This window comes from Iodobacter sp., assembly GCF_025352645.1.
GTDB lineage: Bacteria > Pseudomonadota > Gammaproteobacteria > Burkholderiales > Chitinibacteraceae > Iodobacter.
Window position 1 is genome coordinate 1 of sequence record NZ_JANXSO010000010.1, and the last position, 55,849, is coordinate 55,849.

The 55,849-nt window shown below is 48.0% G+C and carries 56 protein-coding genes and 1 tRNA gene; 21 read left to right on the forward strand and 36 right to left on the reverse strand.

All coding sequences use genetic code 11. The features are described 5' to 3' along the window. Nucleotides 1–214: 214 nt before the first annotated feature. Together Q0R17_RS00930 and Q0R17_RS00935 are read left to right on the forward strand one after the other, a co-directional pair. Nucleotides 215–637, forward strand: a complete 423-nt coding sequence (locus tag Q0R17_RS00930) for an N-acetyltransferase (RefSeq protein WP_293931168.1) — start codon at nucleotides 215–217, stop codon at nucleotides 635–637. Nucleotides 638–785: 148 nt separating this feature from the next. Next, nucleotides 786–1,355 carry a DJ-1/PfpI family protein gene (locus tag Q0R17_RS00935; RefSeq protein WP_293931171.1) on the forward strand — a complete coding sequence of 190 codons (570 nt, stop codon included), beginning with the start codon at nucleotides 786–788 and terminating at the stop codon, nucleotides 1,353–1,355. 121 nt (nucleotides 1,356–1,476) lie between these two features. On the opposite strand, the gene Q0R17_RS00940 is transcribed toward Q0R17_RS00935, so the two are convergent. The 10 genes from Q0R17_RS00940 to Q0R17_RS00985 all read right to left on the reverse strand — a co-directional run bounded on the left by Q0R17_RS00940 (nucleotide 1,477) and on the right by Q0R17_RS00985 (nucleotide 14,047). Continuing rightward, a complete protein-coding gene (locus Q0R17_RS00940; RefSeq protein WP_293931173.1) occupies nucleotides 1,477–2,061 on the reverse strand; it encodes a GNAT family N-acetyltransferase in 585 nt (194 codons plus the stop codon). A gap of 207 nt (nucleotides 2,062–2,268) precedes the next feature. Next, nucleotides 2,269–2,847 carry a GNAT family N-acetyltransferase gene (locus Q0R17_RS00945; protein ID WP_293931176.1) on the reverse strand — a complete coding sequence of 193 codons (579 nt, stop codon included), beginning with the start codon at nucleotides 2,845–2,847 and terminating at the stop codon, nucleotides 2,269–2,271. A 43-nt stretch (nucleotides 2,848–2,890) separates the two neighbouring features. Then, nucleotides 2,891–3,256, reverse strand: a complete 366-nt coding sequence (locus tag Q0R17_RS00950; RefSeq protein ID WP_293931179.1) for a glutaredoxin family protein — start codon at nucleotides 3,254–3,256, stop codon at nucleotides 2,891–2,893. 252 nt (nucleotides 3,257–3,508) lie between these two features. Then, a complete protein-coding gene (locus tag Q0R17_RS00955; RefSeq protein WP_293931182.1) occupies nucleotides 3,509–4,015 on the reverse strand; it encodes an Ivy family c-type lysozyme inhibitor in 507 nt (168 codons plus the stop codon). A gap of 65 nt (nucleotides 4,016–4,080) precedes the next feature. Further along, entirely contained in the window at nucleotides 4,081–5,157 is a 1,077-nt protein-coding gene (locus Q0R17_RS00960) for a calcium:proton antiporter (protein ID WP_293931184.1), read from the reverse strand. 486 nt (nucleotides 5,158–5,643) lie between these two features. After that, complete coding sequence (locus Q0R17_RS00965; protein ID WP_293931187.1) at nucleotides 5,644–6,225, reverse strand: PEP-CTERM sorting domain-containing protein; 582 nt, start codon at nucleotides 6,223–6,225, stop codon at nucleotides 5,644–5,646. 355 nt (nucleotides 6,226–6,580) lie between these two features. After that, nucleotides 6,581–7,297, reverse strand: a complete 717-nt coding sequence (rquA, locus tag Q0R17_RS00970) for a rhodoquinone biosynthesis methyltransferase RquA (RefSeq protein ID WP_293931190.1) — start codon at nucleotides 7,295–7,297, stop codon at nucleotides 6,581–6,583. 333 nt (nucleotides 7,298–7,630) lie between these two features. Beyond that, nucleotides 7,631–9,337 carry a DEAD/DEAH box helicase gene (locus Q0R17_RS00975; RefSeq protein WP_293931192.1) on the reverse strand — a complete coding sequence of 569 codons (1,707 nt, stop codon included), beginning with the start codon at nucleotides 9,335–9,337 and terminating at the stop codon, nucleotides 7,631–7,633. 325 nt (nucleotides 9,338–9,662) lie between these two features. Next, nucleotides 9,663–11,048 (reverse strand): ATP-dependent RNA helicase DbpA, encoded by a 1,386-nt coding sequence (gene dbpA / locus Q0R17_RS00980; protein ID WP_293931195.1) that lies wholly within the window; start codon nucleotides 11,046–11,048, stop codon nucleotides 9,663–9,665. 197 nt (nucleotides 11,049–11,245) lie between these two features. Further along, entirely contained in the window at nucleotides 11,246–14,047 is a 2,802-nt protein-coding gene (locus tag Q0R17_RS00985) for an ATP-binding protein (protein ID WP_293931198.1), read from the reverse strand. Between the two features lie 222 nt (nucleotides 14,048–14,269). On the opposite strand from Q0R17_RS00985, the gene Q0R17_RS00990 reads away from it, so the two are divergent. Beyond that, on the forward strand, nucleotides 14,270–15,271 hold the full coding sequence (locus tag Q0R17_RS00990) for a substrate-binding domain-containing protein (RefSeq protein ID WP_293931201.1): 1,002 nt from the start codon (nucleotides 14,270–14,272) through the stop codon (nucleotides 15,269–15,271). Between the two features lie 44 nt (nucleotides 15,272–15,315). On the opposite strand, the gene trpS is transcribed toward Q0R17_RS00990, so the two are convergent. The 6 genes from trpS to gpmI form a co-directional block, all read right to left on the reverse strand. Next, a complete protein-coding gene (trpS, locus tag Q0R17_RS00995; protein ID WP_293931203.1) occupies nucleotides 15,316–16,314 on the reverse strand; it encodes a tryptophan--tRNA ligase in 999 nt (332 codons plus the stop codon). A 245-nt stretch (nucleotides 16,315–16,559) separates the two neighbouring features. Continuing rightward, entirely contained in the window at nucleotides 16,560–17,360 is an 801-nt protein-coding gene (locus Q0R17_RS01000; protein ID WP_293931206.1) for a molybdopterin-synthase adenylyltransferase MoeB, read from the reverse strand. A gap of 88 nt (nucleotides 17,361–17,448) precedes the next feature. Then, the gene (locus tag Q0R17_RS01005; protein ID WP_293931208.1) at nucleotides 17,449–17,847 is read right to left on the reverse strand and encodes a hypothetical protein; all 399 of its coding nucleotides are present in this window, start codon (nucleotides 17,845–17,847) and stop codon (nucleotides 17,449–17,451) included. 89 nt (nucleotides 17,848–17,936) lie between these two features. Beyond that, nucleotides 17,937–19,385: a S41 family peptidase gene (locus tag Q0R17_RS01010; protein WP_293931210.1), complete on the reverse strand. Its 1,449-nt coding sequence runs from the start codon at nucleotides 19,383–19,385 to the stop codon at nucleotides 17,937–17,939. A 212-nt stretch (nucleotides 19,386–19,597) separates the two neighbouring features. Further along, the gene (locus Q0R17_RS01015; protein ID WP_293931213.1) at nucleotides 19,598–20,911 is read right to left on the reverse strand and encodes a murein hydrolase activator EnvC; all 1,314 of its coding nucleotides are present in this window, start codon (nucleotides 20,909–20,911) and stop codon (nucleotides 19,598–19,600) included. A 1-nt stretch (nucleotide 20,912) separates the two neighbouring features. Continuing rightward, on the reverse strand, nucleotides 20,913–22,448 hold the full coding sequence (gpmI, locus tag Q0R17_RS01020) for a 2,3-bisphosphoglycerate-independent phosphoglycerate mutase (protein WP_293931216.1): 1,536 nt from the start codon (nucleotides 22,446–22,448) through the stop codon (nucleotides 20,913–20,915). Between the two features lie 180 nt (nucleotides 22,449–22,628). Here gpmI and Q0R17_RS01025 point away from each other — a divergent pair, with 180 nt between their 5' ends. Next, nucleotides 22,629–22,934, forward strand: a complete 306-nt coding sequence (locus Q0R17_RS01025) for a helix-turn-helix transcriptional regulator (RefSeq protein ID WP_293931219.1) — start codon at nucleotides 22,629–22,631, stop codon at nucleotides 22,932–22,934. A 51-nt stretch (nucleotides 22,935–22,985) separates the two neighbouring features. On the opposite strand, the gene Q0R17_RS01030 is transcribed toward Q0R17_RS01025, so the two are convergent. The 3 genes from Q0R17_RS01030 to cutA are packed head-to-tail and all read right to left on the reverse strand — an operon-like array spanning nucleotide 22,986 to nucleotide 25,323. Next, nucleotides 22,986–23,450 (reverse strand): TlpA disulfide reductase family protein, encoded by a 465-nt coding sequence (locus tag Q0R17_RS01030; protein WP_293931222.1) that lies wholly within the window; start codon nucleotides 23,448–23,450, stop codon nucleotides 22,986–22,988. Then, complete coding sequence (dsbD, locus tag Q0R17_RS01035) at nucleotides 23,447–24,982, reverse strand: protein-disulfide reductase DsbD (protein ID WP_293931225.1); 1,536 nt, start codon at nucleotides 24,980–24,982, stop codon at nucleotides 23,447–23,449. Before dsbD ends, Q0R17_RS01030 begins: the two co-directional genes overlap by 4 nt. Continuing rightward, nucleotides 24,979–25,323 carry a divalent-cation tolerance protein CutA gene (gene cutA / locus Q0R17_RS01040; RefSeq protein WP_293931227.1) on the reverse strand — a complete coding sequence of 115 codons (345 nt, stop codon included), beginning with the start codon at nucleotides 25,321–25,323 and terminating at the stop codon, nucleotides 24,979–24,981. The genes dsbD and cutA overlap by 4 nt, the downstream gene beginning before the upstream one ends. Between cutA and Q0R17_RS01045 the strand changes: the two genes are divergently transcribed. Continuing rightward, nucleotides 25,322–25,747 (forward strand): FxsA family protein, encoded by a 426-nt coding sequence (locus Q0R17_RS01045; RefSeq protein ID WP_293931228.1) that lies wholly within the window; start codon nucleotides 25,322–25,324, stop codon nucleotides 25,745–25,747. The genes cutA and Q0R17_RS01045 overlap by 2 nt on opposite strands. Nucleotides 25,748–25,892: 145 nt before the next feature. On the opposite strand, the gene Q0R17_RS01050 is transcribed toward Q0R17_RS01045, so the two are convergent. The 3 genes from Q0R17_RS01050 to Q0R17_RS01060 are packed head-to-tail and all read right to left on the reverse strand — an operon-like array spanning nucleotide 25,893 to nucleotide 28,039. Continuing rightward, a complete protein-coding gene (locus tag Q0R17_RS01050; RefSeq protein WP_293931229.1) occupies nucleotides 25,893–26,486 on the reverse strand; it encodes a YggT family protein in 594 nt (197 codons plus the stop codon). Then, nucleotides 26,486–27,286: a pyrroline-5-carboxylate reductase gene (gene proC / locus Q0R17_RS01055; RefSeq protein ID WP_293931231.1), complete on the reverse strand. Its 801-nt coding sequence runs from the start codon at nucleotides 27,284–27,286 to the stop codon at nucleotides 26,486–26,488. Before proC ends, Q0R17_RS01050 begins: the two co-directional genes overlap by 1 nt. A gap of 39 nt (nucleotides 27,287–27,325) precedes the next feature. Then, nucleotides 27,326–28,039: a YggS family pyridoxal phosphate-dependent enzyme gene (locus Q0R17_RS01060; RefSeq protein ID WP_293931235.1), complete on the reverse strand. Its 714-nt coding sequence runs from the start codon at nucleotides 28,037–28,039 to the stop codon at nucleotides 27,326–27,328. A gap of 177 nt (nucleotides 28,040–28,216) precedes the next feature. Between Q0R17_RS01060 and Q0R17_RS01065 the strand changes: the two genes are divergently transcribed. From Q0R17_RS01065 to Q0R17_RS01080, 4 genes are all read left to right on the forward strand, one after another. Next, nucleotides 28,217–29,257 (forward strand): type IV pilus twitching motility protein PilT, encoded by a 1,041-nt coding sequence (locus Q0R17_RS01065; RefSeq protein WP_293931238.1) that lies wholly within the window; start codon nucleotides 28,217–28,219, stop codon nucleotides 29,255–29,257. 288 nt (nucleotides 29,258–29,545) lie between these two features. Then, a complete protein-coding gene (locus Q0R17_RS01070; RefSeq protein WP_293931241.1) occupies nucleotides 29,546–30,682 on the forward strand; it encodes a PilT/PilU family type 4a pilus ATPase in 1,137 nt (378 codons plus the stop codon). A 7-nt stretch (nucleotides 30,683–30,689) separates the two neighbouring features. Continuing rightward, nucleotides 30,690–32,606 carry a FimV family protein gene (locus Q0R17_RS01075; RefSeq protein ID WP_293931245.1) on the forward strand — a complete coding sequence of 639 codons (1,917 nt, stop codon included), beginning with the start codon at nucleotides 30,690–30,692 and terminating at the stop codon, nucleotides 32,604–32,606. A gap of 630 nt (nucleotides 32,607–33,236) precedes the next feature. After that, nucleotides 33,237–33,842: a peroxiredoxin gene (locus Q0R17_RS01080; protein ID WP_293931247.1), complete on the forward strand. Its 606-nt coding sequence runs from the start codon at nucleotides 33,237–33,239 to the stop codon at nucleotides 33,840–33,842. Between the two features lie 81 nt (nucleotides 33,843–33,923). Here the strand turns inward: Q0R17_RS01080 and Q0R17_RS01085 are convergent, their stop codons facing one another. The 5 genes from Q0R17_RS01085 to Q0R17_RS01105 form a co-directional block, all read right to left on the reverse strand. Then, on the reverse strand, nucleotides 33,924–35,051 hold the full coding sequence (locus tag Q0R17_RS01085) for a methyl-accepting chemotaxis protein (protein ID WP_293931250.1): 1,128 nt from the start codon (nucleotides 35,049–35,051) through the stop codon (nucleotides 33,924–33,926). Nucleotides 35,052–35,265: 214 nt separating this feature from the next. Beyond that, on the reverse strand, nucleotides 35,266–36,303 hold the full coding sequence (locus Q0R17_RS01090; protein WP_293931252.1) for an aldo/keto reductase: 1,038 nt from the start codon (nucleotides 36,301–36,303) through the stop codon (nucleotides 35,266–35,268). Between the two features lie 174 nt (nucleotides 36,304–36,477). Then, the gene (locus Q0R17_RS01095) at nucleotides 36,478–37,389 is read right to left on the reverse strand and encodes a TraB/GumN family protein (protein ID WP_293931254.1); all 912 of its coding nucleotides are present in this window, start codon (nucleotides 37,387–37,389) and stop codon (nucleotides 36,478–36,480) included. A 78-nt stretch (nucleotides 37,390–37,467) separates the two neighbouring features. Further along, nucleotides 37,468–38,004, reverse strand: coding sequence for a hypothetical protein (locus Q0R17_RS01100; RefSeq protein WP_293931256.1), 537 nt, complete (start codon nucleotides 38,002–38,004; stop codon nucleotides 37,468–37,470). Between the two features lie 302 nt (nucleotides 38,005–38,306). Continuing rightward, a complete protein-coding gene (locus Q0R17_RS01105) occupies nucleotides 38,307–39,938 on the reverse strand; it encodes a methyl-accepting chemotaxis protein (protein ID WP_293931258.1) in 1,632 nt (543 codons plus the stop codon). A 220-nt stretch (nucleotides 39,939–40,158) separates the two neighbouring features. On the opposite strand from Q0R17_RS01105, the gene putA reads away from it, so the two are divergent. The 8 genes from putA to Q0R17_RS01145 all read left to right on the forward strand — a co-directional run bounded on the left by putA (nucleotide 40,159) and on the right by Q0R17_RS01145 (nucleotide 47,500). Then, the gene (putA, locus tag Q0R17_RS01110) at nucleotides 40,159–44,043 is read left to right on the forward strand and encodes a trifunctional transcriptional regulator/proline dehydrogenase/L-glutamate gamma-semialdehyde dehydrogenase (RefSeq protein ID WP_293931260.1); all 3,885 of its coding nucleotides are present in this window, start codon (nucleotides 40,159–40,161) and stop codon (nucleotides 44,041–44,043) included. Between the two features lie 254 nt (nucleotides 44,044–44,297). Beyond that, nucleotides 44,298–44,933, forward strand: coding sequence for a YceH family protein (locus Q0R17_RS01115; RefSeq protein WP_293931262.1), 636 nt, complete (start codon nucleotides 44,298–44,300; stop codon nucleotides 44,931–44,933). Nucleotides 44,934–45,082: 149 nt separating this feature from the next. Next, nucleotides 45,083–45,274, forward strand: coding sequence for a hypothetical protein (locus Q0R17_RS01120; RefSeq protein ID WP_293931265.1), 192 nt, complete (start codon nucleotides 45,083–45,085; stop codon nucleotides 45,272–45,274). A 73-nt stretch (nucleotides 45,275–45,347) separates the two neighbouring features. Then, nucleotides 45,348–45,893, forward strand: a complete 546-nt coding sequence (locus Q0R17_RS01125; protein WP_293931268.1) for a YaeQ family protein — start codon at nucleotides 45,348–45,350, stop codon at nucleotides 45,891–45,893. A gap of 56 nt (nucleotides 45,894–45,949) precedes the next feature. Continuing rightward, the gene (locus Q0R17_RS01130; protein ID WP_293931270.1) at nucleotides 45,950–46,264 is read left to right on the forward strand and encodes a nucleotide pyrophosphohydrolase; all 315 of its coding nucleotides are present in this window, start codon (nucleotides 45,950–45,952) and stop codon (nucleotides 46,262–46,264) included. Next, entirely contained in the window at nucleotides 46,261–46,797 is a 537-nt protein-coding gene (locus Q0R17_RS01135; protein WP_293931273.1) for a DUF1415 domain-containing protein, read from the forward strand. The genes Q0R17_RS01130 and Q0R17_RS01135 overlap by 4 nt, the downstream gene beginning before the upstream one ends. A 105-nt stretch (nucleotides 46,798–46,902) precedes the next feature. Further along, nucleotides 46,903–47,385, forward strand: a complete 483-nt coding sequence (locus Q0R17_RS01140; RefSeq protein ID WP_293931275.1) for a hypothetical protein — start codon at nucleotides 46,903–46,905, stop codon at nucleotides 47,383–47,385. Between the two features lie 40 nt (nucleotides 47,386–47,425). Further along, nucleotides 47,426–47,500: transfer RNA gene (locus tag Q0R17_RS01145), tRNA-Arg, on the forward strand. Nucleotides 47,501–48,886: 1,386 nt separating this feature from the next. Here Q0R17_RS01145 and Q0R17_RS01150 read toward each other — a convergent pair. From Q0R17_RS01150 to Q0R17_RS01180, 7 genes are read right to left on the reverse strand one after another with little or no spacing between them, the layout of a single operon-like run. Then, complete coding sequence (locus Q0R17_RS01150) at nucleotides 48,887–49,231, reverse strand: hypothetical protein (RefSeq protein ID WP_293931277.1); 345 nt, start codon at nucleotides 49,229–49,231, stop codon at nucleotides 48,887–48,889. Further along, nucleotides 49,224–51,119 (reverse strand): DUF927 domain-containing protein, encoded by a 1,896-nt coding sequence (locus tag Q0R17_RS01155; RefSeq protein WP_293931280.1) that lies wholly within the window; start codon nucleotides 51,117–51,119, stop codon nucleotides 49,224–49,226. Before Q0R17_RS01155 ends, Q0R17_RS01150 begins: the two co-directional genes overlap by 8 nt. Next, nucleotides 51,119–52,132 (reverse strand): toprim domain-containing protein, encoded by a 1,014-nt coding sequence (locus tag Q0R17_RS01160; RefSeq protein WP_293931283.1) that lies wholly within the window; start codon nucleotides 52,130–52,132, stop codon nucleotides 51,119–51,121. Before Q0R17_RS01160 ends, Q0R17_RS01155 begins: the two co-directional genes overlap by 1 nt. After that, nucleotides 52,129–52,668: a hypothetical protein gene (locus tag Q0R17_RS01165; RefSeq protein ID WP_293931286.1), complete on the reverse strand. Its 540-nt coding sequence runs from the start codon at nucleotides 52,666–52,668 to the stop codon at nucleotides 52,129–52,131. Before Q0R17_RS01165 ends, Q0R17_RS01160 begins: the two co-directional genes overlap by 4 nt. A gap of 19 nt (nucleotides 52,669–52,687) precedes the next feature. Then, nucleotides 52,688–52,810, reverse strand: a complete 123-nt coding sequence (locus Q0R17_RS01170) for a hypothetical protein (protein WP_293931289.1) — start codon at nucleotides 52,808–52,810, stop codon at nucleotides 52,688–52,690. Further along, nucleotides 52,803–53,048, reverse strand: coding sequence for a hypothetical protein (locus Q0R17_RS01175; protein ID WP_293931291.1), 246 nt, complete (start codon nucleotides 53,046–53,048; stop codon nucleotides 52,803–52,805). Before Q0R17_RS01175 ends, Q0R17_RS01170 begins: the two co-directional genes overlap by 8 nt. Beyond that, nucleotides 53,041–53,190 carry a hypothetical protein gene (locus tag Q0R17_RS01180; protein ID WP_293931293.1) on the reverse strand — a complete coding sequence of 50 codons (150 nt, stop codon included), beginning with the start codon at nucleotides 53,188–53,190 and terminating at the stop codon, nucleotides 53,041–53,043. The genes Q0R17_RS01175 and Q0R17_RS01180 overlap by 8 nt, the downstream gene beginning before the upstream one ends. Before the next feature lie 327 nt (nucleotides 53,191–53,517). On the opposite strand from Q0R17_RS01180, the gene Q0R17_RS01185 reads away from it, so the two are divergent. The 4 genes from Q0R17_RS01185 to Q0R17_RS01200 are packed head-to-tail and all read left to right on the forward strand — an operon-like array spanning nucleotide 53,518 to nucleotide 54,847. Next, nucleotides 53,518–53,838, forward strand: a complete 321-nt coding sequence (locus Q0R17_RS01185; protein WP_293931296.1) for a DNA-binding protein — start codon at nucleotides 53,518–53,520, stop codon at nucleotides 53,836–53,838. Beyond that, complete coding sequence (locus tag Q0R17_RS01190) at nucleotides 53,813–54,121, forward strand: DNA-binding transcriptional regulator (protein WP_293931299.1); 309 nt, start codon at nucleotides 53,813–53,815, stop codon at nucleotides 54,119–54,121. The genes Q0R17_RS01185 and Q0R17_RS01190 overlap by 26 nt, the downstream gene beginning before the upstream one ends. Then, entirely contained in the window at nucleotides 54,118–54,420 is a 303-nt protein-coding gene (locus tag Q0R17_RS01195; RefSeq protein ID WP_293931301.1) for a HigA family addiction module antitoxin, read from the forward strand. Before Q0R17_RS01190 ends, Q0R17_RS01195 begins: the two co-directional genes overlap by 4 nt. Before the next feature lies 1 nt (nucleotide 54,421). Continuing rightward, on the forward strand, nucleotides 54,422–54,847 hold the full coding sequence (locus tag Q0R17_RS01200; RefSeq protein WP_293931303.1) for a hypothetical protein: 426 nt from the start codon (nucleotides 54,422–54,424) through the stop codon (nucleotides 54,845–54,847). Between the two features lies 1 nt (nucleotide 54,848). Here Q0R17_RS01200 and Q0R17_RS01205 read toward each other — a convergent pair whose 3' ends face one another. Then, entirely contained in the window at nucleotides 54,849–55,559 is a 711-nt protein-coding gene (locus Q0R17_RS01205; protein WP_293931305.1) for a phage antirepressor N-terminal domain-containing protein, read from the reverse strand. Beyond that, a partial coding sequence (locus Q0R17_RS01210; RefSeq protein WP_293931307.1) for a hypothetical protein occupies nucleotides 55,556–55,849 on the reverse strand: 294 nt, incomplete at its 5' end. The genes Q0R17_RS01210 and Q0R17_RS01205, both read right to left, overlap by 4 nt.

Here is a 55,849-nt window from a genome sequence, read left to right on the forward strand (position 1 = left end):
GGTGCAACCCGCGAGTAATGCTGAAAAAACCGCGGGTTGCACCCGCCCTACGACGTTTCAATGCTTGCAATAGATAGATCTGAGTTGATCGCTTAAGGTTTAACGATCAACAGTGGCCGTAAATTGATAGGATTGGGGTAAAACCGGCGTATTTATTGAGTAAGAGGCATAATCAGGTTTTTTTATACATGGCAGTTATTTTTTGGTGAAAATAATGAATATTGAAACGCTACAAAATCCATCCGCTGAATTATTTGAAGAATTGGAAGAAAAAATAACTGTATTTAATGAGGAGCGCTGGGAAGTTAAAAAGAAGCAACCATTAGCCATTATAATTAAAGGCGAGGGAGGTGAATTATTAGCAGGGGCTAGTGCTAGAACTTTTGGCCAGTGGTTATTGATTGAAAATATCTGGGTGGATGAAACTTTGCGTGGGCAAGATCTTGGCTCAAAGATATTGGCCCAATTGGAGTCCGCGGCCATTGCTAGAGGTTGTATGATCTCTTTATTGGACACGCTTAATTTTCAAGCCAAGCCATTTTATGAAAAATTTGGCTATCAAGTGGGCTGGGTTCAGGAGGCTTACCCTCAAACAGGCTGTAAATACTTTATGACTAAGACATTGCTAATCGCTTAGTCGCAGGGAGCAGATATACGATTTGCAGTGTGTTTTAGTGGTAAGGTGGATTGCTATGTATGGCTTATTATCATAGATTTTTTTAGTTTTATGGCTTGTGCCAAAGTATAGAAGTATTTCATTGCTCAAAAAGTTTTGATAGAAAAATATGGCGACAAAAAAAATAGCAGTATTGCTTTATCCAGGCTGCATCTTCTTTGAAATAGCCGCAGCGGTTGAATTACTTGCTCAATATTGCGAGCTTAGCTATTACACACCGGATGGTAGTGTGCATATTTCATCCAATGGTACGTATCTCTGTGCTGTGGGCTCTTATGCTGATATTGCGAATGCTAGTGCAATTATAGTGCCAGGTGGTAATCCTGATTCAATTATTCCATTGCGCCTTGCTAGTGATTGCTTAAAAGAAGGCTATGCCAATGGTGCAATATTGGCGGGGATTTGCGCTGGGGCCTTAGTCTTGGCAAGTAGTGGTTTATTGATAAATAAACGGGCTACGCATAATTACACGCTGGAATTTGTACCACAGGCGATTGTCGATTTTGTTCAAGTTATTTGGCAGGGCGTGGTTTATGAGCGGGCAAATATTGTGGTTGATAGCCGATTGATTACGGCTCAGCCATGGGCGGTGTTTGAATTTGCTGCTGTCATTGCCTTGGCTTTAGGTGTATTTAGCCAGCTGCAGCTTGAGGACTATATATCTTATTATCAGCGTTGATTTTGTTGGGCGGGCTATTGCTCACGTAGTGTATCTGCATGGGCAAGGTAAAGCGTTTTCCTTGCCCTAATTTTCTCTTATAAATTAAATGCTAAGAATGGCCTTGAGAGTTCTTTTTTGATTAGAATGGATTGTTTGGTTTTAATCCTAAGTGTTCGGGATTGGCAGCATAGATTAAGTGATCGGTCCATTTGCCATTTTCAAACCAATATCTTTTTTTGATTCCTTCTTCTTCCATTCCGATGGCTTTAACTAAACGAATCGACTTGTGATTGTCTAAATTAATAGCGGCTTCAAGCCGGTTTAATTTAAGTTGCTTAAATCCTATCTTTAAACCAGCGGCGGCCGCTTCTTGACCATAGCCTAATCCCCAATGTCGGTTATAAAGCTGGTAGCCAAAGTTAGCAAACTGATGTGTATTTCTGGAGAAAATATCAAAATCCACGTGACCTATTAATTGGCCGGTATGATTCTCAAATACGCCATAGAAATACCAATCATCTTTTTTTGCCATTTCTTTATGGCGTTTAATTAAATGAATAAAATCAGCTGGGGTGCATTTCTCTGGCTCTACTGGGCCTAAATCCCATTTGCTTTGCAAAGGGACGCGATTTACTAAAGCATCAAACCATAGGGGGTAATCGCTGGGTTTGAGTGACCTAAGGGTTAGCCTTGCTGTTTTTACTGCTCGTCGGTTAAAAGTCATAAATCTCTATTCAGTTAAACCCCCAAGCGGATGAGGGGAAATACTGTAAACAGCTAATGATCTATTTAGTGTGGATAACTGGGTTAAATAGATAGGGGTATTAGCCAAAGCGGGGTACGGTTGAGTAAATTGATCATTTTCCATAGTGCCTCCTAGGGCTTTGGCTAAGTGATTTTAAATTTTTTGCAATTGCGCAACGATTTTAAGTTAAGCATTGGCTATCTTGGCATATACCCGCGTATTGCGCAGCGTGCCATTTGGATCTATCCTTTCGTTTTTTAATAGGCCCTCAAGTTGAAATCTGGCTTTTTCTGCTACACGCCAGCTGGCGGCATTTAAATCATCAGAAAATATTTCTAAGCGTTTGGCGTTTAAATGCTCAAAGGCGAATTCGCTAATGGTATTGACGGCTTCGGTGATGAGGCCGTGGCCGTGCAGTGAGGTACGGCACCAATAGCCAATTTCAAACTTTGGGATCTCCCAGTTCATTCTTGTTAAGCCGGATGCGCCAATAAATTGCCCTGTTTCTTTTAAAAATAGCAGCATAGTTAGATTGGATCTATCAATAAATTCGGCTTGGCATTTTCGGCAGTAGCTTTCTGCATCGGCAAGATCGAATTCACGCATGGCCCATGGCAAAGAGGCGGGATAGCGGCGTAAGTCATTCATCGATTCCAGCTTGGCTTCGTGCATGGCCAGGCCATCGCCTGCGCGTGGGCTGCGAATAATAAGGCGCTTAGATTCAAATTGATCGGGAAAATCAAGCAGGATAGGATTGATTGCCATGGTATTTACCCAGTGTATGAGGAACAAATATTGGGCATTTAAATTAAACACTCAATGCTTGTAAAAACTCGTCGGAATCGAAGCCATCTTTCATGTGGTGGCCGCGCACAATCAGAAATGGTGTGCCGATTGCGCCATAGCTATTAAATTCTTGTTGGCAGCGTTCTTCAATACTCATATTGCATTCGGTAAAGGCAACGTTATTCTGATTTAACCAAGCTTTGGCTTCATGGCAATAAACGCACTCCGTAGTGGAATACATTACTACTTCATTTGGCTTAATCATGCTGGCTAATTGATTAATTTGTTGGCTGCTATAGCTGTCACTGGATGGGCTGGGGTGTTGATAATGCCTCCAAGCGGCAGAGAATGCGCCTATCAGAATAATGATGGTTATAACACGGCCCATTTGTTTTCCTTTGGGGGCAGGTTAGTAATGTGTGAGTGTCATATTACGGTGTTTCTTTATTATCTTGCAAATGATGTCATGAAGAATAGGGCAGAGGGCGGATGGGGTAGCGATATTGATGTAGGAGTTTGTGATCTAACTGCGATATTAAAGGCGGCTTAAAGGGGAAACCCACGAATTACTTGGGATGTTATCGCTGGGTGATTGGGTTTCGCCCTTGCTGCAGCGCTAGGTTTTACATCACCTTCTTGGCTAGTCCACGATGATAGGTAGCTTGGGGTGGCTATCTAGCTTGGTTTGTAGTGGGCTATTGGCGGTTTCAAGCTCGGTGAGTAGCTGTTGTTCTGCAGGATTAGGTTCGCCTAGCCATTGAGCTGGACCATTTTCAGTTTGGTAGTGAGCCACTACGCGTTTTTGCGCTGGTGCGTAAAGTACATAGACGGAATGTCCACAATTATGTGGCTCGCAAACCGATCCTGCTAGGTAGTGTATTTGCCCTAAGACAATAGGGATCATCGGCGTAGACGTCCCTTTACCTAGCCAGCGTGGTGGCTTGATTTTGGATGTGGTAAAGGCAAGATTGAGCTGCTGGCGTAGCATTTTATCTGCAGGATAAACTTCATAAAAATAGGCACATTGTGTGCTATCTGTGCAGGTCATCGCTTTAGTACTGCTCACGTTTTTAGCCTGCGCATTCAGAGGCAAAAAGAGTGCTGCAATGATGCTGCTGCAGATTGAAATACGGCTAATCCATTGCATAATTTTCCCCTGTGTTGGTCTATACAGGCCATGGTTTAATGGCTTATATAGACCGTTGTATAGGTTTATGGGATGACAGTGGTAAATAAATAGACGGCAAAAATCACCAAGAGCACTACGCCTTGTAATACGGTGGTTTTACCGGTTTTGAGTGATAGCATGGTGATAAACAGCGATAGCATCAGCAGCAAGGATGACTTGATATCCAAGCCTAGGGTTAAGGTTAGGCCACTGCTCAGTGAAAGTACGGCAACGGTTGGAATAGTTAAACCGATACTAGCAAGTGCAGAGCCTAGGGCTAAGTTTAAGCTGGTTTGCAGGCGATTAGCACGCGCAGCATGAAAGGCTGCAATGGCTTCTGGTAATAGCACTACGGCAGCAATAATCACGCCAACCAAGGCTTTAGGCGCGCCCATATTGGCAACTCCCAGCTCAATACTGGGTGCCAGTGCTTTGGCTAATAACACCACCGCTACAAGGCAAACTAAGAGTAGAAAGGCGCTGATAGCGGTGGTGCTTAGCGTAGGTGGCTCGGCATGAATTTCTTCATCTTCAACCGCATGGCTAGGCAAAAAATAACCACGGTGGCGCACGGTTTGCACCAGCACAAAGGTGCCGTATAGTACTAAGGTTACTACGGCAATAAAGATCAGCTGGCTGCTTGTATATATAGGGCCAGGGGCACTGGTGGTGTAGTTTGGCAAAATCAGGGTGAGTACAGCAATGGCAGCCAAGGTGGTAAGTGATGCGCTGGCACCATCTAAGCTGAAGCTTTGTTCTTTGTAGCGTAAACCGCCCACTAATAAGCACATGCCAACTATTCCATTCAGAATAATCATCACTGCGGCAAAAACGGTATCTCTAGCCAGTGCCGTGGTTTCTGGCCCGCCTGCCATCATTAAAGAAACAATCAAAGCCACTTCAATAATCGTAATGGCAACAGCCAGCACCAAGGTGCCATAAGGCTCACCAACCCGATGCGCAATGACTTCGGCATGGTGTACCGCCGCTAAGACGCCACCAAATAAGCCCAAGGTCAATAAGCCAAGATAGATGCTGCCTAAGCTTTGTAAAGGAGCGAGGTAGAGTAGCCAAGCGATAGCAGGGGCGGCAATAGTCCAGATCGGGAGTGTTACTTTCATTGTGGCGCCAGAGAAAAAAGATTCAACATAATATGCTCCAGTGTGGGGACAGTGATTTATAGCGAGTTCGACAATATTACATACAGATATGCCGTATTGAACACAGAGCATCATAGCTCTGTATACAGTGAAAAAAAACCAAGATGCAGCAAAGAAAAGCGCTTAGTTTTATATAAGATGATTTGCAGTTTGTACAAATCAGACGTTATTGCTCATATTGGGAAGTATATTGCAGGGATAATGCCATATAAATATATGGGGAATAACGCGAACAACTATGCGTTAATTAGAGCCGCTGGGTAATCAAAAGTTCACTAGTGCCGTGTTTTTTATAAATGGCTATCTTAGACATGGCAAATGCTAAGGCTCGCTGGTGAATAATCACTGCAATGTGTGGATTCCATGAACAGAAATGCCATATAAAAACCACCTTGATCATGGCGTGGTTCTTATATGGCAAGAGCAAATAGTGAGAAGCTTTATAAATTATGCTTGCTTACGGCGGCGTGCGCTCCATAAGCCGGTTAAGCCTAGGCCGATCAGGGCATAAGTCTCTGGCTCTGGCACTGGTGTGCTTATATTAATATTATCAAATTGGCTGTTAGAGCCTACCCAAGAGACTTTGGTGAGATTTTTTTTATTAAAAACAAAGGTTTGCAGACCTATAAGCCGGTCAAGAACGACAGTTTCAAATGTTGTGCTTTGCCCATTAAAAAAGCTGAATTGAATAGAGGCTGAATCGCCCTTATTAAAAACATCGGCAAGATCAATAGATTTAAAATTAAAGGATGATTTATTAGCTTGCTCAATACTGGTTTTGCTACCGCTGTAGTTTACAAATACTGCAGCGTGGCCTTTATCGGCCTGAAACTCATCGTTCTTCCCCCAAATACCCAGACGATCATTGCCTTGGCTGTCATTTTTAATGACAAAGCCCTTGGTGTTGATGCTATTGAAGGTTTGAACCGTATCGTTGTGAGTTAAATGATTGAAATCGATCACTGTGGCATTTGCAAAAGTACTTAAGGCGAAAATGGCACTAGAGAGCAATAGTTTTGTGTGCAGCATGAACTTTTCCTATAGATAGAAAATAACTGAATCCAATCATTTTCTGTCTTGCTCCTTGCTAATGTCAAAACAAATGCTCCATTTGTTGTAAGTTTGGTGTTTGTTTAATCGGAGTTACCAAGCAGATATCTACAGCGATGATGACTTTTGATCGCAGTGTGCAAAGTAGCTGATAAGTTTTTGATAAGTATTGGCAGCTATTCTGCAGCCACAGCAATGCAGTTCCCTGAAGAGTAGAGCAAGCCGCCATTCACTACTTCATGCTTGGTGCTTGGCTGCTTCTGGCTCAGTGCAATTGTGAATCTAACACCAATAGATTTAACTCCTTGATGAGCGCTGGCTGGGTTAGATCGGCTTAGGGGGGCTGCGGCATTGTGCGCGTGACGCTCACAATCTGGTAGACCCCGCCAAATATCGTGCGCTTTTGCCAGTGGTATTTTTCTGCTTGGCTGGCGTAATGGCTAATTTCATTATTCCATAATGCCTCGGCAAAGGGCTCTAGCTTGGCATTTACCCATTTTAATATCCAACGGATTGGTTGCCACAGCGATGGGCGATGGTAATCAACAAACAATACTTTTCCACTAACGGGCATTTGGCTGAGCATATGGTCGACGATGCTGCGTTTTTTTTCATCAGGCACTTCATGCAGTAAAAAGAAGCTGCAAATAAGATCAAACGATAGTTGGCTCTGATAGGTGGCGGCATCGCTACGAATCACTTTTGCCCATGGATACAAAGCTAATTTGGCTTGGGCGTGTTCAATTTGTGCAGGGGTGATATCGCTTAAATGAAACTCACCATCTGGCCCCACTTTTTGTGCCACTTTACGTACTAGATCACCATAAACATGTGCCACCTGCCATACCTTCATTCCTGGTTTGATTTCATTCAAATAGGCACGCATTAGGCGTTGATCATTCCCAAATAGCAGCACCTTTACCACCATATTATGGTCGAGCTGATCAACGCGTTTGGGATTGACATAGGCCCAGTCGTACACCTCGGTCATATAGTCAGGAACACCTTCGTAATAAGGATCTGTTGGTAGTTTGGGGTGATTTTGCGTCATGGTGGCAGGCTTCTAAGGGATTTTTTTGAGCTTAGACTGAGGGGGGGCTACATACCTTGAGCTGGGCCAAGATCTAGCTATTTAGGGTTAGGCTGGCCGCTTCTAGGTGAGTATTGCCAAGGGAGCCGCATGTTTATTTGTGAGCTTAACGCTAGTGCTTATGCGGGGATAGGCGGTTTATTGCGGCTTAAATAACTAAGCGGGTGGGAGTGGGAAGGGGGCTGTTTTGTGAGTAATTACTTTTTACGCACTTGCAGAGAGTAAATATAAAAAAACGGCGCTTAGAGCGCCGTTTGGGTAAAACCGCTATAGCACGGCATGCCGTGCCGCTGCTTAGTGGTGACGACCACCCGATCGTTTGATCGGGGCAAAAAGGGCGGCCACTGGGGTGTTTTCATTACTCAATGGCTGTTGATCGCCACGCGGCTTAGCGGCGGGTGCACGTGGTGCTGCGCTGCGTGTATCGCTGCGCGCGCCACGATCGGCATAGCTACGCTCTTGCGGCGCACGGCCTTGTGGTTGATCCCCACGGCCAGAACGGCTGCGGCCATCGGTTGGTCGAGCTGCCGATGGGGTGCGCGCTTCGCCACGTGGATTGTTGTTAAAGCGGCCTTCACCAGCAGGGCGAGGCGCTGCGGAAGAAGGCGTTTCACCACGTGGATTATTGTTAAACCGGCCTTCTGAAGCAGGGCGTGCATCGGGGTTAAAACGGCTGGCTGGGCGGCTATCATCGCTAGCACGCGGATTGCTGCGTGGTGGGCGCGGCGCATCACTCGCTGCTGCTGCAGGGGCATTGTTGGTGCGATTATGCCCACGCGGAGGGCGGCCGCTATTTGGGTTACGGGGATCGCGGTTGGTGTTGCGCGCTGCACCATTGCGGCCATTTAAGATTGGCTCGGCTTTGATACTTGGATCAACCGCAAAGCCATCTACGCTTTCACGGGTGATATCGCGTTTGATCAGGCGTTCGATATCATTTAATAGCTTGTGCTCATCCACACAAACCAAAGAAATCGCTTCGCCTTCAGAGCCAGCACGGCCCGTGCGGCCAATCCGGTGTACATAATCTTCGGCTACATTCGGCAGCTCAAAGTTAACCACGTGTGGCAATTCTTCGATATCAATACCGCGAGCGGCGATATCGGTGGCGCACAGTACTTGCAGCGTGCCAGATTTAAACTCGGCCAAAGCACGGGTACGAGCGGCTTGGCTCTTATTACCGTGAATGGCCAGTGAGTTAATGCCATCTTTGCTTAGCTGCTCAGCTAAGCGATTAGCGCCGTGTTTGGTGCGGGTAAACACCAAAACTTGGAACCAATTTTTTTCTTTGATCAGCTGGGTGAGCAGCTCACGTTTGCGCTCACGGTCAACAAAATAAACCTTTTGCGTAATCATTTCGGCCGTGGCGTTGCGGCGAGCCACTTCGATTAGTGCAGGCTTATCGAGCAGGCCATCGGCAAGGGTTTTGATTTCGTCAGAAAAAGTAGCCGAGAACAGCAGGTTTTGGCGCTTGGCAGGCAATAGGGCCAGCACTTTTTTGATATCACGGATAAAGCCCATGTCGAGCATGCGGTCTGCTTCATCCAGAATCAAAATCTCAACCGCGCTTAAATCAACGGTTTTTTGCGACATATGATCAAGCAGACGGCCCGGTGTGGCCACCAGAATATCTACCTGGCCTTTTAGCTGCTTAATTTGCGGATTAATACTCACGCCACCAAACATCATCATGGATTTAAGTGGCAGATATTTACCATAGTCGCGCACGCTTTCTTCAACCTGAGCGGCCAGTTCACGCGTAGGGGTCAGAATCAGTGCACGAATCTTTTTGCCAGTGGCAGGTTTTGTGCTGAGTAAATGCAGCAGCGGCAGCGTGAAGCCGGCGGTTTTACCCGTGCCGGTTTGCGCGCCAGCAAGTAAATCACCACCGGATAGCACGGCAGGAATCGCCTGTTGCTGAATAGGGGTTGGTGTGGTGTAGCCAAGTTCAGTAACGGCACGGACGATATCGTCCGCAAGCCCTAGGGCGGAAAAACTCATTCAAACTCCAGAGGAGATATCGGCCTGTCGCCAAGAGTGGCGCCAGTCAAAGGCAGATGGGGTAGGTGATCTTACAAATATGGCATCAAGATAGCTCACTCAGCAACTTTTTGCTGAGCCCTGCATGCAAAAAAACACTGCGAGGTAAAGGATTTCAAGCTTGATGGCGTATCTGGGTGGTGTAGCGCGGAGACTGGGTAACGCGCCCACGGCGGGATTATACCTGTGTACTTGCGTTGGTGTGTGAAGCAATCATGAATTAGTGCAGATTACACTGCGCTAATTGTGTCTTTGTAGGGGCACGGCATGCCGTGCCCACTGCCAATTAAGCGCCAATAAAGCGCATTTTAAAGCTGCGGCCTTTGATGTTTCCTTGGCTCAGGCTATTAAATGCTTTATCTGCCACGCGGCGATCAAGCGCTACATAGGTCATAAATTCATATACATTAATTTTACCGACTTGCTCTTTAGTTAGGCCCGCATCGCCAGTGAGTGCACCAAGTAAATCGCCTGGGCGCAGTTTTTCTTTCTTGCCGCCCATAATGCACAGCGTCACCATCGGGGCACGTAGCGGGCCACTAGCCTCGGCTTCTAGGGTGTTTAAATCAAACCAACGTACTGGGCCGCCTTGGTATTCTTCGATCAGGGTGACCCATTTTTTCTCGTTTGGGGCGCAAAGGCTAAGGGCTAAGCCTTTATCGTGGCCACGGCCGGTGCGGCCAATGCGGTGGATATGCACTTCGGTATCTTTAGATACGTCAACGTTAATCACTGCACCTAGGGTTTGAATATCTAAGCCGCGTGCGGCGACATCGGTGGCCACCAGCACAGAGCAGCTTTGATTAGCAAACTGCACTAGAATCTCGTCGCGTTCGCGTTGCTCTAGCTCGCCGTAAAGCGCCAGGGCACTAAAACCTTGATCTCGGAGCTCAGCTGCAAGCTCGCGGCAGTGGATCTTGGTATTGCAGAAGGCCAGTGTCGAGACCGGTTTGTAGTGATTGAGTAGCTGCGCCACGGCGGCGTTACGTTCCTCGTGTTCGACGAGGTAAAAGCGTTGTTCGATTTGGCTGTCAGCATGTTGTGCCTCTACTTTCACTTCGGCAGGCAGCTTTAAGAATTTAGCGCTGTCTTTACGAATATTGTCGGGATAAGTGGCAGAAAACAGCAGGGTTTGGCGGCGCGTTGGGCAGGCACTGACAATACCGGCGATCTCATCGTAAAAGCCCATATCCACCATGCGGTCGGCTTCGTCCAATACCAGCGTTTGTACGGTGGATAAATCAATCGAGGCGCGGCCTAAATGGTCGCGGATACGCCCCGGTGTGCCCACAATAATATGCGCACCGTGTACAAGCGAGGCAATTTGCGGCCCCATGGGCGAGCCGCCACAAAGGGTTAAAATTTTAATATTGTCGGTAAAGCGTGCCAAACGGCGCAGCTCTTTAGAAACTTGATCGGCCAGCTCGCGGGTGGGGCAAATCACCAAGCCCTGAATGGCAAAGTAGCTGGGGTTGAGCTTATGCAGCATGCCAATCCCAAACGCTGCCGTCTTGCCGCTGCCGGTTTTTGCTTGGGCGATTAAATCGCGGCGCTCTAGAATCAGCGGCAGGCTGCGCGCTTGGATCTCGGTCATCTCAACGTAACCCAAGCTGTCCAAGTTTTGCAGCATGGCCGGCGAGAGAGGTAGATTGGCAAAAGATGTTGTATTCACAATGACTTATCCCGCAGACCAAAAGGGGCAGTAGTCTATCAGGCGCAGCGCTTTAGAGCCAGTGCCCACTTATTTATTGGTTTTTCAACCATGATCTTGATTGATACATATTACGTTGTGATACCGATGGCAGAATGGGGCGGCTTGCTTCATCCCTCTGGGCGGTTTGTGGGGGAAAAGTTTGCATCACGCGATGATTATTTGCTTACTTTTAGCCTAGTAGGCCGTGTGAGTAAGGAGTTGCCTAATATAGAGCTGGCCAGCCGTGGGGAGAGGCAGCGTTGCAATGTTTCTGCTAGGTCATGAATACTAATGGGTTTACTTAAAAAATCATCCATGCCTACCGCTTGGCAGCGCTCTTTATCTTCTTGGTAGGCATCTGCAGTGAGGGCAATAATTGGGATGTGTTTTCGTTTGAATTGCTGCTCCCAACTACGAATTTGTAAACTAGCCTCGTAGCCATCCATGATGGGCATTTGGCAATCCATTAAAACTAAATCAAATGAAGTTGTGCTTTTTAAGGCATCGAGTGCTTCTTGCCCGTGCTGTGCCAACTCTGTTTGATAGCCTAATCGAGCCAACATAGCCAACACCACAACTTGATTAATTGGATTATCTTCAACGACTAAGATGCGTTGTAATTTTGTTTGTTCTGCTTGTGTAGCTAATGCTTGGTATTGGGTGGGGAGGCGTTTTTCGGAGTCTGTAGCTTCATCAACAGGAATTTGAAACCAAAATTGTGATCCCTTTCCTAATTGGCTTATTACACCGATTTCACCCCCCATTAGTTGAATTAGGCTGCGGCAAATGGCAAGGCCTAAGCCTGTGCCACCATAACGGCGTGTAATACTGCCATCACCTTGGCTAAAGGTTTTAAATAATTTAGAGATTTGCAGTTCATCAATTCCGTCTCCGGTGTCTGCTACTGTAAATTTTAAGAAAGAATTTTCTAATTGCTCTAGTTTTAGAGTGATGGTGCCAGCCGAAGTAAATTTAAGTGCGTTGCTGAGTAAGTTACTAATGATTTGTCTTAAGCGATAAGGATCCCCCCAGCAGCTTAAATGAAGCGGTACATCAAATAATAAATCTAACTGCAGGCCCCGTTGATGGGCGGTTTCTCGGAATAAATTAGCGACTTCTTGCACTAGCTCAGCGGGTTGAAAAATCAGCGATTCTAATTCCATTTTCCCTGCTTCTACTTTAGAAAAATCTAAAATTTCATTCAGTAAGGAAAGCAGATTTTCGCCAGAGCGAAGGATGGTTTGTGCGTAATCTAAGCGTTCTGTCTCGTCTACTTGTTCTTGCATCAGCAACTGCGCCATTCCCATTACGCCATTAAGTGGGGTGCGGATTTCGTGGCTCATGGTAGCTAGAAACTGGCTCTTGGCTAAATTGGCTGATTCAGCTTGCTGTTTGGCCTCAATGAGTTGTATCTCTTGTTGCTTGCGGATGGCCATTTCTTGCTGCAAAACAAGGGTTTTTATTTCAACTTCGGCAGCTACACGGCGGCGGTCTGCACTTAAAATTAAGGCGAGATTGCCAAGTACGGCAGTGGCAGTCAGGATACAAAATAACAGCACTAAGGATGCACTGATGGTACTGCCACCTAAGGCATTGGTGGGTTTATGCAAGAGCAACTGCCATTGACGATTCGCAAAATTGAGCGGTTGCTGGTAATAAACACCCATAGCATCGAGTTGGCTTGAGCTTTGAAATGAGGGAAAGGGTTTAGTAAAATTAGAGTAAATAACTTCAGTTTTGCCCTCGGTAAGATCAAGGATCGCCCACTGCACTTGCTTGTGCTGCTGCATCAGTTTAAGCCAGCCCCGAATATCAATGACGCCCGTGACAATGCTTTCTACTTCCCCCGTTGCAGATAAAACAGGGGCCATCATGAGTAAGCCACCAGGCCCTTTTAAATCATCGCTTAGTAAGATTTTGGGGCTGATGGCTACTTTATGGCTAGCAATAACTGCGTTTGCTGTTTGGGCTCGGCGTGGCTCGGAGAGCAAATCTAATCCCAATACCGAAGGGCTGGGTGGGCTAATCATGGTTAAGGGTAAAACACCAAGGGGATTGGGTTGCCAGTTGGCTAAGCGGTGTATTTTTATATTATTTAAATTGAGGGTTTGTTGTAGCTGCTTATATTGGTGATCGTAGGGTGCGTGGCGTAATAGGGGGGCCCAGCCAAAAGTGCGAAAGCTTGTCGCTGCTTTATTACTTTGTTTTACAAAGGTAGAAAACTGCGGCAAGGATAATGGTTTAACCAGTTGGGCAAGAGTGGCTAAATTGCTTAGGGTTTGGGTGTTCACTGCATCTAATTGCTCAAAATCTTGGCTAATCGTGATTGATTCGGTAGCAAACTGGCTTTGTATCTGCCTTATTTCACTGTTCCTGATAAATAAATACACGCAGATAAATGATGAGAAGGTGAGCAGGAGTGGCGTAACCACCATCCAGCGCCGCTCCCTCCAAGCTGGGCGTTTATCGTAAAGGGCAATACAGAGTGGTGTAAAAATTAATACACCCAGTGCATCCCCAAGCCACCAAGTGGAGAAATTTTGTGCAAGTAAATCTGCACTTAAATAGCCTTTAAAAAATAAAGCGGTGTTGGCAATGCTGCTGGCGATGGTACAAGCCAGTAATCCAGAGCCACTAAATTGCAGAATGCGTATAGGCTGATCCATTTCAAAGTGTGGATCAAATTTGCGTAGTAATCTGGCGCCAACTATGGCTTGTAAGACCGATCCAGCGGCAATAATAAGGGGTAAAATCCCTAGATCCCATTGCGGCCCTATGCTTGAGTTAACGCACCAAGAGCCAAGAAGGATACCTGACCATACTTTGCGTCCATTAAACAATAAGCAGGCAGCGAATGCTATTCCTGCTGCCGGCCAGATGGCCGTGGCATAGCCGGGAGGAAGTGACATCAGTAGGCCAAGCTTACCTGCCACTAAGTAAACTAAGGCTAGGAGCAGATTCGTTAACAGCAGGCGCACGCTTCATACTCCAGAGATCTAAGGCTAGACGTGCATATACGAAATAATAGCTCAGCTGATCGGGTTGAAATTACATGTAAAGACAGTATAGGTGTGGATTAGATGAGCTGCTTTAGGTAGTGGCACTGATGCTACCAAGTGCATATAAATCTGTAGCGGTAAGAACTGCTAAGCGATTTTTCCTTGTTGCTAATCCCTTGCAGAAATTGTTTTAGGAATCATATGAATCACAAAACTCGGCGGCCTACTTTGCAAGATGTTGCCGATAAAGTTGGGGCTTCCAAAATGACTGTTAGCCGCTATCTGCGTGAGCCGCAGCAAGTGGCCGTGGCAACAGCTAAGAAAATTGCGCTGGCAATGGAGGAGCTGGGTTATATCCATAATCGTGTGCCCGATATGCTGGCTAACGCCAAAAGCCGTGCAATTGGTGTGTTGCTACCTTCTATGTCAAATCAGGTCTTTTCTAGTGTAGTACGTGGCATTGAGTCGGTAACAGGGCCAGCAGGGTTACACGCGCTCTACGGCCATTATGGCTATACGATGGCTCGGGAAGAGCAGCAGATTGAGCAATTACTTTCGTTTAATGTCGATGGGCTGATTTTGTCTGAAACGCAACATACCCATCGCAGCTTAAGAATGTTGGAAACCGCCGCTATTCCCGTGGTAGAAATTATGGAGCTGCCTGAGCGGCCGATTGATTTGGCGGTTGGCTTAAATCACGCAGCGGCGGCGCAAGTGATGGTTGGTTTAATGCTGGCTAAAGGGCGTAAGCGGATTGCCTATCTGGCCGCACGCTTAGACCATAGAACTCGCCAGCGTGAAGCAGGGTATTTAGCGGCACTGGCTAAGGCGGGTTTTGAGCCTATTCTGATTCACACCGATCAGCCTTCCTGCTTTACCTTAGGTGGGCAATTATTACGTGATGCGCTGCAAGTTGCGCCTGATTTGGATGGGGTTTTTTGCACCAATGATGATATTGCTGCGGGCGCGATGTTGGCTTGCCAAGCATTGGGGTTTCGTGTGCCAGAGCAAATTAGCGTGGCAGGATTTAATGCCCTCGATATTGGCCTAGCCCTAGCACCACAGCTAGCCAGCGTAATCACTCCGCGTGAAGCGATTGGCCGGTTGGCTGCTGAGCGTTTAATTGGCAGGATAGAGGGCCGTCAATATCCCGATAAGGTGGTGGATTTAGCCTATGAAATTTTTCTAGGCCAAAGTTTGTAGGGGGACGGATAGCCGCCCCTATCTGTGCTTATGAGGACAATCTGCTAGTTAAAATAGTCCAACTCCAGTGCAGATTTTACTTCGCCCAAAGTTGCTGCGGCGATGGTGCGTGCATGCATCGTGCCTGCTTTTAAGATTTGCATAACATGGGCAGGATCTTTGGCTAGCTCAAGACGGCGGGTGCGGATCGGCGCAATCAACTCTTGCAGGCGTACCTCTAAATGCTGCTTGATCACTGAATCGGCCAAGCCACCCTTGCGATATTTGGCTTTCAAATCGTCAATAAAACTAATATCAGGTTCAAAAGCATCAAGAAAGGTAAAGACGGCGTTGCCTTCAACTTGGCCTGGATCGTTAATTCTTAAGTGCTTCGCATCGGTGTACATGCTTTTTACGTATTGGCTAATTTCATCTGGGCTGGCCGATAAATGCAGCGCATTTCCCTGAGATTTACTCATTTTGCTTTGGCCATCTGCACCCGGCAGGCGGCCGGTTTGCGGGATGATAGCACGGGTTTCTAGCAGAATATCTTTACCTACGAGGGTATTAAAACGGCGCACAATTTCATTGGTCTGCTCGATCATCGGAGCCTGATCTGCCCCTACTGGCACGGCGGTGGCTTTAAAGGCGGTAATGTCGGCTGCTTGGCTCACGGGGTAAGTTAGAAATCCTGCGGGAATATCTCGCTGGAAGTTCTTTTGGCGAATTTCTTCTTTAACCGTAGGGTTGCGCTCTAAGCGTGCTACCGTGACCAAATTCATAAAGTAGTAAGTCAGCTCAGATAGCTCAGGGACTTGCGACTGAATAAAAATAGTGTTTTTAGCAGGATCAAGACCAACTGCAAGGTAATCAAGCGCTACTTCCAATACATTACGATGTACTACATCGTGATCAGTATCGGTGAGCGCTTGCGCGTCGGCCAGCATCAAAAATTGGGTGTGTTTGTCTTGAAAGGCGAGGCGGTTTTGTAATGAACCCACAAAATGGCCTAAATGCAATGGGCCAGTAGTGCGGTCGCCAGTCAAAATAATATGCGAAGTCATGTTCTCGATCCTTGTGTGGATTTACGCCGCCGAGCCCATGGGGTGTGTAGAAACAACAATGCCGCCTGGACCGGCGGCATTGTTCAAATAAATGAGTCTAGGCCGCCAGTAACATATAGTGGCGGTAGCACCAGCTCATTGGCTGGGAAATAAGAGGGCGTTGAAGTGCGTTCATGGCCTCTACTATTGCAGCTTTTAGACCGCTTGTCTACACAGTAAGGTATGTTAATGATAATTATTATCGTTTATTGCGTGTGGTGCTTGCAAACTGGGCAGGCAGGGTCTTGCTTGTAGCGCATTTCGCGCCAAGCCATATTGCGGGCATCTAATAGCTGCAAGCGTCCAATCAGCGGCGTGCCTATTCTCATAAGCAGCTTGAGCGCCTCGGCGGCTTGCGCTGCGCCAATAATCCCTACCAGCGGGGCAAATACGCCAAAGGTGGCGCATGGGCCATCACTGGCTTCGCCTTCTTCCCCAAATAAGCAGTGATAACAGGGGGCGTTGCCGAGGCGTGCATCAAACGTGGTGAGCTGACCATCAAAGCGCACTGCCGCACCTGAAACCAGAGGCACTTTGTGTGCGACACAGGCGCGGTTTACCACGTGGCGGGTGGCAAAATTGTCGCAGCAATCCAGCACAATATCCGCCGCTGCAACGAGTTTATTTAGCTCTGCCGCCGTGGCGCGTGTGGTGATTGCATTGATTTTTATTTGCGGGTTGATCGCGCTAGCTGCCGCTTTGGCCGATATGGCTTTATTTTGCCCAAGGCTGGCCGTGTTATGGATGATTTGGCGCTGCAGATTAGATAATTCCACATGATCGTCATCCACAATGCTGAGTGTGCCAACACCTGCTGAGGCTAGATAGAGCGCAGCGGGTGAGCCTAAACCCCCCGCACCAATCAGCAACACATGCGCATTGCTGATTGCCTGCTGGCCTTCGATGCCGATTTCATTGAGCAGAATATGGCGGCTATAGCGCAGTAAATCTTGATCGCTGAGCTCAGCTTCGTTAGCAATGGAGGGGGATAGCGTAGCGTAGATCATGGCTAAAAATCACATAAAAGAAGAGTGTAAGGTGTTGTGTGCCGGCTAATTACATGGTGTCAACCCGCTGTGTAGTTGGGCGAGTATTTTATAAATATCTTCGCAACTCCTCAGGGGTTTCGTCATGATCGCCGTGTGGGTGATTTTCCCAGACCTTCACATAGACATCACGACTTTTAATGTTGTGTTCGGGGATTTCTAAATTGCTGCGAGCGATATCTTCGCAATAATAGACTAGGGCGCGTTTGATTTTGCTCAGGATACTTTCATCCAGATGAAACCCAGCCACTTTGAGTTGATTTTCGATGATTTGTAGTGAGTGTTCTTGGATTAGGTATTGCACAGAGATACAGTGCTTGCTGGAAAAAATCTGAACGGTAATACCAGGAATCGTGGCTAAAAACTGAGCCGCAAGATGGGCTTGGGCGGGGAGCGGGTAAAATTGAATATCGCGTTGTCTAGAGAGAGAATCTGCTGGCTTCATCATTATTCTCCGCATTTTTCGAGCTGGTATGGGCGGCTTTCCCATACCCAGGATCCATAGAGGGCAAGCCCTCTATGGATACTGTGCAATGACTATTTAGCCGGTGCTGCTACCGCTTTATTTTGCAAAATTTGCTGAACTTTTAAAATATTCAGTGCTTGTTGCAGTTGGTAGTCGTTTTTAGAAGCCAGCTCGCGTGGATTTTCTTCCGCCGTTTCGCTTGCAACTGTTTTTGGTTTTTGGGCCTTGATGACGGCTTTAGGCTCGGATGCTGCTTTACCCGCGTCTTTTTCATTTGGATTATCCAAACGATGGCCTAAATCGGCTTCACGAATGCGGAAGGCGCTTTGTTCCTTGCCGTTGAGTGTTGCTTCTTCAACTTCGATATCCGGGGTGATCCCTTTTAGCTGAATCGAGCGGCCTAGTGGAGTGAAGTAGCGCGCAGTAGTGAGCTTCAGTGCCGTTTTGTTATCAATCGGCATGATGGTTTGCACCGATGCTTTACCAAAAGTCTGAGTGCCAACCACGATGGCGCGCTTATGATCTTGCAGTGCACCCGCTACAATTTCTGAAGCAGAAGCCGAGCCACCATTGACCAGAATCACCAATGGCACGGTTTTCACTTCTTTAGGTGTGTTTTTAAAGTAATCATCTTTGCCGCTTTCGCGCAGATAGTTTTCCTTGCTAGCGGTGAGCCTGATCTTAGAATCTGGCGTGCGGCCTTCGGTGTAAACCACCAGCGTATCCTTAGGCAAGAAAGCTGCGGATACACCCACGGCACCGTTTAGCAAACCGCCCGGATCATTACGTAAATCAAGCACAACGCCTTTGAGTGGCGCTTTGTTTTCTTTATAAAGCGCTTCTAAGGCTTGAGCGACGTTTTCTGTGGTGTGCTCTTGGAATTGCGCCACACGGATATAGCCGTAGCCAGGTTCAGCCAGCTTAGATTTCACGCTTTGCACTTTAATGACGGCGCGTTTTAGTGAGATCACAATCGGCTTGCCTTCGCCCTTACGCAACATAGTAAGCGTAACTGAGGTGCCAATTTTGCCGCGCATTTTGGTTACGGCGTCATTGAGCGACATGCCTTGCACGGGGGTTTCGTCGATTTTGGCGATAAAGTCACCTGCTTTTACGCCAGCGCGGTAAGCAGGGGTGTCTTCGATCGGTGAGACCACACGAACCAAGCCGTCTTCCATGCTGACTTCTATGCCTAAACCACCAAATTCACCCTGAGTTTGGATTTGCATATCTTTAAATGCATCGGCATCTAGATAGCTTGAATGCGGATCAAGGCCGGATACCATGCCTTTGATGGCTTCAGTAATCAGTTTTTTATCTTCAACGGGCTCAACATAGCTTTGCTTAATCAAGCCAAATACCGTTGAAAATGCGCGCAGCTCTTCAACGGGTAGTGGATTACCGCCGGCATCTTTATCGGCGACGGCATTAAAGGAAAGGCTGAGGGCAACGCCCAGACCTGCGCCTGCCAGTAGCAAGGCGATCTTTTGGAGCTTTGGTTTTTTGCTGCTCGAGGACATCCGCATTTTCCTGTTATAGGCTTACTGACATGGGTTTAGACCGTACAATTTATGTTTTTTTTTGATACTTTTTTCCACGAAAAGCACTAAATGACCTTAGGCGCGGCGCACTCTCGTGGTTTGATTGGAATGCTCTTATTAGGTATAGCAAATAATTTTTGGGCCAATCGCTTTGCAAATGATGCGGGCAAAGCCTCTTTGCTTATTGTTCATCAGCCAGCCCACGCTAGTGGATCAACGGGGCGGCCATTTTGTCTGAGTTCAAAGTATAAGCCGGAATCTGCCATTCCACCGCTGTTACCGCTGGTGGCAATGCTGTCTCCTGCCTTAATCGTATCACCTACTTGCTTAAGAATGCTCTCATTCGCGGCGTAAATACTCATATATCCACCGCCGTGATCCACAATCAGCATATTGCCAAAGCCACGTAGCCATTCGGCAAACACCACACGCCCGCTGGCAACGGCCTTTACGCTCTGGCCGGAAGCGGCACGGATAAACACGCCTTTCCATTGCCCACCTTCACCACGCGCGGTGCCAAAGCGGCCCATAATTTCGCCCTTAATTGGCAATCTTAGCTTGCCTTTGAGTGAAGCAAAGGCTTGCCCCGCTTGGCTGGCATCGGGTAAAGCGCTGTTCAATGTGGGGGCTGGTTCTGGTTCGGCTTTGGGCGCGGGTTTACCTGCGGCTTTTGCCTTGGCCTGTGCGGCGGCGTTTCTGGCTGCGCGCTCTTTTGTTTTCTTTTCTGCCAGCTGTTTGGCTGCCGCGGCTTGTTTGGCGCGTTCTAGTTCTTGGCGTTTAATAATCGCGTTTAATTTGTCGACTAGGCCGGTCAGGCGTTTTTCATCGGCAGCGAGTTTTTGGATTTGATTCCGTTGACTGCTGATTTCTTGTGACAGGCTATTCACAATTTGTTTTTTTTCTTGCTGCTCAGAAACCAGCACTTCTTTTTGCTGTTTTTTACGCTGGGCGAGTTGCTGCAAGGCTTCGTTTTTTTGGCGAATTTCTTCAGATAGCTGGGATAGCTCGGCAAGCTGCGCTTCTAGTTTATTGGCCAATTGCAACTGAGAGCGGCTGATATAGCGGTAATAGGTGAGCTCGCGGCTGACTTGATTGGGGTCTTGCTGGTTGAGTAGCAAGCGCCAAGCTTCAATTTGCCCAGCTTTGTAGCGTGTTTTAAGGATTTTACCCAGCCTAACTTGGCTGGCTTGAATGCCACTGCGGGTATGGCTGATATCGTTTTCTAAGCGCTTAATTTCGGCGGTACTTAAGGCTTGTTCTGCTTGCATGCTGCTTAGCACGCGGTTGGCGTCAGAAATGGCTGTTTCTGAATCTTTTAAAGCGTCTGTGGCTTCGCTTCGGTGGGATTCGTTAACAGCCAGATCTTTTTTAAGCTCTTGCAGTTGACCGCGTAAGTCTTTTAGCTCGGCCTGCTTGACCTGTGATTCTTGCTGCGGAGCGGCGGGGGTAGCAGGTGCAGCCAGTGCACCGCTTGTAAGCAATAAAAGAAATAGCGGTCTAAGCAATTTAGAAATTCACCAATGATTTACCCGTCATTTCTTCGGGCTGATTAAGGCCCATTAAGGCCAACATGGTTGGGGCAATATCACGTAAAGCGCCGCTACCACGGGCCGCCATGGTTGCTGGGCGACCGATATACACAAAAGGAACTTGATCCGTGGTGTGCTGGGTATGCGGCTGATGTGCGGTGTGGTCATACATCAATTCACAATTACCATGATCGGCAGTGATGAGGATTTCTCCTCCCGCTGCAAGCATGGCGTCAACACATTGTGCAACACTCTGGTCTAAAGCTTCAACTGCTTTAACGGCTGCGTCAAAAATACCTGAGTGGCCCACCATATCGCCATTGGCATAGTTACAGATAATGACTGCGTATTGCTTGGATTCGATGGCAGCCACAATTTGCCGAGTGACTTCTGGCGCGCTCATTTCTGGCTGCAAATCGTAAGTAGCCACTTTAGGGGATGGCACTAAGATACGGTCTTCGCCAGCAAATTCTTTTTCTTCTCCGCCCGAGAAAAAGTAAGTCACGTGCGGGTATTTTTCGGTTTCGGCGATGCGTAGCTGTTTCAAGCCTTGAGCTGCTACATATTCACCAAAGCTATTTTTCACTTTTGGCTTATCGTAGGCCACAAGCAGGCTTGGATAGGCTGAGCCGTAGTTGGTTGCGGTGCTAAATGAGGCAAATTTAGGCTGACGCGCTTTAAAACTATCAAAGCTGGCATCAGTGAGTGCGGTGGTGATTTGGCGGGCACGGTCGGCGCGAAAATTCATAAAGATCACTACATCACCGTCTTGCATCGATGATTTTTCGCCAATGGCGGTTGCGGAGATAAATTCATCGTTTTCATTGCGCGCATAACCTGCTGCCAGTGCATCTGCTGCTGTGGCGGCATGAAACAGCCCTTCGCCTTCAACCATCACCTTGTAGGCGGGCTCTATGCGCTCCCAACGCTTGTCTCTATCCATTGCCCAGTAGCGGCCAGTAACAGAAACAATACGTGCTGCGGGATGGGCATCGCACACGGCTTGTAATTTGGCTAGGTAGATTGCGGCGCTGCGTGGAGGAGTATCACGGCCATCAAGGAAGGCATGCACATGGATGTGGGCGACGCCCGCATCGCTAGCAGCAGCAATCAAGGCATTTACATGGGCTTCGTGGCAATGTACGCCACCATCAGAAATCAAGCCTAGAATATGTAGCGTTTTGCTATTGTTTTTAGCTTGTAAAATGGCAGCAGCAAATACAGGGTTTTGACCAATGGAGCCATCCGCAACGTCACAATCAATGCGGCTGATGTCTTGTTGCAGCACGCGCCCTGCGCCAATATTTAGATGGCCTACTTCAGAGTTACCAAATTGACCCTTAGGCAGGCCAACGTATTCTTCTGATGCGTTAATTGTGGTCCACGGGTAAGTGGCAAATAAACGATCTAAATGAGGCTTTTTGGCGGCGGCAATGGCGTTATCCGTTGTCTCTTCACGGTAACCGAAGCCGTCTAGAATAAGTAACAACACAGGTTTGACGTTTTGGCTCATATTAGAATTTATCCCTATGATGTTTGCTTACGCAGGTTTGTTAAGCAAACAATTTTTAAATATCACTAGTATTCTAACCCATTGCATAATAGCCTCTATGACGTTTGGCAATATTTCTACCCTAATCAGCAATATATAATTAGAATATCCCCCTAAACCTTTTATTCTTAGATAGTGATTATGGCCAATTCCATTGAGCATATGGACGACACCCACATTGATCAGGCTTCGCGTGCAATGAAAGCGATGTCGCACCCGCTACGCTTAAAAATTCTCTGTGTTTTAGGGGATAAAGAAGTCAGCGTGCAAGATATTGTGGAGCAAGTGGGCACCACACAATCGAATATTTCCCAGCATCTGGCTTTGATGCGGGAAAAAGGTGTGTTGCGTACACGCAAAGATGCTAATCGGGTTTTTTACCGTGTTGGTGATTTGCGTACTCTTGAAGTGATTGTGATGCTTCGAAATGTATTTTGCGGCTTTTAGCCGTTTACATCGCGTACAAGGTACGCGATGTTGCACCTATATAAATTACAATTATTTACTTAATTCTTTTAAGTAGCCCTCTAGCTTTTCCTTTTTGATCCGTCCTAATTCAATTGCGATGCGCTCTCCTTTTGCATTGTAAATTGCGGTAAAGGGCAATCCGCCGAGTTGATTACCTTCTTTTCGCATCAGCTCCATTGCATTGGCGTCACCAATTAATATTGGATAATTAATTCCATATTGCTTGGAAAAGGCACTGACGTCTTTTACATCATCAATGGCAATGCCAACAAATTGCACTTTTCCGGCATATTTTTTTTGTAAGGCAATAAACTCTGGAATCTCTTCACGGCATGGGCTGCACCACGTTGCCCAATAGTTCATGATGATGGCTTTGCCTTTCCATTGTGAAAAAGATTGAGATTTGTTCTGTAAATCAGGGAGTTGGGCTGAGAATATCCCATCAGCCTGCGCTAAAATACTGATAAAACTAAATGCAATCAGCCAGTATTTCATTGTGCTTCCTCTTTAATGCGTTTTAATGTGGCTTTAAATGCTGCTGGGTTTTGGTAGCCAATAACACGCTCATTTAAAAACAGCCCATGATTGCCGGTAAATAAAATAGCAGGTGGGCCAAACAGTTTAAAGCGTTTTAAGAGTGCTTGGTCTGATGCATTATTTTGAGTCACATCGGCACGTAGTAATACCATACTAGATAGCGTGGCTTGAATTTCTGGATCGCTGAGTGTATCGCGCTCAAATTCTTTGCAAGCAATACACCAATCGGCATAAAAATCTAATACAACTATTTTTCCATTGGCTTTGGCAATAGAGCGATCTAATTCTGCTACTGAGCGAATGGCCGTAAATTGCGGCCCTGTTGCTGCGCCTGTTTTCTCCCATAATGGCCGCGCCACCCATACCGCCATGGCCAGCAATAAGATCCCGAAGACTATTTTAATCCCCTGCATGGCCTTGCCCGGTAGCTTGGGTAAGACGCTGCCTCCAAAAACGCCGATGGCAAGTAAAGGCAGGCCTAGGCCAAGCGCCAGCATATATAGAGCGCTACCACCCAGCAGCAGATCCCCCGTTTGGCCTAAATAAGCCAAGGCTGCAGCCAGCGGCGGGGCGATGCAAGGCCCAACAATCAGAGCAGAAAGTGCCCCCATCGCAAATACCGAAGTAAATTGACCACCCGGTAGGCGATTGGCCCATTGATTCATTTTGCTTTGGATACCACCGGATAATTGCAGATCAAATAGCCCAAACATAGCCAGCGCCATCAAAACAAAAAACATGGAGAATATTGCAATAACAAAAGGTTGTTGTAAGGCTACAACAAGTAAGGTGCCGGTTGCGGCGGCTGCAATGCCGATTAAGGTGTAGCTCAATGCCAAACCTTGCACATAGGCAAAGGTTAGCCCCAACGCGCGCATTTTGCCCTGCTGACCGTTACCTAAAACAATGCCAGAGACAATAGGAATCAAGGGATACATGCAGGAGGTGAGTGCTAAGCCCAGCCCCGCTAAAAAGAATATGCCGAGGGTGGCTAGGAATCCGCCGCTGAAAAAAACATCGGCCCCGCTGGGGCCGATTGCTGCGGGGGGGCTGCTCTTGCCAAAAAGCTGGTCTAGTGCGTCTTTGGGCTTGTCACCTATTTTAAGTTGCTGGGTTTGCGGTGGGTAACACACGCCTACTTCAGCACAGCCTTGGAATTTAGCGTTAATGGCCGCATCTAAAGGAATAGGAACGGTAGATTTGAGCCGCACAGCGGTATCGTGCTTGTAAACTTGTACCTTGCCAAAGCTGGGGTCGTTTTTTTCTGTACCAAGCGGAAACTCAGCCGTGAGCGGTGGATTGGCCTTAAAGCTAATGCGATCCCGATAAAGGTAGTAGCCTGGCGCTACTTTAAAACGGACTTCCAATGTGTGGTCATCAATCTGTACCATGTAAGCTTGGAAGGCTTTTTCTGGGGGCAGTAAGTCATCTGCTGCGTTAGCGGAGCCGATCAGCAAGAAAAAGCAAAGTAGTCGAAATAGCGTGATCATTCGGCGGCTTCCTTTGGCCCAACAGAGTCTTGTACCCAGTTGAGATAGGCGGGTAGGCCAGCAGCGGGGCTTAGAGCGATAATTTCGGCTACATCATAAGGGTGATGCGCGGCTAACCAAGCTTCTAAAGCAGGGTAGGCGATTTGGGTCGTTTTAATCAAGAGGGGAACTTCCCTTGTGGATTCGATTCTTTCATTCCATAGGTAGGTAGATTGCACGGGGGCCAATTGGTTCACACAGGCCGCAAGGCGCGCTGCTACAACACCGCTGGCTAAACGATTTGCTACATCTTCGTTTGGGCAATTGCACAGTACGATCAAAATATTATTTGGAGTTGTCATGCCTTACCTGCTGTTATTACTATTTGTAGCCTACCCGATTGCTGAAATTATCACGATCGTTTTACTGGCAAAAGCGATCGGTACTTTTTGGGTGGTGCTGTGGTTGATTGTGGCGTTTTTTAGCGGTGGCCTGATGCTACGCCATCATAAACTGGCCGTGGGTGCCGCGCTTTTTAATGATGTGCGCTCTGGGCGCTTAAGGCTGAGCAGCTTATTTGCCGTTGCTCGTTATTATATTGCTGCGGTACTGCTGCTGTTGCCGGGCATCTTGGGCGACGTGGTGGCGCTTGTATTACTGTTGCCTTGGGGCTATTTGGTGGGCAATAAGGCCGCCGTTACGCCAGCTTCAGCAAGTGCAGATAGCGATGTCATTGATGGTGAGTACCGCCAAGTTAAACCCGATGTGGATCGCTTGAAAGGCTAATTCCTTACCAAACCTTGAGTTATAGAGAAAAAAGAGAGCACAGAGCCGTACAGAGAAAACGATGAATTTCAATGTTTTTGCTCTGTGCGGCTCTGTGCTCTTCGTGGCTTAGGAATTGGAGCTCTCACGCAGAGCTAGTCGCTTTTTACTTCAGCATAATCATGCTTACGCCTTGCAAAATAATTTGCTCTAAGCTGGGTACTAGTACATTCAGCACCAGTTGAATACCCAAAATCAGCACCAGAGGGGTGATATCCACGCCACCAATTGGTGGAATAAAGCGGTGCAGTGGGCGCAGAAACGGTGCGGTGAGCGCGGTTAAAATCGGCATCAGCGGGTTATAAGGCGCTAGCCAAGACATCAGCGCTTGGCCAATAACGGTGGCAAACAGCAGGTAAAGCGACATTTTGCAGATTTCTAATAGGGCAGCAAGGGCCAAAGAAAATAGTGAAAATGGCGCAGTAAAATCAAAGGGCCAAGGTGATAGGGCAAGCAAAGTGGCATGCATAAGCAGCGCCACTAGCCATGCCAGTACTAAGCTAGCGCTGTCTAGCCCACGAAACGGCGGCAAAATACGCCGCACCGGAATAACAGCCCAGTTGGTGAGTGATAGTACAAACTGGGTTAGCGGATGCTTAAAAGGAATCCGCGCGGCTTGTAAAAAAAACCTAGCTAAGAGCAGTAGTAGAAAAAATTCGCACAGATTGCGAATTAAAAAATTGAGCGTGTTAGTTAGCATTAGGATTCATCTCCTAATTGCTGTGAGCGCGCCGCTGCCGCTGCCGCTGCTGCAATAATGCTAGTGCGCACTTGGCTAGCCTCTAGCGTATTAATCGCTTGCTCGGTAGTGCCACCTTTGGAAGTCACTTTTTTACGCAAAGTGGCGGCATCGTCTTCACTTTGTAAGGCCAGCTTTACTGCGCCCTCAAATGTTTTATAAGCTAATTTGCGGGCCACATCAGGTGTAAAGCCTTGTGCCTGTGCAGCGGCTTGTAAGGCTTCCATAAAGTAGAAAACATAAGCTGGGCCAGAGCCAGAAATGGCGGTAATGCCATCAATTTCACTCTCACTCTCTACCCATACCATCTCACCAATCGCGGCCAGCATGCGCTCGGTTAAAGCTCGATCAGCGGGTGTGACATCACTCGTGGCATAAGCCCCAGACATGCCTGCTTGCACTAGTGCTGGGGTATTGGGCATAACTCGCACAATCCGTGGGTAAGCATCTAGCCATTTGGCCAGCGTATCGGCGCGAACGCCAGCTGCAATCGAGATCACCAAAGCACCATTGATTTGCGAGCTAAGTGATTGCGCCACGGCTTTTAATTGCTGAGGTTTTACGGCAAATAAAATCACATCGCTAGGCAAAAGAGGCTGGTCTGGGCTGCTACATTCAATGGCATAAGTACGATTAAGGTGCTCGCGCTGTTCTTTACTGGGCTCGACCACATGAATTTGATTGGCGCTAAAGCCCTGTTTAAGCATGCCACCGATCATGGCGATGGCCATATTTCCGCCACCAATAAAAGTGATTTTCATAAGTATCCTTAAGGTGAAACGAACGCATCATTCCCCTTTTTAATTTGGGGGCGTGTCGCTCGGTTTCGTAACGCGGGAGCCGAACAAGGCGGTTCCTACTCGCACTAGCGTTGAACCTTCGCTAATGGCGATTTCTAAATCGCTCGACATGCCCATTGATAAAACATCCAATGCAATATCGTGGCTCATTAGCTGGTTTTGCACGTCACGAAGTATCTTAAATTGTGAAGCTAAATGCTCCGCATCGCGGCTCGCTTCGGGTATACACATTAATCCGCGTAATTTTATACGGGGAAGTTGGCAGATTTTGCTTGCCAGCTCTAAACATTCATTAGGACTAATGCCTGATTTAGAGGCCTCACCCGATACATTAATTTGTATACAGACATTAAGATCGGGCAGATGTTCCGGTCGCTGTGCAGAAAGACGCTCAACCACCTTTAAACGATCGATGGAATGCACCCAATGCGCCAACTCTGCCACAGATCGGCTTTTATTGCTCTGTAGCGGCCCGATAAAATGCCAAACTAGTTCTTTACAGTCGCTTAAAGCTGCGTGTTTCTCTACAAGCTCTTGTACATAATTTTCGCCAAAGTTCCGCTGGCCACTTAAATAAAGTTCTCTTATATCGGAACTTGGAAATGTCTTACTAACGGCAAGCAGCACTACATCGCTGCTTTCTCTATGATTTCTTAAGCAGGCATCGGCAATGCGCTCTTGCACACCTTGCCATGCTGTAAATATCGTTGCCATAATGGGCTCTCAACTCGAAATATTGCTGGCTAGTTAAATGAGCCACTCACCATATCGGTAGATATAAGTGGTTTAAACATGGCCGTCTTAGGCTGTATGGGGCCAATATATAGCAGGCGTTTGAACATTATTACGCAAAAATTTGTTTCACTTCTACTATGTGGACAGGATTAGACAATGGAAATCTCCGAATTATTAGCTTTCACCGTGAAAAACAAGGCATCAGACTTACATCTATCATCTGGATTGCCTCCCATGATTCGCGTTGACGGGGATATTCGTCGCATTAATACGCCGGCACTGTCGCACAAAGACGTACACGATATGGTGTACGACATCATGAACGACGGCCAGCGCAAGATTTACGAAGACACCTTGGAATGCGATTTTTCTTTTGAAATACCACGTTTAGCGCGTTTTCGGGTGAATGCCTTTGTGCAAAACCGTGGGGCAAGTGCGGTATTTCGGGTGATTCCATCCGATATTAAAACGCTAGAAGAACTAGGTTGCCCGCGTATTTTCCAAGATATCGCAGAAACACCACGCGGCTTGGTGCTGGTAACTGGCCCTACGGGCTCGGGTAAATCCACCACGCTGGCGGCAATGATTAACTATATCAATGCCAATGAATATGGGCATATCTTAACCGTGGAAGACCCGATTGAGTTTGTCCATACCTCGCAAAAATGCCTGATTAACCAGCGTGAAGTTGGGCCGCATACCATGAGCTTTTCTAATGCTCTGCGCTCGGCACTGCGTGAAGATCCTGACGTAATTCTGGTGGGGGAAATGCGCGATCTAGAAACGATTCGTCTTGCACTGACTGCCGCTGAAACCGGTCACTTGGTGTTTGGTACGCTGCATACCTCTTCAGCTGCTAAAACGATTGATCGGGTGGTCGATGTGTTTCCAGCAGCAGAAAAAGAAATGGTTCGCTCTATGTTATCTGAATCATTAAGAGCGGTTATTTCGCAAACACTGTTAAAAAAGAAAGAAGGGGGCCGTGTAGCGGCGCATGAAGTCATGATTGGCGTGCCAGCGATTCGAAATTTGATTCGTGAAAATAAAATTGCTCAGATGTATTCAGCAATTCAAACGGGGCAGCAGTTTGGTATGCAGACATTAGACCAGTGTTTACAAGGCTTATTGCAGCGCAATATTATTTCTTTGCCCGAGGCACGAATGAAAGCGGCAATTCCAGACAATTTTAGAGGCTAAGCCCGTATGGAGAAAATGCCAGTAATCAGCGCTCCCCTAGTGATTTAGCTGAAGGCTGGCATTTATATCAAATAGCCTTAGGCTAGCAGCGCAATTTAAGTTTATTAGGATTATCTTAAATTTTAAGCAGTAATGAGCGTGATTAAATTTATTATTACATTCGACTGTCTACATTAAAGTTTGTTGCTTAATTGGTAGGTAAGGTATTATCGCAGCATATCAAAAGTATATTTACAAGCTGCTGTTGGTACTAGGCAATTAAAACAAGCTCATCGCGGAAAATGAATAATGGAAAAAGAACAAGCCGCAAAGTTTATGCATGACCTATTGCGGCATATGCGTGGCAAAGGGGCGTCGGATTTATTTATCACGGCTGATTTCCCTCCTGCCATGAAAATTGATGGCAAAGTGACGCCGGTTTCAAATCAAATTCTTTCTGCACAGCACAGCAAAGAATTAGCGCGGGCGATTATGAATGATCGCCAAGCAGAAGATTTTGAAGCGACTAAAGAATGCAATTTTGCGATTAGCCCTGGTCAGCTTGGGCGCTTTCGGGTCAATGCTTTTATGCAGCAAGGCCATGTAGGCATGGTGCTGCGTACGATTAATTCTGAAATTCCTTCACTGGCTGAGCTAGGCTTACCGCCAGTTTTATGCGATATCGCCATGGCCAAACGTGGCTTGGTTATTTTTGTAGGCGGCACGGGCTCGGGTAAATCCACGTCACTGGCGGCAATGATTGGGCACCGTAATGAGCATGGTTATGATCACATCATTACTATTGAAGACCCGATTGAATACGTACACGCGCATAAAAATTGCATTGTGACTCAGCGTGAAGTAGGCGTTGATACGGATTCATGGCAGGCTGCACTGAAAAATACCTTACGCCAAGCCCCAGATGTGATCTTGATCGGTGAAATTCGCGACCGTGAAACCATGGATTACGCGATTGCTTTTTCTGAAACCGGCCACCTTTGTATGGCAACCTTGCACGCCAATTCGGCCAATCAAGCACTGGATCGGATTATCAACTTCTTTCCAGAAGAGCGCCGTCAGCAGTTGTTGATGGATTTATCGCTCAATCTACGCTCCTTTGTTTCGCAGCGCCTAGTGCCACATCGCTCGGGTAAAGGGCGCGTGGCGGCGGTGGAAGTGATGCTGAATAGCCCTTTGATCTCAGAGCTGATTTTTAAGGGCGAAGTGCACGAAATCAAAGAAATTATGAAAAAATCACGTGAGTTAGGTATGCAAACCTTTGATCAGGCTTTATTTGATCATTATGAGGCCGGCAAAATTACTTACGAAGATGCCTTACGCAATGCTGATTCGGTGAATGATTTACGTCTAAGTATTAAATTACAGGGCGCAGAGGCCAAGCATACGGATGTACTTTCTGGCCTTGATCACCTCGATATTGTTTAAAGTGCCTATGCGACTTAATCGATATTTACTACTGGCTAGTGTGTTGCTCCAGCCTGCCTATGCAGCAGTCTTGGGTGACTTGCAAGTTCGCTCGGCGCTGGGTGAGCGTTTTAATGCCAGAATAAATGTCGTTGCAAATGATGGGGATGAATTAGATAGCCATTGTTTTCGGCTAGTTGCAACTCAGGATGAGAATGTAGCCCATCTACGGGCGCATTTATCTTTTGAAGCCAATGAAACGGGTGGCCAATTAGTATTGCGAGGGGATGAGCCCTTGCAAGAGCCCTTGGTCAATTTTTCGATTCGGCTACGGTGCGCAAGTGAAAAAAGCGCCGTTTTTCAACGTGATTACAATGTCTTGCTCGATCCACGCGAGTATAAGTCTAAGCGCAGCATAGAAGTAGCGGTGGCTTTGCCCACTATTCGTAGGCAGCTACCTGCTTTTGCAGGAGTATGGCAAAGTCAGGAAGGGGATTCCGTAGAGCGCATTGCGCGGGCTTATTTCCCTCAAGATCGCGCAAAAAAAGCCCGCATGGTGGATGAGATTTACCGGCTGAATCCAGATCTTGCCCAAAATACCAATGCTAGATTGCCTATCAATACCAATATCAAACTACCTGATCGTAATAGCGTATTGGCCAATGTGGCCGTTAGCCCTGAGGTGGCCCCTGCAAAAACGAGCCCTCCGCTCGCCTTAGCCCCACAGCTTGCTAGAGATTCATTACAAATTGCTGTTCCGCCTGCACTGCTTGCAAGCAGCGCAGGCTTTCATCTGCGTATGTCTGACTCTATTCTTGGGGCTGCTCGTAAATCTCAACTCAGCCCAGAAGAGAGCTTGCTTGCGCGTGAGCGTTTGCAGATTCTAGAGGCCGATGATCAAACGGCGCAGCTACTGCAATATAAATATCAAATCACTCAGCTTGAAAAGCAACTGGCCTCCTTACAAGATGGGCATGCTTCAGCTTCAGACGTTGGTGTGGAAGCTTTGTCTCACCAAGAGGAGCGCAGCTGGCCTAGCCCATGGTGGCTGCTACTCTTGCTACTGCCGGTAATGTGGTGGCGTTTCCCGCGTCGCCAAATGAATAACGATTTAGATGCGTTTCCGCTTGGGCAAAGTACTTTTGCATCCATCGCTACGCCTGTAGCGATGTCTGATCGATTAAGAGAGGTCGTGCCTAGCCGTAATCAGGTGATGGGTATGGTCAATAATTTTTCTCAGGCGGCTTCTGATTGGAGCCGCGATGATATGGATGTGGTGCAGCCTAAAAATGTCTCGGAAGAAGCGCAGATGTTGCTGGATCACGGCCTGATTACTCAGGCAATTAATTTATTGATCAGTGAAGTTGAGCAATACCCGAGCTCACTGGCGCTATGGATGAAGCTGTTTGATATTTACGTTAGCCAAGGGATGCGGCAAGATTTTCAAAACCGAGCGGTTGGTTTTAGGTTGCAGTTTTCTAGTGATAGCCTGTGGCAGCAGGTGCAAAGCTTAGGGCGTAGTATTGATGAAGATAATCCGCTTTATCTTTCTTTAGACGAAAAATTAAATCTACCTTTGGTATTGGATAAAGAAGCGGCACAAAATCGTGAGACGAGTGCTATCGAGCTGAGTGAGTTACCGCGTGATACCGCTTTAGCGTTTGCAACGGGCCCTTGGGATAATGAGCTAGACCAGCAATTTACATTGGATACTTTAGACATCCCCGCGCTAAAGGAAATTACCTTTCCAGTAGAATTGCCACGGATCAATTTGGATGACTTCTTAAGTAGCGATCCCGCCTTGCAAACGGTGATTGGGCATTTAGAGCTGGAGAATATTCAGGCTGCTTGTAATGAGCTAGAGCAGCTGCTTTATCGAGGAACGATGGAGCAGCGCCAACTTGCCGTGAAGTGGCTGGATATTTTGATTCCTCTACAAATGTAATGGCCTTGGCGAGGGTATTCATACTGACCTGATGATGTTTCTTGCTCAGCCTATGTAAATAGATTTTTTAGACCCGTACTCTATTTTTGTAGGACGGGTGCAACCCAATCCTATCAACTTAGGCACACCATGTAGGGTGGGCAAGGCGGTTTATCTTGCCCACGCGGATACGCGGCGTGGGCAAAGAACGCGCCTACCCTACGATGTTTTAAATGCTTGCAATAGTGCAATCCAAGCTGAAGCCTGTGTAACAATTAAAACATTCCCCTTGAGTTGATAGGATTGGGGTTGCAGGCCCATATGCGCTAAAAAAGTGATATAGAACCTTAATACCCTAATTTTTTTGCTTAACGCGAGCAAACCAATTTATTGGCGTTGAATGCCGTCATTGACGCGGCAAGAGCGAGCAAGGGCGTGGTTTTGCTGAGGTGCCCGCTTTTATGCAACATAGCCATGATGTAAAGATTGCCTCATTCATTGATAGGTGGTTAAAACATCTAATACAGCTACCATCAAGATGTCATTGAGAAAAGCTATCATCAAGATGAACTTTGTTGATTGGACAAAGTCGAATGTATTAGCCCAAAATACCTGTGGTTATTTTTTAGTCTTAAATAAAGGAGCATCAACATGGCCGTACTCGTTGGTAAAAGCGCACCAGATTTCACAGCAGCAGCCGTTTTAGGTAATGGCGAGATCGTAGATAGCTACAACTTTAAGGCAGCCACTGCCGGCAAATACGCCGTGGTGTTCTTCTATCCTCTAGATTTCACTTTTGTTTGCCCATCTGAGCTGATTGCATTTGATCACCGTCTGGAAGAATTCAAAGCCCGTAATGTTGAAGTGATTGGCGTGTCGATCGACAGCCAGTTTACTCATGCTGCATGGCGCAATACCCCAGTAGAAAAAGGCGGCATTGGCCAAGTTGGCTACACCTTGGTTGCGGATACTAAGCATTTAATCTGCCAGGCTTACGATGTTGAGCTGGCAGCAGAAGGCGTTGCACTGCGCGGCTCTTTCCTGATTGATAAAAATGGCGTTGTACAGCACCAAGTTGTGAACAACTTGCCACTGGGCCGTGATATCAGCGAAATGCTGCGTGTAGTTGATGCGCTGCAATTTACTGAAGAGCACGGTGAAGTTTGCCCAGCAGGCTGGAACAAAGGTAAAGCAGGTATGAAGGCTGATGCTGCTGGCGTTGCTGATTACTTAGCTAAGAATGCTAAAGATCTATAAGCGTATCGCTGACTAGATTAAGTAGATAAAAAAGCCCATTAGCAGCTTGCTAATGGGCTTTTTACTGGGTGAAAGCTTTAATTACTGATTTGATGTAATGACTTCTAAGCGTTGAGCCACATCGCGTACCGAGCTTGCTTGTTGCTCGGATGCATTCGAGATTTCGCTAATTAAATTACGCATCGCACCTACGTCTTGCACGATGCGTGCTAAGGCTTTCTCGGCGCTAACGGCTTTTTCTTCGCCAGCGGTCACGTCTTTTTCGCCTGAATTCATGGTGCCAACAGCACGTTCAATTTCGATTTGAATTGAGTGGATCAGCTCACCAATTTCTGCAGTGGCTTTGGCGGTGCGCTCGGATAATTTACGCACCTCATCGGCCACTACCGCAAAGCCACGACCGGTGTCCCCCGCGCGGGCGGCTTCAATGGCGGCATTGAGCGCTAGCAGATTGGTTTGGTCGGCAATATCTTTGATCACACCCACAATCACGCCAATTTTATCGGATTGGGTATTAAGCTGACCGATAACGCCGGCGGTGGTGCGCACTAATACCGCTACATCGCGCATCCCCTGCACTGCACCTTCCACTACGACTTGGCCTTCATTGGCGCTGCTAAAAGCACTATTGCCACGATTACTGGCCTCGCTGGTGGTGTGGGCTACTTCGTCGATACTGGTGCTGACTTGCTCCATCGTGGAGGCAATATAAGACACCTGTTCATGCAGTTGGCTGGCTTTGCTGGCTACGTCTTGTTGTAAATTTTCATGCTTAAGCTTGCTGGTGATATCTTCCCAGCAGGCAAGGTAGCATTTTACCTTGCTAGAATCTGTGGCATCCCAAATGGGGAAAGCTTTGGTGCGTAAGGTGATGCTGCCTAGTGGAATATCGGCCACATGGGTGGCATTACGCGCGCCTGTACCTAGTTTTTCTAAGATGCGGCGTACACGATCAGGGTCATGGTGAAAACGATGGATAGAGCCACCTTGTGCTGCCGTAGGGTCTGCACCGCGTAAAACTTGGGTCATTTCTTGGCGATATTGCTCAAAGACATTTTTTGCGGTTTGGTTGACATAAAAAACATTGTTTTCATGGCTGGTATCACAGAGCAGGACCATATTGTCTACATGATCTAGTACTGCGCGCATCGTATCTAGTTGAGCATCGGCGGTATTCTTTGATTCTGTCTTTTGAGTAAAGCCAAACATAAGGTGATCCCCTAGAAAACAGGATTAAAAGCAAAGTGACTGTCCTCTTTATAGAATGGCTAGGTTTAAAATCAATCCATTATTATTGAAATAAGCTTCTGTTTTTATAAATAAAATGAGGGCCTTATTGCAAAGTAAAAACCTGCAATAAGGCCCCTTCATAAGTACCGACAGAGTAAAAAGGATGAATGACTAATCGTTAGTTACTTGATGTTTAATTGGCAGGATTAGGGCTTTGTTTGTGAATGGCCTCTATGGCGGCATCTAGCTCTGGGGTAATCAATACATCTAAGCTAGCTATGTTTTCTTTTAACTGGGCCATGGTGGTGGCGCCAATAATATTACTAGCAACGTACCAACGGCTGCTTACCCACGCTAAGGCCATTTGGGCAGGGGATAAGCCATGCTCTCTGGCGAGCTGTACATAGGCTGCAATAGCAGGGGGAACGGCAGGTTTTAAATAGCGTGCACCAAAATTGCTATAGCGCGTCATTCGGCCTGCAGCGTGTGGGTTATCTAAGTATTTGCCAGACAATAAGCCAAAGGCCAAGGGGCTATATGCAAGCAGGCCGACGTTTTCTCGATGGCAGGTTTCAACCAGCCCATTTTCAAAATTACGATTAATTAAATTAAATACATTTTGAATTGAGGCAATACGTGGCAGCGATTGCGCTTTAGCCACGCGGTTGGCTTCCATTACGCCCCAAGGGGTTTCATTGGATAGGCCGATATGGCGAACCTTACCCGCTATGACTAGCTCATTTAAGGCGGCTAATTGCTCTGCAAAATCAGGGGTGTGATCTGGCTCTTGGCTAGGGTCGTAATAGCTTTGGCCAAACATCGGTACATGGCGGGCGGGCCAGTGTAGCTGGTATAGGTCTAGATAATCGGTGCGCAGGCGCTTGAGGCTGGCATTGCATGCGCTAATAATCTGTTCTCGATTAAGCTTAGGCCCGCCGCGTATCCAATCCATGCCACGGTTTGGGCCAGAAATCTTGCTCGCCAAAATAATCTTATCGCGGCTTTGTTTGGCTAGCCACGTGCCTACATAACTTTCGGTTAGCCCTTGAGTTTCTGCTTTGCCTGGCACGGGATACATCTCGGCCGTATCAATAAAATTAATGCCTGCTGCTTGTGCGTAGTCGAGCTGCTCATGCGCTTCGGCCTCGCTGTTTTGCTCACCAAAGGTCATGGTGCCAAGGCATAGGGTGGAGATATTTAAATCAGTACCGGCTAAGAGGCGGTATTTCATCGGGCTAATCCTTTACAAGCAGGGGGATGCAAAGACGCGGTGTTCACAAAACTATCTATATAGCGAGTAGAGGCGTTGCTTGCTGCGCCTTGAACAGGGCACGGCAAGCAGCGCCCCTACATGGCTATCGTGATCGCGGTACGAATGAGTGGTTTTTGTGGATGAAATAATCAATTATTTAGCAGGGCTAACTCGATAGCCTTGTTGGCGCAGGCTTTGGATTAGCCCCGTTTTACCTGGTAGGTGGAGTGCGCCTACGGCAATAAACGCGTTACCGTCTTTTAGCTTATCCGCTAGGCGCTCTGCCATTCGTGGGTTGCGCGCTTCCAGTAATTGAAAGCGCCATTGGCTATACCAAGCTTGATCGGCCATTTTGATATCGTCTTGCTCAGCAAAAGCCGCAAGGCCGTTGATATCTTGCTTAAGATACAGATCTAAAATCTGTTGATAGCTTTGCTGCATAGCCGCTTGCTGATCCAGTACGGTGTAAAGCAGCTCTATTTGCTTTGCTTCTGGAATATTTTCAAACAGGCTGAGTTGCTCATCCAGTGTTTCTAAGCCGGTATATTCTTTTTGCCCTTCGATCGCCATTTTGGCAAACAGCAGATCAAGCGGCATTTGCCCAGATTGTCTAACTGGGGTCATGAGCAGCATGGCTGCGCCCCAAGGTTTAAGTTTGGCTGTAGCCACTTCTGGGTAACCCCGTGCTTCGAGTGCGGGTAAGAGTTTTTGGAAGTGTTCTGCGTCTATTTTTTGTGCTAAAGAAGGCTCTGGCGTCAGCATGCGCTTGCCCATTTCCATCATCATGCCAAAATCTAGGCGAATTTCAGTAACAACATGCTTGGCGTCGCTAAAGGCAGCTTCGGTTTTGGGGCTAAGTTGAGTAACGCGGGGATCGCCAACGTGGGCGGTGCCGTACAGCCAAGAATTAGGCGTGCCTTTTTTTTCTATTTTCCATAGCAAGCTATTGCTGTTTTCTACTTTTGCACTTGCGTTGGCTTTATTGGTAGCGGCGCTAACAGGGGGGGCGAGGAGGGTGGTGGCGACAGCGACGGCAACAATCAGGGGGCGAAATCGAGCAAGCATCCAAGTCTCCAACAGTTTTTATATTTGGAGGTGCAGTATAAAGCGAACTGGATGTTTTCTAAAACAAGGACGTAGCAATTATTCTAAACCAATTAATGTTTTAACCGCATCAACATATTGATCGGCTTGTTGTTTGGCTTTATGTGATTGACGTAATGCCATATTCCAGCGTGCAATCGTTTGTTTGTAATTATCAATATTGCAGGCTTGTATCTCTGTAATTAATGAATTAGCCATGAGTCCTAAAAATTGTTTAGCACTTTCTGCCATCAGGTTTTTGGCCTGCTCAAGTAAGAGGGGGTCAATCACGGAAGGGCTAAGGGCTTGGGGGACAATGCTCTGCTCAAGCGATTTTTCTGCAATTGCCGTTTCGATATTGCGCTCGATAATGCGGATATCTTGAATAAACCCAGCTTGTGCTAATTCTGTGAGGCTGGGATGAATATCTAATCCAATTAATAATGCGGTTAAGGTGCTGCTGGATTTTGCCCCATCAATCAGGATCAGCAAACGGCGCATGCGCGCCGAAAGGCCAAAACTGCGCTCGGCAATTTCTTGTTGCCCTTTGGCAGTTTTCGCATAAATCGTATCGATCAATTGGATAGAAACACTCATGGATCACCCCAGCAAGTCATATAAGAGCGGAGCTTAACAGCTTGATATTACAGAAATTAGAAACGGCTTATTTATAATGCATATTGTTGGTGTGTTGCCCATATCAAGAAAATGGCTGATCTAAAAACTAAGGGGCGCTGCCTGCAGCGCCCCTTAGGGAAACACTAATTTATTCAGTTTTGTTATTCTTGTGCTGGCGAGAATCCAGTATTTACGCTGGATTCTCGATAAAAACATTCAAGGACGACAATTTAATCAGCGTTTCTTTAGTTGCTTGTAAAATTACTGGAAATTTACCGTTTTTATAGCTTAAACCGACCCACAATCGTTTGTAAATTAGCCGCAAGGCTAGATAAATCACTGAGGGTGGCGCGTGTGTTTTTTAGTGCAATATCGGTTTCAGTAACCTGATGATTAATCTTTTCGGCGACTTGGGCGATTTGCTCGGTGGCCATCGATTGCTCTCGGGTGGCGCTGGAGATTTCAATGATTTTGCCAGATACCGATTGCATTTCAACTTGCATCGCACCAATGCGCTCGGCAATGATTTGCGATAGCGCTTGATTGCCGCAAACCATATCTTTGGTGGCTTGCATTTTACCAACGGCATGATTGGTTTTATCGCTGATAGAGCCAAGCATCTGCTCGATCTCTTCGGTAGCCCTTGCGGTGCGCTCTGCTAGTTTTCGGACTTCATCGGCAACTACGGCAAAGCCTCGGCCTGTTTCGCCAGCTCGAGCCGCTTCAATGGCCGCGTTCAGCGCTAGCAGATTGGTTTGGCCAGCAATGTCCTTGATGGTGACGGTGATGAGGCTAATTTGCTGTGATTGGGAAGATAGATCTTGCATCGTGGTGCTGAGCTCTCCCACGGTATTGGCCATTTTATCCGTGTCGTCACGCATGGTTTTAACCGCATCGGCGCTGGCAGTAGCGCCTTTATCAGCTTCGCGCACGGTGCTTTCTACTTGCTGGGTGCTGTCGGCAATATGAGCAATGCTGACGGTAACTTCCTCAATATTGGCAGCAGAGGCAGCGGCCATATCCGCTTGTTTATGTGATTCGTGGGATAATTTTTGCGCCATCTGCTCGATATCGGCCACACCACCGCTCAAGCGGCCAGCTTGATCTCGAACCTGATTAATCATCTTATGTAAGTCGCCCATAAACTGATTAAACGCGATTGCGATATGGGATGTTTCATCTCGGCTGCTGCTATCTAAGCGCACAGTAAGATCTGCATGGCCACTATTTAAGTTTTGCATGGCCAATCTTAAGCGATTAAGTGGGCGGATAACTAAGTTAGCCAGCCATAGTGAGGCAAGTGTAGAAAGCAAGATAGCGAGCGCGCCTAAGATAACTGATTTGAGCAAAATACTATCTAAGGTTTCTTTTACTGAGGATAAATTCGCATCGGCCGCAGCAATAATTGTTTCGCCCTTGCTATTCGTAAATGGCAAAAAGAGGGTACGAAAGCTGCCAAACTTGCTGTCGTATTCGTCAAAAGTACGCTGCTTGGTGCTTACGGCAATTTGTAATTGCTTGCTGGTGGAATCCGATGCGGTGAGGTAAACCTCTGCGTTGGGTTTGCTTTCTTCTTCTGGGGAGAGGGAAGAGAGTACGTAATAAATTTTACCTTCGCGCTGGATATAGCCATAAATAAACGGCAGACCTAGCTCTTTGCTATAGCGTGTAAGGCGCTCTGAGAGCACACGCATTTGCGGCAGATCGGCTTGCTCGCGAGGTTTTAGCTCGGTATGAAATCCTTCGCCTAATACATAGCGGTAGCCGGTGGCTGCGGCGGTAAGCTGGCTGTCAATGGCTTGCAGTGCATGGCTGCGTGCTTGTTGATAGCTAAAGTAGGTAAATAGAGCAACGGTGAGCGTCGTTAATAAAATCATGACGGCCTGAATTTTGCTTTTGAGTGTGTAAAGCATCTGCAATACCTCTGTCAATCTGGTTTATTATGATTTTCTAATGTGGCGGATGTTATTACAAATGAATTAAACAGGTTAAAGAATCTAAGAGTCGATGAGACAGGCGGTCATGATTTTCATGAGGTGCAACCACAAAGGTGCAACCCTAGGGATAGCCCTGATTTGTTAGGTGCAACTCTGTCTTAATATGCGAGCTTGATAAAATAACCACAGCATAGACATGGCCAGCACAACACTAGGAATTAAAGTAGACGATGCCTTGCGCGCACGGATTAAAACCGCTGCTCAGCAAATGGATAGAACGCCGCATTGGTTGATTAAGCAATCCATTTTTGCCTATTTGCAGCAGGTTGAGCAGGGCGTTCGTCCGCTGGAGCTGGCGCAAGATGGCGAAGCACTGTCTCTTCCTGATGATAGTGAAGGGATTGAAAGTAATCTACCTTTCCTAGAGCTGGCACAAAGTATTGCGGTGCAAAGTGTTTTGCGTTCAGCCATTACCTCGGCCTACCGCCGCCCAGAGGCAGAATGTCTGCCGGTATTGCTTGAGCAAGCCAAAATGCCGAATGCGCCAATGGCAGAGCAAACCCAAGCACTTGCGCATAAATTGGTGGCGGCGCTGCGCGCTAAGCGCACCGGTGGCGGTGTTGAAGGCTTAATCCACGAATTCTCTTTATCTAGCCAAGAAGGCGTGGCACTGATGTGCTTGGCTGAAGCGCTGCTGCGGATTCCTGACCGTGCTACTCGGGATGTGTTGATCCGCGATAAAGTCAGTAAGGGCGATTGGCATGCTCACCTTGGCCAATCGCCATCCTTATTTGTAAACGCCGCCAGTTGGGGCCTGATGCTGACTGGTAAATTGGTGGCGACCAATAGCGAGGCGGGCTTGTCGGCGGCGCTCACTCGCATGATTGGTAAGGGCGGTGAGCCACTGATCCGCAAGGGCGTCGATATGGCGATGCGCTTGATGGGCGAGCAGTTTGTGACGGGCGAAACCATTGCCGAGGCATTGGCCAATAGCCGTAAATTTGAAGCGCGTGGCTTTAGATATTCTTACGATATGCTGGGCGAAGCCGCCACCACGGCAGAAGATGCTAAGCGCTATTACGCCGCCTATGAGCAAGCGATTCATGCCATTGGTAAGGCATCCGCTGGTCGTGGTATTTACGAAGGTCCAGGTATTTCGATCAAGTTATCAGCCCTGCACCCACGTTATTCTCGCGCGCAGCAAGACCGCGTAACCGCTGAGCTCTTGCCTAGCGTGATCGCCTTGGCGCGTTTGGCCCGCCGTTACGATATTGGCTTAAATATTGATGCCGAAGAGGCCGATCGCCTAGAAATCTCCCTCGATCTACTCGAAGCCATGTGCTTTGATGAGGAGCTTGCTGGCTGGAATGGGATTGGCTTTGTGATTCAGGCCTATCAAAAACGCGCCCCACATGTCATTGATTATGTGATCGATTTGGCGCGTCGCAGCGGCCATCGCCTGATGATTCGCTTAGTGAAGGGCGCGTATTGGGATAGCGAAATCAAGCGTGCGCAAGTCGATGGCCTAGAAGATTATCCGGTGTATACCCGTAAGGTTTATACCGATGTATCTTACCTAGCCTGCGCTAAAAAACTATTGGCCACGCCAGACGCGGTGTACCCACAGTTTGCTACCCACAATGCCCAAACACTCTCGGCGATTTACCATCTGGCTGGGCAAAATTATTATCCAGGCCAGTATGAGTTCCAATGCCTGCACGGCATGGGCGAGCCTTTGTATGAAGAAGTCACCGCGCGTGAAAAACTAGGCCGTCCTTGCCGCGTGTACGCGCCGGTAGGCAGCCATGAAACGCTCTTGGCTTATTTGGTACGCCGTCTCTTAGAAAACGGTGCTAACAGCTCTTTTGTAAACCGCATCGCCGATGAAAACGTGGCAATTGAAGAGCTGATTGTGGATCCTATCGTACAAGCTCTAGCGGTGATACCCGCCTTTGCCCCACACGATAAAATCCCCTTACCAAGGTTTTTATTTGGCTTAAATCGACTCAATTCGAGTGGCCTAGATTTATCTAATGAGCATAGATTAGCGTCGCTTTCTGCTGCGCTGCTGGCGGGGGCTAATACCGAATGGCTAGCCCTGCCTATGCTTGGGATGACGGCTGAGCCGGCTGCAACACGTAAGCAGGCGGTTAAAAATCCTGCGGATCATCAAGATATTGTTGGCCATGTGATTGAAGCGGATGTGGCCGATGTGGCGACCGCTTTTATGCACGCCGCCAATATTGGCCCCATTTGGCAAGCCACCTCAGTGAGCGAGCGCGCTGCTTGCCTCAACCGTGCGGCGCAATTGTTGGAATCAGGAATGCAGCCGCTGTTGGGGCTGATTGTGCGCGAAGCGGGTAAATCTCTGCCTAATGCGATCGCCGAAGTGCGTGAAGCAGTGGATTTCTTGCGCTATTACGCGCAGCAAATCGAGCAAGATTTTGCTAACGATTCGCACCGTCCGCTTGGCCCTATCGTATGTATCAGCCCGTGGAATTTCCCGCTGGCGATCTTCATTGGCCAAGTGGCCGCCGCTTTAGCCGCAGGCAATCCTGTACTGGCTAAGCCTGCCGAGCAAACGCCATTGATTGCCGCCGAAGCCGTGCGTATTTTACGTGCCGCAGGTGTGCCAGCGGGGGCGGTGCAACTGCTGCCAGGGCGTGGTGAAACCGTTGGTAGCGCCTTGATTAGCGACGCGCGTTGTAGCGGGGTGATGTTTACCGGCTCCACCCAAGTTGCACGTTTAATTGCCAGTAATTTAGCGCAGCGTTTAGATAAAGATGGCCGTACTATTCCGCTGATTGCGGAAACCGGCGGGCAGAATTGCATGATCGTCGATTCATCGGCGCTGGCAGAGCAGGTGGTGGGGGACGTACTGATGTCAGCCTTTGATTCGGCTGGCCAACGCTGCTCGGCACTGCGCGTATTGTGCCTGCAAGAAGAAGCTGCTGATCATATCTTGCATATGCTTAAAGGCGCGATGCAAGAGCTGCATATGGGTAATCCAGATTCGCTCAGCGTGGATGTCGGCCCTGTGATTGATGCTGAAGCCCAGCAAAATATTGCTGCGCATATTGCCGCATTTGAGGCGCGTGGTGCCAAAGTGCTGGCGCTGCCCTTACCAGCAGCTTGTCAGCAAGGCACGTTTATCGCGCCAACACTGATTGAAATCAACAGCCTTACTGAGCTGAAGCAAGAAGTGTTTGGCCCAGTGCTACATGTGATTCGTTATCGTCGCGAAGCATTGGATCAATTGATTGACGATATCAATGGCACAGGTTTTGGGCTGACCTTTGGCGTGCACACACGCATCGACGAAACCATTGCTCATGTGGTTGGCAAGGTGCAAGCAGGTAACGTCTATGTAAACCGTAATGTGATTGGTGCCGTAGTTGGAGTACAACCTTTTGGTGGCGAAGGTTTGTCAGGCACGGGGCCTAAGGCGGGTGGGCCGCTGTATCTGCCACGTTTATTATCACGCCGCCCAGCACAAACTTTGTCTGGCGATCAGGCTGCCTTAGCCCCATTACTGGCTTATCACGATCACTTGCAAGGGAGCCAGCAAACCGAAGCCGCTGCGCGTTGCAGCCGTTATTTAGCGGGATCTGGCCTAGGTGCCAATCTTGATTTGCCAGGCCCAACGGGTGAGCGCAATCGCTATCTGCTGCATCCGCGTGGCCCCGTGCTTTGTATTGCCGCCAGCGAGCAAGGCGCGATTGCGCAATTTGCCGCAGCATTGGCCAGTGGTAATCAAGCGGTCTTTATTGCCCACCCCGTAGCGCAAGCGCTGCAAGATTCCTTGCCGAACACCCTTAAAAGCCGCTTATCTCTTAAATCTACTCTTGAAGAGGCTAGAAATATTGGGGCAGTATTGTTTGAGGGGGATAGCGATGCATTAGCCAAGATCAACTGTCAAATCACCGAGTTGGCAGGCCCAATCTTGCAAGTGCAAGGTCTATCCAGTGCGGCTTTGGCTGCGGGCGAAGATTTCGATTTAGCCCGCCTCTTGGCAGAGCGCTCTATCAGCGTCAATACCGCAGCAGCAGGCGGTAATGCTAGCTTGATGAGTATTAGCTAAGCACTAAAACCCAACTCTTGAACTACGGAGGACAAAGAGAGCACTGAGTTACACGGAGAAAACCTTGTGAGTAATGATATGTTTTGCAGCACATCACTATTTCTTTGTTTTCCTTCGTGGGCCTCTGTGTCCTCCTTTTGCTCCGTGGCTCAAGGCCTAGGTTTTTTTGATGGATTTTACTGTGTAACTTCTTTAGTAAGCTTTCCCCCAATCGGTGCATAATAAGCCTGTCTGCATTGTTTAGCTGGTGGTTTATGACTTTCCTTCTTTCCCTGCTCGAAACCCGCATTCTTGGTGCGTTGATTGAAAAGCAGATTACTGTTCCTGATACTTACCCCCTCTCGCTTAACTCCCTTGTTTCAGCTTGTAATCAAAAATCTAACCGTGATCCTGTCATGGAGGTGAATGACACCGAGGTGGATGAGGCGCTGGTTCGTTTAAAAGAATTGAAACTGGTGGATGGCTACCATCCCGGCGGGCGGATTGCGCGTTATTCGCAGCATTTTGCCGCTGTGCTACAAATTCCGTCGCAATCGGTGGCAATTTTAGCCGCGCTCATGTTGCGTGGCCCGCAAACGGCAGGTGAGCTGCGTTTAGCCTGCGAGCGTTTACACAAATTCTCAGATATTTCGGCGGTAGAAGGCTTTTTAGAAGAGCTGGCGGAGCGAAGCGCGGGCGGTTTAGTCGTGAAGCTGCCACGCGCACCAAGTGCAAGGGAATGCCGCTGGGCGCACTTGCTATCGGGTGAGCCAGTGATGAATGAGTTGCAGTCCCATACTAAGGGCGTTGTAGATTCGGCATTACAGCTTAAGGTGGATGCTTTAGAGGCTGAGCTGTTGGAATTAAAACAAAAAGTGGCACAGATCTGTGCGGAGCTAGGAATCGAGTAAATTGCTGCATTGCGGTGGCCGTTTGGCTGCCGCATTAAAGTCGCCATCGTTTGGGCCGATGATCTGGGTATACGGTATGCAAACTTTCCACTTGTTGGCACGATGCTTGCATAACCTTTTGATAACACTTGATTATCAGGATGTCTATCATGAGCACTTTTGTTATTCACCCTATCTGGCCAGTAAGCGAACCTGAAGCGATGGAATACGGCTTGTTTCGCGTCACCCACCATGGCGAGCAAGAATTGCTGCGCAGCGCCTGCCTAGAAAGCCTGACCGACGCCCATCATAAAATGCAGCATCTAGCACATCATCAAGATAGCCATAGCAGCAAGCCGTGAGGCTTAGCTTTACATTTCCTTGGATGGTCTGTGCAGGGTAAGATGCGGGCTTATTTCAACTTCGTGAACCGCCATGGCCCTCAAGGCAACTATTTTTAAGTCTGATTTGCAAATTGCCGATATGGATCGACATTACTACGCAACGCATCCGTTAGTGATTGCACGCCATCCTTCTGAAAATGATGAACGTATGATGGTGCGCTTATTAGCATTCGCCCTGAATGCCAGCGAATCGCTCGCTTTTACTAAAGGCTTGAGCGATACCGATGAGCCAGATATTTGGGATAAAGATTTAACCGGCGCGATTCAATTGTGGATTGAATTAGGCCAGCCCGATGAAAAGCGCATTCGCCAAGCGTGTGGGCGCGCCGAAAAAGTGGCGGTGTTTACCTATAGTGGCAATAGCGCCGATGTTTGGTGGAAAGGCATTGCCAGTAAACTAGAGCGTTTAGATAATCTGCAAGTGATTAATGTACCAATAGAAATGACTCACACATTAGCCGCACTGGCTAATCGCAATATGCAATTGCAATGCACGATTCAAGATGGACAAGTATGGTTGGCAGATAACAGCCAATCTATCGAAGCGCATTTTGCGGTTTTAAAAGCATATAAATAATGTAGGGTGGGCAAGTTTTTATGCCCACGTGCAATGTAATAGAGAGTCATCTATTTATGGATTTAAACCAATTAATGCTCGATGTTCGCCAATTTGCTAAAGATCGCGATTGGGAGCGTTATCACACGCCTAAGAATTTATGCATGGCAATGTCGGTAGAAATGGCCGAATTACTTGAGCATTTTCAATGGGATACCGCGGCAGAATCCCAGCAATTAAGCCGTGAGAAGCGCATCGCCGTAGAGCAAGAAATGGCCGATGTACTGCTATATATGATTAGGCTAAGTGATGTGCTAAATGTAGATTTAGAAACCGCCATTCGTGAAAAAATGCTGCTTAATGCCATTAAATATCCGCCCTTATCAAAATGACTCTTCCAACTCATCAACAAATCATTCAAGAGACTGAGCGCTGGCTAACGACCGCCGTGATTGGTCTTAATCTTTGCCCCTTTGCTAAAGCGGTGCACGTTAAAAAGCAAATTCGCTATGTGCTGAGTGAGGCACGCAATATTGATGTTTTGATTGAAATATTGATTACCGAGCTAGAAACTTTAGCTGCTGCAGATCCTGCTGAAATTGAAACTACGCTGCTCATCCATCCCTATGTTTTGGGCAATTTCTTAGCCTATAACGATTTTCTAGAAATTGCTGATTCTTTACTGGAAGAGCTGAATCTAGAAGGGGTTTTGCAAATTGCCAGTTTTCACCCGCAGTATCAGTTTGAGGGCAGCGCCCCAGATGATATTGATAACTACACCAATCGCAGCCCCTATCCCACTTTGCATTTAATCCGCGAAGAGAGCATTGCTAAGGTAGAGGCTGATGCCGATGTGATTGTAGAGCGCAATATTGCCAATTTGCGTGCTATGGGCTTAGCGGGTTGGAAAAAACTGTGGGAATAATTCCGGTGGTTTGATCAAATAAGAAGTGGGCAGCATTTACATATTAAAAAATGAACTTTAGCTCTGTATTCTTTCCAAACAAGGATCGCTCGCTAAGGATTTGTTATGCTGTTCCGTATTACTATTTTGTGTTTGGCCTTGGTCATGACTGCTTGCCAAGAAAACCACACTCCTCGCTCTAAGGCTCAAGCAGAAGCGAGCACCCCTGATGTGTTTTTTAAAAAGAACCAAGCCGAATGGGATACCTTGCAGCAGTTTATTGGTCAAAACCCACAAGATATTAATCTATGGGAGCGCGCACCGCTTAAGCATGCACTGCGCTTATTACTTGGCCCTCAGCTGGCTACCTTTAAGCTGTATATAGAAAAATCCAGCCCACTTTTGCAAGATCGCGTGTTGTATGTGACTGGCAGCAGCCGAGAGGAAGGTAAGGGGAAGGCGTATATTCTGATTGATGTTGAAAATAGAAAATTAGAAGTGGGCATTATTAGTAATGGCAAGCTAGAAGTTTTGACTACGCCTGGTGAAGCACTTTATTTTCCTAGCGATTTAGAGCCGATGATAAAGAAATTAAGCATTAGGATGTAAAACCTTGCGGATGATGGGTATAATCTGCGCTGCAAAAGTAGTCCTCGTAGTACAACGGATAGTACAAGTGCCTCCTAAGCGCTAGATACAGGTTCGATTCCTGTCGGGGATGCCAAGCATCAATTCAGCCTAGTTCGTGTAAGTCCAACAAACCCTGCAAACATGCCGCTTGCGGGGTTTTTTGTTTCCGCCACAGTGCGCCAAATACCCCCTACAGCCGCTCTCCATTGTTGGTATATTTGTTGGTATATTTTTTATATACCAACAATGCCATATCTAGGTAGTTACCCCTACAAAATCGCGCTACTAGGTGCTGGCAGGGAATATGCACGCGATGCGTTTTTGCATTTGGGCTTTAAGGCTTAAATGTGGGGGCGCTGATAGCAAGCGCCTATAGGCTGATATAAGACCAGCTCAGCAGGGCTGCAAATCAGCAATATTATGCTTTTAACCTTTTCCCCCTGTTAACTAACTTTTAACAGGCCACGCTAGCGCGGCAACGAGGCTCGCATTACCCGTGCTGGTAGGCTGTTTACAGTACCTTTTTGCTTTTGGGGTGGGGTAGGTTGACGGGGCAGTGTCAACCTTGTTTGACCCTTTGCCACTAGCGGCTGTGCGAGGCTCGCATTACCCGTGAGCGGTTCACTAGTGATTTCTCCCCATAGTTATAGATAAACCAGCCACACCGGTCACACCCTTAGGTACATGTTAAATTTATAAATATAGATATATACCCTGCCGGATCGGGTAGGCCCTTAGCTTGGTTTGTTCCCTTGTGCTCCACTTGGCGGCGTAAGATTAAAAGGCCATAGTCTGAGTAGAAGCAAGATGATTATTGTTTTATCTTACAAGTATGCAGAAACAGAAACAGGTTAAGCTAAGCTAAAAAACAGTAATCCTTACAGCGTGTAGGTATCACAAAACGAGCGCGAAGGTGTTCCCCCTGTGCGCCCCAGCAGCACATCGGGGGTAGGGGGTGGGTGTTTTTCTGGTGTGACCAGTGTGACCAGTGTGACCACGTTGATTTAAAAGGACTTTTTTTGTTTGACCACGTAAAACCAAGGTGTGACCGGTGTGACCAGATTGGCAAGCGAGATGGGCAGCGAAAGAGGCGTAAACCCTTTTAAACAAAGGGCTTAGCAAGGGACGGGGCAAAAGAAGGGAGGGCAAGCTAGGGCATACCGCCTTGCCCTTAGTGAGTTTATGTAGCGATTACAGCAGGTGTTTACGCTTGCCACTGCACCATAAAACACCACCAGAAGCTAAAGCCAAAGCAAGAAGATACGTCATGGTTTTGATGGGCTTTACGCTGATTTGTAAGCTGAATGGCACACGGCCCATGATGCTTTATATTTTATATTTACTTTCATATTTACAACAAGTAAAGAAAGTAAATAGACAGGGGTAAGCACCGAAGTAGCACACAAAAACAAAGGCCATCAGCAAACGCCAATGACCTTGTCATCTTATAAAGGGAGAGGCTAAAGCGGCTTATACCGGTTTAGGTGTAGGTATCCCCCGCCTTTAAAATCGCTAACGATTGCTTACTAGCCAAGCAATACCCTTTAGCAATTGCTAGCACCGCAGCCAAGAAGCTGGGGGTTTCTAGTTGATTCAGCATATCCGCCTTGTCGTCCTGTGAGCACCCCAGAAAATCCGCTACATTGCCCACCACTTGCCGCCACGCTTGCCGCGCTTCTCGGCTATGGCTGGGTAATAAGAATGCGGGCTTTAGCGTGGTGGGCGCTTCAACACAAACCGGCGCAGATAGAAACGCCGCTAGGGCAGCAGCCCCCACCGTTGGGTGCTCGCTTGGGCTAGGCTGGGCAGAATAGGGGCTAGTCATCGCCACCACTGTAAAGCATGGCGGGATTGACTAAATAATGCCCGACATTGGCACGACCACTGCCAGGTAATTTACCAGAACGAGAGGACTTACCGTCCTTAGAAGGGGTCAATACGCCCATTTCAAGCAGCAGCTTATTGGCCCGCTTTAAATCTCGGCCTTTCAGTACATCATTGGCCCATGATTCACGGTAAACGTAATACGTGACCTCAGAGGCTTTGACATCCGTAAACTGCCCATTAATCGCAATATCCATGGTCTTAGCAAAGCCACACATCCCCAGCGTTTTAGGGCCGTGTGTGTCGATCACGGTGTTTACTTCATCATTCCAGCGGTGAAAGCGTGACATACCGTGCTGTTCAAAGAAATAGCGAATTTGGCGGATGATTTGCCTGTTTTCTTCATCATCAGCACCGCCGCGATGTTGTAGCCAATCTGCAAACATACACTTAGCCGCTTCCCATGCCGCACCCAGCGGCCAGCCGGTCAGGCTATAGCTAGTAGCCAGCTCACCCGCATAGGCCGCTAATGCGAAATACTGCACGGCATGGCGCACTTGCCCAGAAGCGTTTACCGGAACACATTCAAGCGCAAATTTTTTTATTGCGTCCTTCATCTGGCTGATTAACTGGTCGCGGTCAGCTTTCGTTAGCGCGGTAATAAACTCACGCCCTACTACACCGTAATTCAATAAGGCGGCCTCTTTCATTGCCCCGCAAATCTCAGCACCGCTATTAAAACCGTGCAAGTCGTCCAGTACGCCATATTCCCCCTTTGTAAAAATGGATATTAAGCGCACAGCTTGCCCTGCTTTAATTTCAACGCCCGCTATTTTTAATTCTGTAGCAAGATCATGCTCACCACTAGAAATTAAAAAGCATTTCCAGCTCGTAGCCTCACGCAAACCGCCACCATCTCGACCGCGTGCCTTGCCGCGCCCTTGACTCAGCATGTACACCGTAGGCCCCAGTGTCTTACCGTCTGCCTCTCCAATTTCATCGAGAAATAAAGGCAGGTCGTTAAATGTAGCGCTAGTGTATTCAATGGCGGTCGCCGTTGATTTCCATGTTCTCCGATACCCATCAACATCACCGTTGGGTTTGTCATAGATCGAAACAGCAACGTCACATATTGTTGATTTGCCAGTTTTAGAACTGCCATACACATGAAAACCGCCAGTATCCAGTCCGGTTAAGCGCAGCAACGGCCCCGCAAATGCAGCCCCCATTAAAAACAGCAATAGCGGGTTACCAATGGCAAACCGCGCCACGCCATCCCGCCAGCCTTCAAAGGTTCCCTGAGCTTTGACCGGAGTGTCCTGATTGCCAGAATAAAGCAATGCCTCATCAGTACGGCCTATGATTTCATCCGGTAAAACAAATGCCTCTTTATGCCAGCCCGTAGTGGGAATCAATCGCGCCCTAGGGACTTCAGCCCCTGATTGCAGATATTGCAACAGTAGCTTTTTAGTATCCGGAGCAAAGCTAAACCACAGCCCTAAATCGGCCAGCTCTTCTAATACGCGGCTTGATTGATCCGATAGCAGCTTAGAGCGCGGGATCATGTGCTCTTTCTCGCTGCCATCCAGATCATGCAGCTTAACCAACACCGCCCAGCCCGCGCCGTCTACATTTCTAACTTGGGCCACTAGCCACAACGGCCCGCAAATCTTTCTAGGCTCAGCATCATCAGCCTGATAAAAAACGCCATCAGCGCTGGCTTTAAAATGGCCTCCACTGGTTTTTATGGTATTAGTCTTAGCTTTGGCTTTAGGCTTGGTGGCCGTTTGGGCCGCGTCTGCTTTCGCCCCTAAAGGCGGTGTTGTTTCTGGATTTTTAAGGCGCTCCAAATCCGTTGCGCCGACTTTAATTGATACGGTATCTAGCATTATTCTTCTGCTTTAGTCAGTACATCTAGCCAATCCACACCGGCGATGCTTGGGTATAAAACTCTTACGGTTTTGCCTTGGCTTATCAGCCGTTCAGCCAGTTGATTAGCCGCTTTTTGGCCGGTTTGGTTTTCGTCATGGTCGGCAAAAATAAACACCTCTTGCACTTGCTCAGGCAACACCATCGCCGCCACGCCAAAGGCCGATAAACCAGCCCATACCGGCAAGGCATTCGCGCTATAAACGGCTAAAGCGGTTTCAATGCCTTCTGCTACCGCCATACGGGAAGCGCAAGGAAACAAGCGCACCGCCGCGCCTTTTGCATCAGCAGATTTAGCGCTCCACTTTTTAACGCTGGGGACGTTGGCCTTGTGACCATTGGCTTGAAGGTGGGTTTTATGCAGCGCCACCGCATCGCCATTGGGCGCTTGTACGGCGGCAATCATCGCGGGATAGTTGCCTAGCTTAATCAGCTTACCGTCCGCCTTATCCCAATAGGGTAGGGCCGGATTAAAGCGTAAAGCCTTGGGATAGTCGATTAATTCCAGCCCCCTATGCCTTAAATACAGGCCCACGGTGCTACCGGCCTGAATAGGAAAGCTGCTATGCCACAGGGCGAAGTTCTCAGCCTTGGCTTTTTCCCATGCCCGCCGCTGCTCAGCGTCTTCTAATGCCTTGCGCTCTGCTATGGCCGCAGCATTAGGTGCAATCGCAGCCACCGCAGCACCGCCCAATACATCAGCCACAAACCGCGCCGCGCTGATAAAGTCAGTTTGGCGGTAATCCATCAGCAGCCGGAAGCCATCACCGCCATCAGGGCAATGTTGATTACAAATATGCCCGCCGCGCCCGTCTTTGTCGGTAAACCGAAAGCGGTCTTTGCCACCGCATACAGGGCATGGGCCGTGCTTGTTTTTAAGAAAAGCCAGATCCACACCGGCGGCTTGCAAGATAAGTGGCCAGCGATCACGGGCCGCATCTTTAAGCACTGTAATATCAAGGCGGGCTGTCATATTGTCAGATCCACCAGCGCACCGGCGGTACGGGTGTGCTTATCCAGAATCCCAACAATACCGGCTAAAGCACTTGCCACAGCTCGATCATTTAAGGGCGCTTCACTACTCATAGAGGCCGATACCGCATCTACCAAGTGCGTGACTTGCTCTAAGCCAATCAGTAAATCGCACAAACCCTGATCTAAGGCTTGTTTATTCCCTTGGATAGCTTGCTGATCTACTGCCCTAAATTGCTCGAACTCATACAACACATACGCAGTCGCATTATTTATTGAGTCGCTGCGACTTGCTGAAAATGCCTTTAAAAAACGCCGTGTATCTTCATTTTGTAAGTCATCTAAGCCCCAACGGGTTGGCTTTTGTGCTTCCTGCTCACTGGCCAGCGGCTCAGGCTCAATATGCGGTTTCACCTTGCGGCTACGCTTAGGCTTATTTACTGGGTTTGGACGGCTTGGCTGGCTTGAATAGCCACTAAATCCTGAGTTTTGGGCGCAAGAATCCCCGCCCGCTATACCAATAGCGATTTTTTCCATGATGATGAATTCCTAAGTTTTAACGGGTGTGGATACGTGCAAAGGCGGGCTTAGTACGCTCTTGCTTGGGCCGACGTAATGCGGTGTTTAATAGTGCGAAGTGGCGGGCTTTGGCGCTGGCATTGCGGCTAGGTTTACGCATGATTAGCCCCTTTAATCAAAGCCATCACGGGCTGTAAATAGTCCAGCGCTAGCAAGGATTGAAAATAGCAATCTTGCGGATGCTTCACCCCTTGCAGGCATTCAAACGTCAATTGCAGCGCGATAGAGACATACATCTCCGTTGCGGCTGTCGGTGTGTAGTCATCCGCTGCCAAATGGGCATTAGCCATCGAATGCGTGACAGTCACGGTTTGGAGCAGGTTTAAATGATTATTCATGGCTAGCCCCTCCTATCGCATGCACCAGCGCAAAAGTCGCTAGCGTAGCCAGAATGACGGCCACAGAAGCGCCACGCTCGAAAGCAAGGGTAAGGAGAATGACGGTGCAATAGGAAAATAAGACGCGGGCGTGCTTGGGCATGGTGAATGCTCTCTTTGTGAGTTTGAGTAACCCACCGCTTCGAGACCAATCGAAGGAGGCAGGCCGTAACAGGGTTGGTCTACCGGCCACAAAGAAACCGGTGCTACCGAAGTAGCCCCCACTACGACCCGCCATAAAGGACGCATCTATAGTGTTGACGGACGTAAAAAAGCCGCTATGTAGCGGTTTGTCCGCTTTGTGGTTCGGGAGACCAATCCCGTCTGCACTATTGAATGCAGCACGGCCAATATAGGCAAGCTTGCGGCTTGCGTCAAGTGGTTTACTCCTACCTTGTGGGACTATCCTACATTGGCGTATAGTGAAGTAATGAACACAATTATTGAAACCTCGGTATTTCAACGGCTTTGGCCTTATTACTGGACTGAAGAAGAGCGCGGCGAATTTGCCGCCCACCTTGCAGAACATCCCGAATCTGGGGATGTAGTCCGAGAGTCGGGCGGATGTAGAAAAATCCGTTGGCAGCGCCAAGGGGCGGGTAAATCCAGTGGTGTACGGGTGATTTACTTTAACCGCATGGCGAACGGGCAATCTGTCTTGCTGTTTATGTATGCCAAAAGCACCACCGGAGCCATTGCAGGCCATAAATTGAAGGAGTTGAAAGATGTTATCGAAGCCACTCAGCGATGAAGAGCTAACCGCCTTTGAAGCTAACCGCGATATTGCCGCCGAATTAGAAGAGTCAGTAAGGCAAATGCTAGCTGGTGATACCCACCCAGTCCCACTACCCGCCGTCATCGCAGCGCGTGCAAAGACAGGGTTATCACAAGCCGCTTTTTCTGCCTTGCTGGGTGTATCTGCTAAGACCTTGCAAGCATGGGAACAAGGCAGGCGTAAGCCATCCAAAGCCGCGCAAACCCTGCTAAAAATCGCCAATGACACACCGGAAATATTGCGTAAGTACGCGGTATGAGTGTCAACAACGGTATACGCCCCATTCATGCGGGGGAGATTTTGCGTAAAGACTACCTTATCCCGCTGGGGATGAGCGCCCGCGCCTTGGCTGTGGCCTTGCACGTTCCCGCCACGCGGATTAATGATATTGTGCGCGAACGCCGTAGCATTAGTGCCGATACCGCCTTGCGCTTGGCTCGGTACTTTGGTGGGGACGCGCAAAGCTGGCTTAATCTGCAATCCGCCTACGATTTGAAGATTGCAGCCACGACCAGCGCCAAGCAAATCAACCAAGAAGTGATACCCATCGCGGCTTGAAATGAGCCAAAAAGTAGATAAGGAATGTGTGCAATTCCAAGCCGATTTACTGCAATCGGTTAGAGAAATGAACGCCGGTCGCGCCGGTCGCAGCACGACCGTGACGCTTTCCGCCGCCCGAAACAAGGCAGGAATCAACCAAGCGCCATCTAAAACGCCAATGACTGAAGCGGAACTATTCGCCCGCGATGCACAGCGGGACATTGGCGCGGAATTGCTTGAATCTATACGGCAAATGGTCGCGGGTGAAACAAGTCCCGTACCTTTGCCGCCGTCACGGCCTTTATCAGACGATGAATTAAGCCAATTTGAAGCAGGCCGCGATATCGCAGCCAAACTGGAAGAGTCAGTAAGGCAGATGCTCGCAGGGGAAGGGCGACTTGTTTTCCCTTTGCCTGAGTCGATGAAAGATAAGCCGATAGCGTAGCTCATGCTAGCGTTACCGTTGTTTCAATCTTAAGTACCGGATCAGGAAAGGCGCTATGCAATTGCTTAGCCGCATCCTTGAGCTTTACCCCCTGAATAAACAACTTACGCAGCATTTTTCCCGCGTCTTTGAGTCGATCAAGCGCCACTTTAGGCAAGGCTTGACGGGCCAGCCCATCGGGCAGGCGATCAGCACCGCATACCACCTGATTTAAGCAGCTCTGAATCTTGGCATACAAGCCAGAATGCGGCACCGCATCCGCCGCCTTGCCATAAATAGCCGCGTATTCGTCTTTAAACACCGCCAGTGTGTCGGCAATCTGAAAGGCCATCTGTGTCGATAAGGTTTGCTGTTCTGCTTTGCCGGTTGTCCAGTAATCGTTCAATGCCTTGGTGCATTCATCTTGGTAATCAAGCAAAGCTTGGCGAACATCAGGGCTTACTTTATTGATGTTGATCGAATACAAAAAGCCTGCAACCTGTTCTAGTGGGATCGTTAGCAACTCGCGCATCTTGCCATCAGCGGCAACCATGGTCATATCACCACAGTTGAATTTAGGGTCAGGCAGCAGTTTTTTACGCTGACTACTAAAATCAAGCCCGAATACTTCGCATAAATGCCGAACTGATACAAACATCGCTTCACCGGCTGTAATCGCTTCAATGCCACCCAAGGCAAATGGCACAATATGGCCTTGTGTAATCGGTTTCAATGCAAACCCTCCTTAGGTAAAGCAGGCACTAACCCACACGCGGCTTGTACTTCATGCGCCAGAATAAGCAGCCCCGCCGCTACCCCCATAAAACGCGCCGTCGCTTCTGGGCTTAAACACTCGCACGCTTGCAAGCCGTCAATCTGGGTGTTTAGCAGGGTGGCCACGTCAAAATCAAGGTTATCCGCCTTCATATTGGCGGCCATCATTGCCACCGTTTCGCCGATATTCAACGTGCTACCGTCGGTTAATGTAATTTCGCCTATTTCGCTAAATGGTCGGTTCATTGC

What these genes read in the sequence shown, in the direction of transcription:
- Q0R17_RS00940 (WP_293931173.1), bottom strand. Translation starts at nt 2,061, where the DNA reads ATGACTTTTAACCGACGAGCAGTAAAAACAGCAAGGCTAACCCTTAGG.
- Q0R17_RS01010 (WP_293931210.1), bottom strand. Translation starts at nt 19,385, where the DNA reads ATGTCCTCGAGCAGCAAAAAACCAAAGCTCCAAAAGATCGCCTTGCTA.
- Q0R17_RS01125 (WP_293931268.1), top strand. Translation starts at nt 45,348, where the DNA reads ATGGCCCTCAAGGCAACTATTTTTAAGTCTGATTTGCAAATTGCCGAT.
- Q0R17_RS01000 (WP_293931206.1), bottom strand. Translation starts at nt 17,360, where the DNA reads ATGATCTACGCTACGCTATCCCCCTCCATTGCTAACGAAGCTGAGCTC.
- Q0R17_RS01120 (WP_293931265.1), top strand. Translation starts at nt 45,083, where the DNA reads ATGAGCACTTTTGTTATTCACCCTATCTGGCCAGTAAGCGAACCTGAA.
- Q0R17_RS01185 (WP_293931296.1), top strand. Translation starts at nt 53,518, where the DNA reads ATGAACACAATTATTGAAACCTCGGTATTTCAACGGCTTTGGCCTTAT.
- Q0R17_RS00975 (WP_293931192.1), bottom strand. Translation starts at nt 9,337, where the DNA reads ATGAGTTTTTCCGCCCTAGGGCTTGCGGACGATATCGTCCGTGCCGTT.
- Q0R17_RS00960 (WP_293931184.1), bottom strand. Translation starts at nt 5,157, where the DNA reads ATGAAAGTAACACTCCCGATCTGGACTATTGCCGCCCCTGCTATCGCT.
- Q0R17_RS01085 (WP_293931250.1), bottom strand. Translation starts at nt 35,051, where the DNA reads ATGTTTGGCTTTACTCAAAAGACAGAATCAAAGAATACCGCCGATGCT.
- Q0R17_RS01080 (WP_293931247.1), top strand. Translation starts at nt 33,237, where the DNA reads ATGGCCGTACTCGTTGGTAAAAGCGCACCAGATTTCACAGCAGCAGCC.
- cutA (WP_293931227.1), bottom strand. Translation starts at nt 25,323, where the DNA reads ATGACAACTCCAAATAATATTTTGATCGTACTGTGCAATTGCCCAAAC.
- Q0R17_RS01045 (WP_293931228.1), top strand. Translation starts at nt 25,322, where the DNA reads ATGCCTTACCTGCTGTTATTACTATTTGTAGCCTACCCGATTGCTGAA.
- Q0R17_RS01130 (WP_293931270.1), top strand. Translation starts at nt 45,950, where the DNA reads ATGGATTTAAACCAATTAATGCTCGATGTTCGCCAATTTGCTAAAGAT.
- Q0R17_RS01115 (WP_293931262.1), top strand. Translation starts at nt 44,298, where the DNA reads ATGACTTTCCTTCTTTCCCTGCTCGAAACCCGCATTCTTGGTGCGTTG.
- Q0R17_RS01070 (WP_293931241.1), top strand. Translation starts at nt 29,546, where the DNA reads ATGGAAAAAGAACAAGCCGCAAAGTTTATGCATGACCTATTGCGGCAT.
- Q0R17_RS01195 (WP_293931301.1), top strand. Translation starts at nt 54,118, where the DNA reads ATGAGTGTCAACAACGGTATACGCCCCATTCATGCGGGGGAGATTTTG.
- proC (WP_293931231.1), bottom strand. Translation starts at nt 27,286, where the DNA reads ATGAAAATCACTTTTATTGGTGGCGGAAATATGGCCATCGCCATGATC.
- Q0R17_RS01090 (WP_293931252.1), bottom strand. Translation starts at nt 36,303, where the DNA reads ATGAAATACCGCCTCTTAGCCGGTACTGATTTAAATATCTCCACCCTA.
- Q0R17_RS00990 (WP_293931201.1), top strand. Translation starts at nt 14,270, where the DNA reads ATGAATCACAAAACTCGGCGGCCTACTTTGCAAGATGTTGCCGATAAA.
- Q0R17_RS01100 (WP_293931256.1), bottom strand. Translation starts at nt 38,004, where the DNA reads ATGAGTGTTTCTATCCAATTGATCGATACGATTTATGCGAAAACTGCC.
- Q0R17_RS01200 (WP_293931303.1), top strand. Translation starts at nt 54,422, where the DNA reads ATGAGCCAAAAAGTAGATAAGGAATGTGTGCAATTCCAAGCCGATTTA.
- Q0R17_RS01135 (WP_293931273.1), top strand. Translation starts at nt 46,261, where the DNA reads ATGACTCTTCCAACTCATCAACAAATCATTCAAGAGACTGAGCGCTGG.
- Q0R17_RS01060 (WP_293931235.1), bottom strand. Translation starts at nt 28,039, where the DNA reads ATGGCAACGATATTTACAGCATGGCAAGGTGTGCAAGAGCGCATTGCC.
- Q0R17_RS01095 (WP_293931254.1), bottom strand. Translation starts at nt 37,389, where the DNA reads ATGCTTGCTCGATTTCGCCCCCTGATTGTTGCCGTCGCTGTCGCCACC.
- Q0R17_RS01175 (WP_293931291.1), bottom strand. Translation starts at nt 53,048, where the DNA reads ATGAATAATCATTTAAACCTGCTCCAAACCGTGACTGTCACGCATTCG.
- Q0R17_RS01155 (WP_293931280.1), bottom strand. Translation starts at nt 51,119, where the DNA reads ATGCTAGATACCGTATCAATTAAAGTCGGCGCAACGGATTTGGAGCGC.
- Q0R17_RS00930 (WP_293931168.1), top strand. Translation starts at nt 215, where the DNA reads ATGAATATTGAAACGCTACAAAATCCATCCGCTGAATTATTTGAAGAA.
- Q0R17_RS01075 (WP_293931245.1), top strand. Translation starts at nt 30,690, where the DNA reads ATGCGACTTAATCGATATTTACTACTGGCTAGTGTGTTGCTCCAGCCT.
- Q0R17_RS01030 (WP_293931222.1), bottom strand. Translation starts at nt 23,450, where the DNA reads ATGAAATACTGGCTGATTGCATTTAGTTTTATCAGTATTTTAGCGCAG.
- Q0R17_RS01170 (WP_293931289.1), bottom strand. Translation starts at nt 52,810, where the DNA reads ATGCGTAAACCTAGCCGCAATGCCAGCGCCAAAGCCCGCCACTTCGCA.
- putA (WP_293931260.1), top strand. Translation starts at nt 40,159, where the DNA reads ATGGCCAGCACAACACTAGGAATTAAAGTAGACGATGCCTTGCGCGCA.
- Q0R17_RS01065 (WP_293931238.1), top strand. Translation starts at nt 28,217, where the DNA reads ATGGAAATCTCCGAATTATTAGCTTTCACCGTGAAAAACAAGGCATCA.
- Q0R17_RS01050 (WP_293931229.1), bottom strand. Translation starts at nt 26,486, where the DNA reads ATGCTAACTAACACGCTCAATTTTTTAATTCGCAATCTGTGCGAATTT.
- Q0R17_RS01165 (WP_293931286.1), bottom strand. Translation starts at nt 52,668, where the DNA reads ATGGAAAAAATCGCTATTGGTATAGCGGGCGGGGATTCTTGCGCCCAA.
- Q0R17_RS01140 (WP_293931275.1), top strand. Translation starts at nt 46,903, where the DNA reads ATGCTGTTCCGTATTACTATTTTGTGTTTGGCCTTGGTCATGACTGCT.
- rquA (WP_293931190.1), bottom strand. Translation starts at nt 7,297, where the DNA reads ATGACGCAAAATCACCCCAAACTACCAACAGATCCTTATTACGAAGGT.
- Q0R17_RS01025 (WP_293931219.1), top strand. Translation starts at nt 22,629, where the DNA reads ATGGCCAATTCCATTGAGCATATGGACGACACCCACATTGATCAGGCT.
- Q0R17_RS01105 (WP_293931258.1), bottom strand. Translation starts at nt 39,938, where the DNA reads ATGCTTTACACACTCAAAAGCAAAATTCAGGCCGTCATGATTTTATTA.
- Q0R17_RS00950 (WP_293931179.1), bottom strand. Translation starts at nt 3,256, where the DNA reads ATGGGCCGTGTTATAACCATCATTATTCTGATAGGCGCATTCTCTGCC.
- Q0R17_RS00945 (WP_293931176.1), bottom strand. Translation starts at nt 2,847, where the DNA reads ATGGCAATCAATCCTATCCTGCTTGATTTTCCCGATCAATTTGAATCT.
- Q0R17_RS01150 (WP_293931277.1), bottom strand. Translation starts at nt 49,231, where the DNA reads ATGACTAGCCCCTATTCTGCCCAGCCTAGCCCAAGCGAGCACCCAACG.
- Q0R17_RS00935 (WP_293931171.1), top strand. Translation starts at nt 786, where the DNA reads ATGGCGACAAAAAAAATAGCAGTATTGCTTTATCCAGGCTGCATCTTC.
- gpmI (WP_293931216.1), bottom strand. Translation starts at nt 22,448, where the DNA reads ATGAGCCAAAACGTCAAACCTGTGTTGTTACTTATTCTAGACGGCTTC.
- Q0R17_RS01190 (WP_293931299.1), top strand. Translation starts at nt 53,813, where the DNA reads ATGTTATCGAAGCCACTCAGCGATGAAGAGCTAACCGCCTTTGAAGCT.
- Q0R17_RS01180 (WP_293931293.1), bottom strand. Translation starts at nt 53,190, where the DNA reads ATGCCCAAGCACGCCCGCGTCTTATTTTCCTATTGCACCGTCATTCTC.
- Q0R17_RS01160 (WP_293931283.1), bottom strand. Translation starts at nt 52,132, where the DNA reads ATGACAGCCCGCCTTGATATTACAGTGCTTAAAGATGCGGCCCGTGAT.
- Q0R17_RS00965 (WP_293931187.1), bottom strand. Translation starts at nt 6,225, where the DNA reads ATGCTGCACACAAAACTATTGCTCTCTAGTGCCATTTTCGCCTTAAGT.
- Q0R17_RS01005 (WP_293931208.1), bottom strand. Translation starts at nt 17,847, where the DNA reads ATGATGAAGCCAGCAGATTCTCTCTCTAGACAACGCGATATTCAATTT.
- trpS (WP_293931203.1), bottom strand. Translation starts at nt 16,314, where the DNA reads ATGACTTCGCATATTATTTTGACTGGCGACCGCACTACTGGCCCATTG.
- dsbD (WP_293931225.1), bottom strand. Translation starts at nt 24,982, where the DNA reads ATGATCACGCTATTTCGACTACTTTGCTTTTTCTTGCTGATCGGCTCC.
- Q0R17_RS00955 (WP_293931182.1), bottom strand. Translation starts at nt 4,015, where the DNA reads ATGCAATGGATTAGCCGTATTTCAATCTGCAGCAGCATCATTGCAGCA.